This window comes from Streptosporangium sp. NPDC001559 (genome assembly GCF_042893955.1).
GTDB lineage: Bacteria > Actinomycetota > Actinomycetes > Streptosporangiales > Streptosporangiaceae > Streptosporangium.
In genome coordinates this window covers 1-53,750 of the sequence record NZ_JBIAVG010000012.1, presented here as the reverse complement: position 1 = coordinate 53,750, position 53,750 = coordinate 1, and the positions used below count along the sequence as shown (strand labels likewise).

Below are 53,750 nucleotides of genomic sequence, written 5' to 3'. Positions count from 1 at the left end.
CTTGTCCAGGTCGGCGACGGGCTCAGAGGCTTCCTGAGAACGTGTCACACCGGTTGGGATCCCCTGTCTCGTAACCCGTGGTGAACCATCTGACACGCTGCGCCGACGTGCCATGGGTGAAGGCGTCCGGGTTCACCCGGCCCTGGGTGCGCTCCTGGATGCTGTCGTCCCCCACGGCCGAGGCGGCGCTCAGCGCCTGCTGGATGTCCTGCCGGGTGAAGGGCTTGTCGAACAGGCCGGTCTCGTAGGCGTTCTTCGCCCACACGCCCGAGTAGCAGTCGGCCTGCAGCTCAAGCCTGACCGAGCCGCTCTGCGGTCCCTGCCGGTCTCCCTGGGCCATGGAGCCGGTGCCCAGGAGGTTCTGCACGTGGTGGCCGTACTCGTGCCCGATCACATACGCCTGGGCGAACGGACCGCCTTCGGCACCGAAACGGGTGCGCAGCTCGTCGAAGAAGCTCAGGTCGAGATAGACCTTCTGGTCGGCCGGGCAGTAGAACGGGCCGACCGAGGCGTCGGCCGCGCCGCAGGCGGTGTTCACCTGGCCGGAGAACATCACGGTCTTGGCGGGCCGGTAGCCCTGCACGACGGTCGGCCAGTAGTCCTGGATGCTGTTGACCACGCCGACCACCCGGCACTCCTCGTTCTGGTCGGCGTCCTGCCCCGTCCTGCACTTGGCCGCCAGGTCGGTCCCCGGTCCCACGGGGGCGGGCTCGTTCCCGCCGACGATGTCGCCGGGGTTGAGCCCGAACAGCAGGGCCACGATGAGTGCGAGGATCCCGGCGGCGCCCCCGCCGACCGCGAGCCCTCCTCCGGGAATCCTCCTGCGGCCACCGCTTTCCACCTGTGAGCTGTCCAGCTGGGCGTCGTCTCTGAAATCCATCGCAGACGTCCCTTCGATCCGCTTGGACCCCCACTGCCCTCCCCGGGGCCGGTCATGCGCACCGGTTCGCCGGGTACGGCCTGGCTCCTCGTCGGCGTCGACTTGCACGAAATATATCCCCCACCTGCAGCTTTTCACCGCCAGCAAGGGAAATATCGTCACATGCGGCAGATGCGGATGGTAGTCATCAATGTGCTCTTTGTGATGGCCGTACTTCTCGGCAACGGTCTGGGCGCCGACCCGGAGACACCGGACAAGGCGGACCTCGAAACCGGGTCCTCCGTGGCCGTCCCCGTGGCGAAAGGCCCACTGACACTTGAGGCCGACTACCGAAGGGGCATCGCCAGAGTGCTGCCGTCCGTCGTGCAGATCACCTCGCGGTCGGGAGAGGAGATCAGCGAGGGCTCGGGCATCGTCTACGACACCCTCGGGCACATCGTGACCAACGCCCACGTGGTCGGTGACGCCAAACGCTTCGAGGTCATGCTCGCCACCGGAGGCGCCCCCCGTACGGCCCGGCTCGTCGGGGCCTACAAGCCCGGGGACCTGGCCGTCATCAGGGTGGACGACCCGTCGGGCCTCGTCCCCACCGGCTTCGGCGACTCCGACCGGCTCGCCATCGGCCAGATCGTGCTGGCCATGGGCAACCCGTTCGGCCTGTCGGGCAGCGTGACCGACGGCATCGTCTCCGGGCTGAACCGGACCGTCCAGTTCGCGGCCGAGGGGCACGAGACCGCCGCCCCGACGGCCGGCGGTCTCATCCAGACCTCCGCCGCGATCAACCCGGGCAACAGCGGAGGCGCCCTGGTCGACCTCGCCGGACAGGTCGTCGGCGTGCTGGTCGCCGACCTGGTGAACGTGGACACGGGCAGCGTGCTCCCTGGCATCGGCTTCGCCATCCCGGCCAACACGGTCACCCGCGTCGTCCGCCAGCTCGTCGAGAAGGGCGAGGTGACCGAAACCGGCCGGGCGGATCTGGGAGTCACGGCGCAGACCGTGGTCGACAGACACGGCAGGCCGAGCGGTGTCGGCGTCGTGCGGACGGCCCAGGGGACGCGGACCGTGCTCAGGCCGGGCAACGTGATCATCGCGCTCGACGAAACCCCGGTCCTGACCGCGCAGGACCTCGCCAGAGCCCTCGCCGCCCACAGGCCAGGCGACTCGGCCAAGGTGGAACTCCTCCACCCCGACGGCTCGACCACCACCACGACCGTACGGCTCGGCGCCACAGGAGGGGATTGACCGGCCCCTCAAACGAGGCCGGACAGCACGAAGGGCCCGGATGGATGGTCCGGGCCCTTCGTATCTTGCTGCTCAACCAAACGCGGAGGATAGGAGATTCGAACTCCTGAGGGGTTGCCCCCAACACGCTTTCCAAGCCTGTGTAGGCCCGTTCAGGGTCGTTCAGAGGGGCTCTAAGCAGGATGCGAGGGTTAAGGCTAGACATCGCTGGACGGTCCTGTACGCAGGTGAACTGAGACGGAAACTGAGACTACGACGCTTCAGATCGACCGCTAGATCAGCTGCAGCTCCACGCTTGTAGCTCCTGGTCGAATTTTACTACGTCCACTGAATTGATGTGGTCCTGTTATCGAAATTGCCCATCTCCGGATAGCCGTATCCGGTCCACCCGAAATCATCCCCCGTGTAGTTGGAAAACTGATAATGATTTACGTAGCAGCTGGCGTAGGCCTTGAATGAGGATATCCTGTTGTCCCACCATGAGCCTGTTAGGTCTATCTGCCAATCTACTGGACCACCTGTATCGCTGCTACAGGCCCTTTCTGCCACTATAATTTTTGACTCGCCTGAATGATTATTAAGCTGATATTCGATTCCGATGACCGTGTTGCTATTTTCCTGTGCGGCGTGTGGTGAATTTTTAGATAGTGCAATGGAGTTTATGCGCTCATCGAACGCTGCATCCGCGACGGCATCTTTAATGTTAGCGGGAGCGTCGGTTATTTGCTGGCCCGTCGCGTCGGAGATGCCTTCTGTGAAAGTATTGTAACAACTTTCAGTCGTCTTTTTGCTCTTCGATAGACGGAGTACGCAATGTGGGGCCTGAATTTTAGCGGTGACGCTAGGTGCGTCTACGGGGTTTGCGGCGGCCGGACTCATGGCCCAGGCATTTAAGGTGATTGTGAGTGTCGAAATATAGGCGCCACTCATCAAGAATTGCCTCTGTCTGAAAATTGTGCCACCGCCTTCGCTGTCGAATGCTGACCTGTATTCATTGATTCATGGCTAAGTGAAATCTGTCAATGCCCTCCTCTGATTCAGACAACTTCAATCTTGCGCCATATAGTGCTTTTGTTCGTGCCAAAACATCGGCTTCCGTGTTGTCCTGCAGTACAAGGAGAACTTCGAGCCGTGGATGCTGTGTGGTTTGATCAAGTACGGTCTGGCCCTCTGAGGTGAGTCTCAGTAATCGGATGAGCTTGGCCGCCTTTTATGTGTATGTAGAAAATCAGCTACGGCGAGTTGATCATGCAGGATGATGTGCCAAGAAATGACGGGCGTAACCCCTGTGTTTCCATGGGTGGACGGGGTGGAGGGGGTAATTGTAGACGTGGTTATTCTATAGTTGCCAGGTCTTACGTCGCTCATGCGGCAGGCAAGAGGTAGGAGGCGAGTCTCGCGACAGATTCTTCAGGATCTCCTAATCAACATGATCGACGCGTCGCTGCTACTGAATCAGAAGTTGATAGCTTTAAATCCTAGGAAGATCTTTCTTGCGGGTCAGAGTTAGGTGACGGCGTTTCGGTAGGAAGGCTGAGAAAGTCAAGTTGTGGGCGGGCAAGGCCCTCTTTCCGGAAGATTGCATAAGCCAACTTGCGCACAGCTTCATCCTGAACATGAGAGATGAACTCCTCGGGGGTATTGCCACACAGGCGTCGAAGGGCAGACGAATGAGTGAGCAGCTGACGGATCAACTCCGCCTGCTCACCCAAGCGAAACGGAACACCTGCCCGGTCCACTAGGTAGCCATGTTTGCCGACGTAGATATGACACGCTGGAAGGCCCACCCCGGATGCCAGCTTGATCGGGAACTTGCCCGGGGGAAGCAGGCGCCGGTGGTAGTTCGGCTCTGTGGCATCCAGCACGGAAAGCTGTTCATCGTCCAGCCAGAGCACAAACAGGAGATGCGCCTTCTCAGGGATTTCGATCGGCGCTGCGGGGACGTACCCGTTCCGGTTGATGTGCGCGGACACGCCCGGCGCGATCCCGGTGACGTTGGCGCGTGTCATCGGGATGGCTGCCCGGGCACCATGGTTGACGAACTTGCGGTAGAGCTGGCTGGGCGCACCGTTCGACCCCACGGCGACGACTCGATGCCGTCCCTCAAGTGGTGTCACGCCAAGGTCGCCGAGGAACTCGGCCAGCGTCGGCCTGACACCGTTCACCTCGGCGCGCCATCGGCTGGCAGGCTCGCCGTCGGGGGCGTGAAGCCGTACGTAGCGGTTGCCGGTCAGGACCCCCGACGTCTGCGGGATACGCCCCGGATAGGTCAGGGGCTGGGACATCGGATCGTCTGCGAACAGGTCTTCGGCGTTGGTCACGTCAGTGGGGGAAGAGGGGGAATCGGTCACTGAGCTTCCAGTTCGTAGACGAGGACGTGACGGTCCCCGGGGACGATTGTGATCATGACTCTGAGAGGCTTGCCGTCCTCGCCGTAACCCGTCCGGACGTGCTCGGCCACAGGAGTGCCAGCAGCGATTCCGAGCTTGCTCGACTCCTCCTTCGTTGGCATCCGGATTTCGATCTCATCGACAATCTTGACCTGTGGGTATCCGATCGACGCGAGAATCCCGCCGGGAACCGACACGTCACGCGGCTGCATGAGCAACGTTCCACGTGCGATGGATTCAGGAAAGTAGCTGTCGGCAAGCTGGAACGCTTGATCGTCCACGTAGCGCACGCGACGTCGGACGACGACGAGATCATCCTGATTCAGGCCCAGTCGTTCTGCCACTTTCGGTGTCGGCACGTTGATCTCGACCGTGACGTCCTGATGGGGGTTGCGCCCCTGATCTGCGACGCCGTTGCTCCATGCGTCGGCCTCCGCGCTGTGTCGCTCCTGGGTCTCAAAGTGGGAGAGCTGCCAGTGCAGCCGTGTTTGTGAGCGGACGGTTCGTCCACGACCGCGCCCGCTGAGGAGGAGCCCCTCGTTGGTGAGCTGCTGGAGTGCCTGCCGCACGGTTTGCCGACTGACCCTGTGCCGGTCGGCGAGTTCCTGCTCCGGCGAGATGGGGTCCCCCGCCTTCAGGTCTCCACGGTTGATCTCTGCCCTCAAGTCATCGGCCACGCGCTCCCAGAGAGCGCGGGGGTCTGCTGTCCCCACTTCGAAGTCCTCCTAGTTCGCCCTGACCGGCTTGTACGTACTCACCGTACCAATCTCCTTGACAGCGCAGCCTGAAGCGTAGAGAGTACGTACTCAGAAGAAAGACCGGTGAGTACGTACTCTACGTACTTGAAGGTTCTCCCTTCGCCTTTGCACAGCTGGAAGATCCGGGAAGGCGGCGCAAGCCGCGCGCCCGGCGGGCTGTCGCGCTCGATACGTGAGAACTCAACAGAGAGCAAGAGGGCCACCGCCTCCCCGACAAAAGGCGGCTTATCCAGGGAAAACACCTGCATGATCTATCGTTTCGGCTCCGCCAAGGAGCACTCATTCATCAGCCCCGATGGTCGCAGGCAGGGTTCGATTCCCTGCCGGGGCGCTCCGGCCAACAGGCCGGTAATCACCGGGGACGGCCCCCATCCGCCAAGACGTAAGGCCGTCCCCTTCGACTCCGTAAGGAGCGTCCCCATCATGCTTCACCGAACGATCCTGGCCAAGGCACACCGCGGCCCCTGCCACTGCTGCGGCGGTGAGGGGTGGATGACCTCCACCCAGAAGTGCGGGGTGTGCGAGGGCACCGGGCAGTGCGGCAGGCAGCGGTGAACAACCTGCGTCACGCCTACCTCTACTGGCAGCCGGTCGGCCACCTGTCCGGCTGCCGCCGCCCCGCCTGGGACGTGCAGACCTTCAGCCTGGAGCACTCCAGCGGGATAAGCGAGCTGGGGATGCGCGCGGTGTGCTGGGGATGCGGCACCGTCCACGACCTCACCACCCGCATCACCCCCGACACCGACCTCGACGCCGACGCCGGGGGGATGCGGTCGGAGGCGCACCAGCGGCTGACCGCGACCTGGGTCACCGGCTACGGCCAGCCCGCCATCAAGGCGGCCGGACTGTGGCTGCACCCCGGCCCCGCCGTCCTGCGCCGCCCGGCCACGATTCCGGACCCGGTCGGCTACTTCGTCACCACCACCCCCGACACCCCCCGCACCGCCACCGACGTCGCCGGGGTCATCACCCGCAACCGCGGCGCCCGAGGCGGAACGGTATGGAGCGCGGGCATCGGCTACGACCCGCCCACCGCGACCCGGCACGGCCTGCCCTCCCGGGGCGCCGCAGCCCGCTGGATCGCCGCCACCATCACCGCTCAGGCCGCCCGCCCGTAACCGATCCGGGGCGGTGCGCACCCACCAAGATCCGCACCGCCCCGGCCAGCCCCATCCCATCTTCAGTAGTCAGGAGCTCTCGCCATCATGGCAAATCTCGTTCGCCTGCACACCACCGCCTCGAACCACACGGTCGGGGTTGAGCCCATCACCGACGGCCTGCGTCTGCGGGACCCGTCGCTGCCCGCTGCGGCGCGTCTGGCCGTGGTGGAGCGCACCGGCGGCCGGTTCGGCACGGTGTGCACCACCGACCTGACCAACCACAGCGGCGCTGACCTGGGCATCATGGCCCGCGTCTACGCCGACGCCTATGGCGCCCAGGCCCTGCCGCCCTTGCACCCGTCCCGGATGACCGACGAGCAGCTCGACGCGGCCTGGTGGGTCGAGGACGAGCCGCCGGTCCCCGAGTGCACCTACGACCCTGAGTTGCACACCGGCCCCGAGCACAGCACCGAGACGCCCAGCGAGCAGGCCGCCCGCGAGGAGATCGCCCGCGAGGTCTGCGCCACCTGCCCCGCCCTCCAGTTCTGCGGCCTGTACGCCGCCAAGGTCGGCCCCTCCTCCGGCATCTGGGCGGGCCGCACGCCTGAGCAGATCGCCGAGCACGCCGCCCAGCTCGACCGGGTGGCCGAGTTCGGCAAGCAGGTGGCGTGATGGCCGCCCGGTTCCAGTGCTTGACCTGCACGCGCCGCCACAACGCCCTGACCGGGTGCCCGTGCTGCGCGGACGGCCCCGGAGCGCAGATTCAGCGCTGCCGCACGCACGGTGCCCGCCGCATGCACGGCTGCCGCATCTGCCGCCGCCTGGCCCGTTCCTCCGGGGGCTGAGATGTTCCTGCCCCTGCTGACCGACCCGGCCGGGCTGTTCGACACCTTGACCGGTCTGCGTCTGCCCCACGGCTCGTATGTGATCTGCGGATCGGCTGCGCTGTACGTGCGCGGCCTGCGCGACCGCATGGGCGACCTCGACGTGCTGGCCATCGGCCCGGCCTGGGCCATCGCCGCCACACTCGGCGCCCCCCGCCCGGCCCCGTCCGGGCACGGCCAGGTCATCCGCCACCCGCACGCCGACATCGAGGTCTTCGACCGATGGACGCCCGGCTGGTCGAGTGACCGGCTGATCGCCACCGCCGACGTCATCGACGGCCTGCCCTTCATGCGCCTGTCCTGCCTGCTGGCCTGGAAACAGGCCGCGCTCCGCCCCAAGGACCTGCCCGACATCGCCGCCGTGTCCGCCCTCTGCCGGATGTGGACCGGCCACCACACCCCCGCCCTTGAGAGGAGGCCCGCATCATGACCACCACCTTCCCCCCGGCCGTCACCGCCGAGAAGGCGGTGAGCGAGCTGGCCGGGCTGGCCGACCTGGCCGCCGCGCTGCGCCGCCACACCACCCGGCCCGGCCTGCTGATCACCCTGGACCCCAACCTCGACCACAACGCCAGGGCGTCGGTGAACCTGTGCAACGGCACCGACCGCATCGACATCAGCCCCGCCCTGCTGACCTCCGCTCCGCAGGTGCTGTATGGGGTGCTCGCCCACGAGATCGCCCACCACGCCCTCAACCACGGCGACGGCATCATCCGGCGATACCGGATGCGCGTGGTGCAGGCCGCGCTGCTGGCCGGGCTGGCCCTGAACCTGCCCTCGCTGGCCCTGCTGGCACTCATCGGACTGATGTTCGGTGTTCACCTGGCCGACGCGCGCCGCTCCCGGCTGGAGGAGTACGACGCCGACGCCTACGCGGTGCGGCTGCTGGACGCGGCCGGGGCGCCGGGGCGGCGCATCGTGGCCGCCGCGCTGGCCGACCTGCCCGCCGAACCGATCGGCTACCGCCTCGGCGGGTGGGTGTTCGGTCAGCACCCGACCGCCCGCGCCCGACGCCGCACCCTGGCCACGGGCCGCCCGGCCCGGCGGCTGCGGTGGGCGCTGCTCTGGCAGCACACCACCACCCCGGCCGCCGCCCGGTACGGCCTGGCCGCCTCCCGCCGGACGGAGGCGGGCCGATGAGCCGGATTCGTGCGGCGTTCTGGGACCCCGCCGGAGCCCGGTACGGCATCCCCACCTACCCGTGGCGGATGGCGCCTGGCCACCTGATGACTCTGCGCCAGCTGGCCACCGAGGGGCTACGGCCCGGCGGACAGGGCGTGCAGGCCCAGATCCTGTGGCGCTCGCGCCGTCACGGCGCCCCCGGCGTGCGCGCCGCCTACCTGTACGACGTGCGGTTCGCGCTGCCCAAGCGCACCGCCACCCCCGCCCAACTGGCCGCGCTGGCCAAAGCCAACGCCGCCCGCCGGACCTGCCCGGACTGCAACCGGGACGCCGGTTACGTCCTGCCGCGCCACCTGGGCACCTGCCTGGACTGCGCAGAGGCCTCTCCTGACCTGCGGCAGGTGGCGTGATGAGCCGCATTGCCCGCTTCACCGTTGCGTTCATCGCCTTCGTCGTTCTGCAGGCCATCGACCTCCTGGCCCACACCGCCACAGTCATCCTGCTGGGCTTCGTGCTCTCGATGGTGCTTCCCCTCCCTGTCGCGTTCCTGGTCTCGCTGGTGGGTGTGGCGGTTCACCACAGCATTCGCATCGCAACCCGAAAGCCTCCGGCGAAGGAGGGGACATGAAGCGTGCGCCCCTGTCGCAAAAGCAGATCATGGTGGCCGAAAGGACGCTGAGCGTCGGGACGTGGGCCATCACCGCGGGCGCCGTCTTGTTCTCCGTCCTGACGGTGACGCCGCTCGTGGAGCGGGTCACCCCGGACGGGTGGGACTGGACCGCCCCGATCCTGCCGATCGTCGTCGATGCCGCCGTGGTCATCGTGATCCGGCTCGACTCGGCGGTATCCCGGCTCGGCGGTGACGGCGGGGCGTGGCCGGTCGTGCTGCGCTGGCTCACCGGCCTGTTCACCGTGGCGCTGAACATCGGCGACTCCGCATGGAAGCAAGACCTTGCCGGGGTGGCTGTTCACGCCGTCGCCCCGCTGCTGCTGATCGTGACCGCCGAGGCGGGTCTGGCCTACCGGCGGGCCATCGCCAAAGCGCTCGATCGGATCGAGCGTGAACAGGCTGCCGAAGCCGAGCGGCAGCGTGTTCACGAACGCCGCGAACGGCAGGCGCGTGAACAGGCCGAGCAGGAGCGTGAACAGCGCGAGCGCGCCGAGCGTGAACGCCAGCAGGAGCGGGCCGAACGTCTGGAGCGCGAGGAGCGGGAGCACGCCGCCAAGCTGGAGCGCGACCAGCGGGAATATGAAGCCCGGATGGCCCGTGAGCAGCGCGAGTTCGAGGCCGAGCAGCGCCGCGAGGAGGCTGCCCGCATCGAGCGCGAGCAGGAGCGGGAACGCCAGGAGCGCCACGCCCGTGAACAGCAGGAGCGGGCCGAGCAGGAGCGTCGTGAACGCCAGCAGCGCGAGCACGCTGAGCGTGAACGCCAGGCGCGCGAGCAGCAGGAGCGCCAAGCCCGTGAACGGGCCGAGCAGCTCGCCCGCGAACGCCGTGAACGCCAAGCGCTGAACGCGGGCGGCACCGGCGTGAACGCTCCGGCGAACACCCGCAAGACGCCTGCGGTGAACGCCCCCCGGATGCCCGAGGACGACGCCCGCGCTCTCGTCCTGAACACCCCTGGGGCGAGCGTGCGCGACCTGGCCGACAAGACCGGCTGGTCGATCGGCTGGGTCTCCAAGGTCCGCAACGACCCTCGCGACGCCCACACCGGAGGCGCCTGATGACTGCCTGCCCGAAGGAGCACGACGTGGTGCCCCTGACCGGCGCGTCCCGTTCCCGGCCGTGGGTGAGCTTCTGGCAGCGGCTGCGGGTCCTCGCCCGGATCGCGGGGGCGCTGCTGGTCCTGCTGCTCACCGCCGCCGACGAAGGAATCAGCGCACTACTCGGCTGGCCGCCGCTGCTGCCCACCCTGCGCCACCTCGCCGCCGTCATCGGCGGTGAGTGCCGGGCCGCCGCCGACCGCTTCGGCGGTGACGTGGTGGAGGCCGATGTGATCGACACCGATGAGGAGGTCTGGCGATGAGCCGCCCCAACCACACCAACCGTCCGATCAGCCGACGCGGCATCACCGAGCTGTCCAGCGTCGAGTTCACCGGCTCCCTGGGGGTCGCCTTCCACGCCTACGGGCGGGCACTGACCGCGCTGGCTGAGCGGTGGAACGTCGAGCTGGAAATCGCCGCCGCCGACGCCGAAGCCGCCATGGCTTCCATGAAGGGTCACGCGCTGCTGTTCGGCCTGGACTCCAAAGTCCGTGCCCGCCGGGTGGCCCGGCGCCTCAAGCGCGCCCAGACCCTGGTGGCCGCCCTCGGCGAACGCGGTGAGAAGTTCCACCGCAGCTACCGGCGCCACTTCACCCCCAACGCCTAACCCGACCAAGGAAGGAGACCCGTCCATGGGGACTGGACAACAGCGGCTGGATGAGATCGCCGCGATCGAGTTCCACGGCAAGGTTCCGGCCCAGATCACCGCCTACACCGTCGCCACCCAGCTCTTCGCCCACGACGTCGCCCGCGAACTCAGCCACGCCGAATCGGCCGCGGAATCGGCGATGACGCAGCTGAAGGGGCACCCGCTGCTGCTGGGCATCGACATCCGCGCCCGCGCCTGGCGCGTCGCACGCCACCTGCGCGAAGCGAAGGAGCTGGCCGAGGGGATCTCGGCCGAGGCGGTCAAGTTCAACATGCAGTTCCGCCAGGAGTTCCTGGAGGCCCTGCAGGCGCTGGAGCAGCGCTCCGCCAAGGGCAAGGACTACAAGGGAAAGGTCGAACTGTGATGGGCCGCAAAAGCACCTCTACCCCGTTGCTGCCGGTGGTGCAGGAGGCCACCATGGACCGCCTCGCCGCCTCCGCCGTCTCCAAGGTCGGCGTCCTGGTGCCGCCATGGGCTGTGCTCGGCGCCGAAGCCGCCGCCGGGGCCGTCTCCCACGCCCTGTGGGGCCAAGCCCCCGCGGTGACGTGGGCCGCGGTCGGCTGCACCCTCGGCTCCACCGTACTGACCGGCCTGACGTGGGCGGTGACGCACCAGCGGCGATTGATCGGCCGGTTGCACGCCACCGCCACCACCGCCGCCGCCTCGGCCTGGTTCACCGCCGCCACCATCACCGGCCTCGGCACGCCGGTCGTCAACGGCGCCCTGTTCTTCGGCGGCGCCACCCTCGCCCTGTCGTGGAACATCCGCACCGTCATCCGCAACACCTCAAGCGACGGCGACGGCGAGGGTTCCGGCGACGCACTGGGGACGTTGTTCGCCCGCGCCCGCGAGCAGGCCGGACTCAAAGGCGCCCGCGTGCGGGCCACCGAGGTCACCGCGCACAAGGTCAAGGGCCAGATGCAGCTGCCGCCCGGCGAGAAGACCGCCGACGACGTCATCAAGAGCGTGGACCGGATCGAGTCGGGCATGCAGCTGCCGCCCGGCAGTGTCACCGTCTCCCGCGACGACGACCGCGCCGACCGGGCGCACTTCACCGTCTCCAACCCCCGCGCGATCCGCCAGCCGATCCCCTGGCCCGGCCCGTCCCACCCCGGCGCCTCCATCGACCAGCCCTTGCGGATCGGGCTCTACCAGGACGGCGACGACGTGCAGTACCGGTTCGTCGGCCACCACCTGCAGATCATGGGCATGACCGGGTCCGGCAAGTCCATCGGCGGGGCGTGGAACATCATCGGGGAGATCATCACCCGCCACGACGCGGCGGTGTTCTCCATCGACATCAGCAAGGACGACCAGACCATGGGCCCCTTGCGGGAGGGGCTGCACCGGTTCGAGAGCACCAAGGCCGGGGCGGTGCAGCTGATCCGCGCCCTGCATGCCGAGATCCCCAAGCGCACCAAGTGGCTGGCCAGCCGCGGCTACAACGCCTGGGAGCCCGGGTGCGGGCTGACCTACTGGTACCTGCACGTCGAGGAGATCGCCAAGCTCGTCGCCGAGCTGGGCGCCCAGGACGAGGAGCTGCTGGGGGAGATCCTCAAGGAGCTCCGGTCGGCGGGCGGGAGTGTGATCCTGTCGCTGCAGCGTGCTGACTACACGCAGATCCCCACGATCTTCCGGTCCCAGATGGCCAAGATGTGCTTCGGCCTGTCCGACCCCGACGACGTCAGGTACGGGGTCAGCAGCCGCCAGAAGAAGGCCGATGTCGAGCCGCACGAGTGGGAGGACCACCACCCCGGCATGGCCTACCTCGATGGCAAGAGCGTCCGCCCGACGCACTACGCCATGCCGATGCGGACCTTCACCTGGGGCAGTAGTAGCGCCGAGGCGCGGGCCGCGATGGCCGCGCACGCCGCCGCCTTCCCCGCTGCGGCCAAGAAGGTGGACGCCTTCACTGCGGCGCTGGCCCGCCCTTCTGCCCCTGCCCCCTCGATCTCCGCACCCGCCACGCCTGCAGGAGAGGGCGCCATGCCCGCCCCGCCCGCCCTGCCCGCCGAGGGCGGGGAGCCTGACGAGGTCGAGGAGTTCGCCGCGGCGTTCGCCGATCTGCTGGCTGAGGCTGCCGGACTGGTCATCGCGACCCAGCAGGCTTCCCCGGCCCTGCTGGAGCGCAGACTGCGCGCGAACCGGCATGACTGCCTGCGCCTGCTGGAGGCGTTGCACCGCAAGGGCGTCATCGGCGCCCCGCACCCGGGCACCGACGAGCGGCCCGTCCTGATCGGCGCCGACGACGTCGCCGCGGCCGGGATCGTCGAGCAGCTGCGCGCCACCGGCGACGTCGTCACCGCCACCCTCGCCCAGCTCGACGACCCCGACCCGTCGCTGACCGCCAACCCCGACGACATCGTGCCCGAGCCGACCGCGGCCGAGGCCGACGCGCTGCAGGCCGACGGCCCCACCGTCCAGATGGACCCCGTCCAGGCGCGCGACCTCATCCACACCTGGCTACGCCGCCGCCACCAGGCCGGGCGGCGCACCTTCACCGCCACCGACGACGAACTCACCGCGACCCGCCACGCGACCGGGTTCGGCCGCGGCTGGATCTACAAGGTCCTGACCGACCTGGCCGAGCGCGGCATCCTGACCGTCACCAAGTCCGGCACCAGCCGGACCTTCACCATCGCCGACCTGTCTCCCCTCGACGGCGACAGCGACGACAGCTACGACCGGGCCGCCTGACCGAGCGGCCCCGGGGCGGCGCCGGTGCGACCACCGGCCGACGCCGCCCCACCCGCCCCGGCGGCTCGCGTGCGGCTGCGCGTGGGGGAGAACAACCACCCCGAAATGATCTTGTCACGGGTGTCACGGCACCTGTCACGGGGGCTGTCACACCCCTGTCACGCCTGTGTCACGGGGCTCCTGTCACGGTGTCACACCCCCGCTGACCTGTAACTCCCTCCCCCAACCCCCGGCCGTGACGCCCCCGGCCTGTCACACCCACCCAAAACCTGCGGAGAGGAGACCTCGCATGACCTCACCCCAACGACGCTGCGCCCTGGCCGCCGCCGCCCGTGGCTGGCACGTCTTCCCCGTCGCCATCGGCGACAAGATCCCGCTGTCCGGCTTTCGATGGAAGCGGCACGCCACCACCGATCCCGAGGTGATCAACCGGATCTGGGCGCGCCGACCGTTCAACATCGGCATCTCCTGCGGCCCCTCCCACCTGGTCGTGATCGATCTCGACCTGCCCAAGCCCGGCGAACCCGTACCCGACCAGTGGCAGCGGCCTGGCGTCGAGGGCGGCGCCGATGTGTTCGCCCTGCTGTGTGAGCTGGCCGGGCAGGCGGTGCCGTGGGAGACCTTCTCCGTCCGCACCCGCCGGGGCGGCCTTCACCTGTACTTCACCGTTCCGCCCGACCTCACCCTGACCAACACCTCCGGCGAGGCGGGCAACGGCCTCGGCTGGCGGATCGACACCCGCGCAGAGGGCGGGTACGTTGTCGGCCCCGGCAGCTACGTGGACCTGCCCGATGGCGCCGGATGGTACGAACCCCTCCACACCGCCGACCCGGCACCGTTGCCCGTCTGGCTGGCCGAACGGCTACGCCCGGCCCCGCTCCCGCCCCAGCGTCCCGTCGTGGTCGAACTCCAGTCCGGACGCCGGGGCGCGTACCTGACGGCGGCGATCCGCGCCAGCCTGACCGCGCTGGCCTCCACCACCGCCCACACCAACCGCAACGCCACCCTCTACGGCGCCGCCGTCGCCCTCGGGCAGCTCGTCGCCGGAGGTGCCCTGGGCGAGGGCGAGGTCACCGACCTGCTGACCGACGCCGCCATCCGTACGGGCCTGGCCGAGGGTGAGGCCCGCCGTACCATCGCCTCCGGTTTCCGCGCCGGGGCTCGACGACCTCGGAGCGTTCCCGCATGACCAGCACCACACCACCCATCCCGGCCACTGCCGGGCAGCCTGGGCAGGACGCGCCCCGGGTCCAGGTCGGCTCCGGCCCGGAGACCATCCGGGTGCTCAAACGGCGCCTGGCCGACGGGCTGCTGCCCGACACCTACGTCTCCGGCGGCGCCTTGGTCCACATGGAGACCATCTCCGGCGGACAGGCCAGCCCGGCCGCTGACGAGGATTCGCCGTTGCCGACCACCGCCAGCCCGATCACCCCGGCCACCCTGGCCGGGCTGCTGGCCGAGCACGCCTACGTCTACCGGATGCGCTCGCGCAAGGACGCCTCCGGCGGGAGCGAGCTGGTCGAGGAGGAGGTCACCCCGCCCCGGGAGATCCTCTCCTCGGTGCTGGCGGGCAAGACCTGGCCGCACCTGCCGCCGCTGCGCGGCGTGATCGGCGCCCCGATCCTGCGCCGCGACGGCACCCTCCTGCAAAAACCCGGCTACGACCCGGCGACCGGCCTGTACCTGGCCTCGAAAGTCGCGTTGCCGCCGGTCCCGGACCGGCCCACCGCCCAGCAGGTACAGCAGGCCCGTGACTTCCTGCTCAACCGGTTCCTGCGGGACTTCCCGTGGGCCAGCGCGGCCGACCGCGCCAACTACCTGGCGTTGCTGGCCACGCCGATCCTGCGGCACTTCACCCGGTCGCTGACGCCGTTCGCGATGATCGACGCGACCATGCCCGCCTCCGGCAAATCCATCCTGACCGGCGGCCCCGGCATGCTCTACGGCCAGCGCATCATGCCCTGGGCCGACGCCGAAGAAGAACTCCGCAAGAGCATCACCGCGGTACTGGCCGAACAGGTCGGCGTGGTCATCTGGGACAACCTGCCCGAAGGCACCGTCATCGACTCCGCCACCCTCGCGTTGCTGGTGACCGCCGGGGTGTGGTCAGACCGCCAGCTGGGCGCCTCCCGCAACATCGCCACCGTCAACGACCGGCTGTGGATGGCCACCGGCAACAACCTCCAGGTCGGCGGCGACATGGCCTCCCGCACGGTGCGCGTGCACCTCGACCCGAACATGCCCCGGCCCGACCAGCGCGACCAGAGCACGTTCGGCATCCCGCACCTCGACCAGTGGATCACCGTGCCGGGCAACCAGATGACCATCCTGTGGCACCTGCTCATCCTGGTGCTCGACTGGACCGGCCAGGGCGCCCCCCGATCCGCCGGAATGGCCATGCGCCAGTTCACCCCCTGGACCCAAGCCCTGGGCGGATTCCTCGCCCACCACGACGTCGAGGGGTTCTTGACCAACGCCAGCCAGATCCGCGACATCGACGAGGACGAATCCCGCTGGGGAGCGTTCCTGTCCTGCTGGCACCGACTGCACGGCCAGCAGCCCATGGCCGCCGCCGACCTGCGCCACTCCGGCGAACCGGATCGGGTCGGGTTCGAGGAGGTCGATCGGTGGGACGGGATGTTCATCACCACCCCCTCCGGACGGCTGCCCAACGCGATGTCCCTGGGGCGGCTGCTGACCGGCCAGATCGGCCGATGGCGCGGCGAGTACGTGATCCGCTCAGGCAAGCACGAGCGGGGCAACCGGAACGTCTTCTGGGTCGAGCGCCACCCGGCATGAGGCACCGGTGAAGAGAAAAGCGCTGAAACATCTCGGCAAGTCGGCAAGTCGGCAAGTCGGCAAAGACGGCTCTGACCTGCACTAACTCTTGCCGAGATAACCCGGGACTCAAACGGCTATCTCGGCAAGTCGGCACCCGTTGCCGAGATAGCCAGCGTTTGCCGAGATGCACTCACCCCGGCAACTCCTAAGTCGGCAAGCATCACCCCAGGTCACGGGCACTTTTGCCGACTTGCCGACTTTCCGAGATGTTTCAGCCCTCCCCACAAGGACCGCGCGACAGGAGGACATGTCATGGCCACCTCGATAGCCCTCGCCGTCAGTCCCGCCTCGATCTCAGCCACTTACCTGGTTCTCACGGTGGAGGAAGCGGCTGAGCAGCTCAGGATCGGCCGAACCCAGATGTACCAGCTCGTGATGACCGGAACCGTGGAGTCCGTCCTCATCGGACGTCTCCGCCGAGTGCCGATCGAGTGCCTTCGCGAGTACGTGACTGACCTGCTGGCCGCCGGGGCTAGTCAGAAGACCATGGCCTGAGGAGGCTGAATGGGCCGTAAGCCGAATGGCGCGTCGAGCATCTACCAGGGCAAGGACGGTTACTGGCACGGGAGAGTAACCGTGGGCGTCAAGGACAACGGAAAGCCCGATCGCCGCCACGTGCAGGCCAAGACCGAGGCTGAGGTCACCAGGAAGGTTCGCGCGCTGGAGCGTGCGCGCGACGATGGGAACGTTCGCACGGCTGGCCAGCGGTGGACGGTGGCCAAGTGGCTCACGCACTGGATTGAGACCATCGCGGTGCCGCCCGCGATCCGTGAGAGTTCCCACGCGGGCTACCGAGTGGACGTGACCGCGCACCTGATCCCCGGTATCGGTGCTCACCGGCTCGACAAGCTGACCCCTGAGCACCTGGAGAAGCTCTACGCCAAGATGCAGCGCGAGGGGAAAGCCGCGGGGACCGCTCACCATGTCCACCGCACGATCCGGGCCGCGCTCAACGTGGCTGTACGGCGCGGGCATCTCACCAGGAACCCCGCGACGTTCGCCAAAGCGCCGACCCTTACTGAGGAGGAGGTGGAGCCGTACGAGATCAGCGAGGTGAGGAGGCTCTTGAAGGCCGCTGAGGCACTGCCGCGCAACAGTGCCCGGTGGGCCGTGGCGCTCGCCCTGGGGCTGCGTCAGGGCGAGGCATTGGGGTTGCAGTGGACTGACGTGGATCTGGAGAAGGGCGTCCTGCGCGTACGTCGGGGCCGTCAGCGTCCGAAGTACAAGCACGGTTGCGAGGGGACCTGCGGAAGGAAGGCGGGCTACTGCCCAGATCGTCGGCAGACCCGGCCGGACACCTCGGACACGAAGTCCAGGGCAGGGCGACGGACGATCGGGCTTCCCGGCCAGCTCGTCACCCTGCTTCGGAGGCACCGTGAGGAGCAGGCTACAGACCGCGCCTTGGCAGGACAGCTCTGGCAGGAAGGGGGATGGATCTTCGCCACCGCGACAGGCGGTCCCCTCAACCCGAACACCGACTACCACCAGTGGAAGGACCTGCTGAAGGCAGCCGGACTCAGGGACGCCCGGCTACACGACGCGAGGCACACCGCCGCGACTGTTCTCCTGATCCTGGGAGTCCCCGAGCGGACGGTGATGGCGATCATGGGGTGGGCGAGCACCGGCATGGCTCGCCGGTACCAACATGTGACCGACACCATTCGACACACCGTCGCCAAGCAGGTGGACGGGCTGCTCTGGGACGCCGACGAGGGGACGCCAGCAGAGGCCGAATAGGCCCTCTCAGAGGCCAACTGAGACGAGAACTGAGACCGGACAGCACGAAGGGCCCGGCTGGATAGGTCCGGGCCCTTCGTGTTTGTGCTGCTCAACCAAGCGCGGAGGATAGGAGATTCGAACTCCTGAGGGGTTGCCCCCAACACGCTTTCCAAGCGTGCGCCCTAGGCCAACTAGGCGAATCCTCCGTGGAGTAGCTTACCGAACTTTCAGGACTGCGTTGACCACATATTCGAGGCATCTTCGTCGGTGGCCGTTCACTACTCCGAGCACTCGCGACAGAGGCTAGACTGTGCCAGGACCCCTCGCGCGGCGTCATCCTGTGAACCTCCCCAGGGCCGGAAGGCAGCAAGGATAAGCAGGCTCTGGCGGGTGTGCGAGGGGTCTCTTCGTTTCAGACTCCCTCGCAGGTGGGATCGTCGCATGAGTCTTGCGCTGTACCGCAAGTACCGGCCCGGGACCTTCGCCGAGGTCAAGGGGCAGGAGCACGTCACCGAGCCGTTGCGGCAGGCGCTGCGGAGCGGCCGGATCAACCACGCCTATCTGTTCAGCGGGCCCAGGGGATGCGGCAAGACGTCCAGCGCCCGCATCCTGGCCCGTTCGCTGAACTGCGAGAAGGGGCCGACCCCCGACCCCTGCGGCGAGTGCGAGTCGTGCGTGGCCCTGGCGCCGACCGGACCCGGCCACCTGGACGTCATCGAGATCGACGCCGCCTCGCACGGCGGTGTCGACGATGCCCGCGATCTGCGGGAACGAGCCTTCTTCGCCCCCGTCTCGGCGCGCTTCAAGATCTACATCATCGACGAGGCGCACATGGTGACCCGCGAGGGGTTCAACGCGCTGCTCAAGCTCGTCGAGGAGCCCCCGCCGCACCTGAAGTTCGTCTTCGCGACCACCGAGCCGGAGAAGGTCATCGGGACGATCAAGTCCCGCACCCACCACTATCCCTTCCGGCTGATCCCGCCCGCCGCGCTGCGCACGCTCATGGAGGAGATCCTCACCTCGGAGAACGTGCCGTTCGAGCCCGCCGCGCTGCCGCTGGTGGTCAGGGCGGGCGCCGGGTCGGCCCGTGACTCGCTGTCGATCCTGGACCAGCTCTTCGCCGGGTCGGACGAGGCCGGCATCACCTACGCCCGCGCGGTCTCCCTGCTCGGTTACACCGACGGAGACCTGCTCGACGACATGGTCTCCGCTTTCGCCGCCCGCGACGGGGCGAAGGTCTTCCAGGCCGTGAACCGGGTGGTCGAGGGCGGTCACGATCCCCGCAGGTTCGCGATGGACCTGCTTGAGCGCTTCCGTGACCTGGTGATCCTGGCGAACGTGCCCGAGGCCGCGACCAGCGGGCTGCTCGACCGTCCCGGTGACGAGCTGGAACGGCTCCAGCAGCAGGCGGCCTCGATGGGGCCGGCCGAGCTGACCCGCGCGGCGGAGATCTTCAACGAGGGGCTGACCGAGATGCGCGGCGCGGCCTCGCCCCGGCTGCTGCTTGAGCTGATGTGCGCCAGGACACTGCTGCCCGGGGCGGCCAGGGACGAGGCGGCGCTGCTGACCCGGCTTGAGCGGCTGGAGCGGGGCGGGGTCACGGTGGTCCAGGCAGCGGCCCCGGCAGTGGCTTCAACGGTGGCTCCAACGGTGGCCCCTGCAGTGTTCCCGACGGTGACCCAGGCGCCTCCCGCTCCGGCTCCCCCGGCCGCCCAGGCTCCGGCCTCCACGCAGGCACCCGCGCAGCCCGCCGCGCCCGCTGCCGCCGTACCGGTTCGGGCCAGGGACGACGACTGGCCCGCTCCCACGCGGCCGGGAGGGCAGGCGCCCGCCCCCGCCACGGATCAGCCCCAGGCCCAGGCTCCTGCGGTCTCGGGAGTGTCAGGGGGCGACGCGGGAGCGGTACAGCAGGCATGGCCGCAGGTGCTCGCGGCCCTCAAACGACGCAGCATCGTCGTCTGGGCGAACGTCAACACCAACGCCCAGGTCGTCGGAGTCGAGGGCAAGGTCGTCACGCTGGGCTTCGCCCAGGTGGGCGCGATGCGCAACTTCACCGGCGGCGGCAAGGACGTGGTGGTCGCGGGGGCGCTGCAGGACGTGCTCGGCGGCACCTGGAAGGTGGAGGCCGTCGTCGGCGGTTCGCCCGCGCCGTCCGGTGCCCGGCAGCAGACGCCGCCGCCCCCTCCGCCGCGCGCCGAGCCCGTTCAGAGTCCCTCGCAGGGGCCCGCCATGAGGCCGTCCGCGGAGCCCGCGGGGGAGGCGCCGCCCCAGGCGGCCTCGCCTCCCCGTGAGGCCCAGCGAGCCCCTCAGGCCCCGCAGGCACAGCCTCGCCAGAGCCCGCAGGCCACGGACGAGTCCTGGCCCGACGCGCCGCTCCCCGAGGATCCGGGTTCGCCTCCGCCGCCGAGTCCCGGCCTGACCGCCGCGCGTTCCGCCGCCAGGACGGCCGCCCAGACGGTCGCCCAGACGGGGCCGAGGGGAGCGGGGACCAAGCCGGCGTGGCCGGAGGCCGTGCCCGGCAGGTCGTCCGGCTCCGGCGACGCCGGTTCGTCCGACGACGCGCTGACCGGCATGGCCCTCCTCCAGCGTGAACTGGGCGGCCAGATCATCGAGGAGATCGGCCACTCCTGACGGTCCTGCGAGATCAGGGCGAGCCCAGGGCCGACAGGCGGATCGCGGCGGTCACGGCGCGGTGGTCGCTCCGAGGAAGCACGGCGACGAGCCGTTCAAGGACGTGGGCGTCGCCCCTGGCCCCCTCGGTCTCCGCGTAGGCCCACAGGTCGTCGGGGGACCCCCGGGTCAGGAGGCGGGCGCGGACCCGGCCTTCGAGCTCCTCGCGTTCGTCGCGCACCGCGGGGGCGTCGGAGCGGGGCAGCAGCGGCCCGCCGTACGTGCCGGCGATCGCGGTGGTGTCCTCACCGGCGAGCAGTCGGCGCAGGGTGAGGAAGTCGGCCCGCACCACACAGGTCAGCCGGTACGGCCGCGCCGCGACCACGGCGCCGAGCTGCAGGCGCAGGCGGTGGATCTCGGCGCGGGCGGTCACCGGGTTTCCCGCGTCGCCGTACAGGTGGAGGGAGAGCTGTTCGGCCGTCACGCCCTTGGGGTTGAGGGCCAGCACCGTGAGGATCTCGGCGTGGCGCGGGGACAGGGGCACGTGGGCGCCGTCGAGATCGGCCGTGGGATGCCGCGCCCCGAGGAAGGACAGGGTCAGCACGGGCGCGTCCGCCGCGCCGAGGGCACGCAGCAGGAAGCCGTCGCGGACGGGGGTCAGCAGCGCGGTCTCGCCGTCGGGCAGCACGACCCGGTCACCGGAGGCCGGCAGCCGTACGCGGTCGCCCCATCGCCGGGAACGGTCGGAGGCGACGACGCGGCCCGTGGCGGTGACCAGGGCGCCGGGTTCGCCGCGCAGGGCCAGCAGGTGCTCGTCGTTGCGGTCGCGGAACAGGTCGTCGCGCTCGCGCATACGCAGCGCCAGGTGGCTCTCCGCCAGTCTGGCCGTGGTCTCGACGAGGGCGACGGTCGCCGGATGCAGGGCGTCCATGGTGCCGCTGATGTCGACGCAGCCGATCACCTCGCCGCTGTCCGGGTCGTTGATCGGCGCCGCCGAGCACGACCAGGGGTGCAGCGCTCTGACCAGATGCTCGGCGGAGAAGACGTGGACGGGGCCCCGGGTGGCGAGCGCGGTGCCCATGCCGTTCGTCCCGATCACCTCCTCGCCCCAGTGGAAGCCGTCGGCGAGCCCGACTCCGTCGGCCATGCCCATCACCCGGTGGTCTCCGTCGCGCCAGAGCACCCGGCCCTTCTCGTCGGTGACCATCAGGATGTGCGCGCTCGCCGAGGCGGCCTCCAGGAGGGTTCCGGCGACGAGCGGCAGCAGGGCGCCGACGGGGTGGTGGGAACGGACGTCCTCGACGTCCTCCCGTTCGAAGGCGGGCGGGGCCGCGCTCGTCTCGGGATCGACGCCCGCGTCCATGGATCTGCGCCACGAGGCGGAGATCAGGCCGCGTAGCGCCCCGTCAGGAGGTCGGGCACCGTTCAGCACGGACTCGTGCAGACGGCGCAGTCGTAACGAGTGGACGTTCACATCCGGGACGGCTTCCCGGCGGCTGCCGGACATATGGCTCCCCAGGAATCAGACCGATTGCCGAAGCATCGGTTGTCGGGACGGGTGCACGCAACCGGTTCGGCGAAAAGGGAGTGCGAAGGGTGATTGAACGATCGCAACGTGTGTGCAACCTGGAATCGGTTACCTTCACAGCGCACGCCGTCGTGTGCGGCCGCTCCGGCGCGTGCGACGTCGGGTCCCGGGCGTCGTGGAGGGGGGCCGGGACCCGACAGGATCGTCGTGAACCGGCGGACCGGGTTTAGTCACCACATGGGGGGAACACGGGCATGCGCCAGTACAACACCCGCCTCTGACCCCGTAGGCTCGTGACGACTGACGTCACGGACGAGGAGCACAACGACGGTGAACCCAGGGGATGTCAACCTGCAGCAGCTGCTGGAGCAGGCACAGCTCATGCAGCAGCAGCTTGTGAGCGCTCAACAGGAGCTGAACGACGCCCAGGTCGAGGGCTCGGCGGGCGGCGGGCTGGTCGTCGCCACGGTCAACGGCGGCGGCGAGCTGCTCGAACTGAGGATCAGTGCCGAGGCCGTCGACCCCGGCGACCCCCAGGACACGGCCGACACCATCGCCGACCTGGTCATCGCGGCGATCAGGGACGCGGTCCGCGCCGCGGCCGACCTCCAGCAGGAGAAGCTCGGCCCGCTCGCACAGGGACTTGGGGGCGGCAGCGGCCTCGGTCAGCTGCCCGGGTTCTGAAGCCATGTACGAGGGGGTCGTCCAGAACCTGATCGACGAGCTGGGCATGCTGCCCGGAGTCGGCCCGAAGAGCGCCCAGCGGATCGCCTTCCATCTGCTGTCCGCCGAGCCCGCCGACGTGAAGCGGCTCGCCCATGCCCTGCTTGAGGTCAAGGACAAGGTCCGTTTCTGCCGGACCTGCGGGAACGTCGCCGCCGACGAGGAGTGCCGGATCTGCCGCGACGCCCGGCGCGATCCCCACGTGATCTGCGTGGTCGAGGAGTCCAAGGACGTCGTGGCGATCGAGAAGACCCGTGAGTTCCGCGGGCGCTACCACGTGCTCGGCGGCGCGATCAGCCCGATCGACGGGGTCGGCCCCGACGACCTGCGCATTCGCGAGCTGATGACGAGACTGGCCGACGGCCAGGTCACCGAGTTGATCCTCGCCACCGACCCCAACCTTGAGGGGGAGGCGACGGCGACCTATCTCGCCCGTCTGGTGAAGCCGATGGGGCTGAGAGTCACACGACTGGCCAGCGGGCTGCCCGTGGGTGGCGACCTCGAATACGCCGACGAGGTCACCCTGGGCCGCGCGTTCGAGGGAAGGAGGCTGCTGGATGTCTGACGCATGGGGTGCTCTGGCGGAACGGGTCGCCGGGCACGCGGAGAACTACATCGACGGTCTGACCAGGCTGGCGAACGGTGAGGGCGGCGACGCCATCCTGTCGTTGCTGCTGGTCGAGGTCGCGCAGGTCAGTTCGGCGGGCGCGCAGCTCGGCGCCAGCCAGGACGTGATCCTGTCCGGCAACTGGGAGCCGCACCTGAGCGAGGACCCGGACGTCGACACGGTCCGTACGGCCCTGGCCGAGCGGCTCGGCCCGGTCGACGACTACGCCGAGGTCTTCGACCCGTACAAGGACACCGCGGTCACGCCGTACCGGCTGTCGGACGACCTGACGGCGGTGGCCGCCGACCTCCTGCACGGGCTCAGGCACTACCAGGCGGGGCGTCCTCTTGAGGCGCTGTGGTGGTGGCAGTACTCCTACTTCAACACCTGGGGCAACCACGCCGGGGCCGCACTGCGCGCCCTTCAGGCACTCGTCGCCCATACTCGGCTGGACGTGGCCGAAGAGCGCACAACCGTGTGATTGTCCACATAGTGGGCCAAACCAGAAGTGCGCCACCCGGGCGACAGTAGACTGAGAGCTCCACAGCCCTAGATTGCTTCGGAGACATCTCGTGGCGCTCGTTGTTCAGAAGTACGGTGGTTCGTCCGTCGCCGACGCGTCCTGCATCAAGCGGGTCGCCCAGCGGATCGTCGCGACGAAAAAAGCCGGCAACGACGTCGTGGTGATCGTCTCGGCGATGGGCGACACCACCGACGAGCTGCTCGACCTCGCCCAGCAGGTCTCGCCGCTGCCGCCGGTGCGCGAACTCGACATGCTCCTCACCTCGGGTGAGCGCATCTCGATGGCGCTGCTGGCGATGGCGATCGCGAATCTGGGCCAGGAGGCCCGCTCGTTCACCGGCTCCCAGGCCGGGGTGATCACCGACTCCTCGCACGGCCGCGCCCGCATCATCGACGTGACGCCGGGCCGCATCAGCGAGGCGATCGGCGCCGGTCAGGTGGCGATCGTGGCCGGGTTCCAGGGGGTCTCCCAGGACACCAAGGACATCACCACCCTCGGCAGGGGCGGTTCCGACACGACGGCCGTGGCGCTCGCCGCCGCCCTCGAAGCCGACGTGTGCGAGATCTACACCGACGTGGACGGGGTCTTCACCGCGGACCCGCGCATCGTCCCGGTCGCCCGCAAGATCCCCAAGGTCTCCTACGAGGAGATGATGGAGATGGCGGCCTGCGGCGCGAAGATCCTGCACCTGCGCTGCGTCGAGTACGCCCGCCGCTTCAACCTGCCGATTCACGTAAGAAGCTCGTTCAGCACCAAGGAAGGCACGTGGGTCATCTCCGACCCCGACAGTGAAGGAACACAGATGGAGCAGCCGATCATCTCCGGCGTCGCGCACGACCGGAGCGAGGCCAAGATCACCGTTGTCGGGGTGCCCGACAAGGTCGGCGAGGCTGCCACGATCTTCAAAACGCTGGCCGACGCCGAAGTCAACATCGACATGATCGTGCAGAACGTGTCGGCGGCGGCGACCGGTCGGACGGACATCTCCTTCACGCTGCCCGCGAGCGACGGCTCGACGGCGCTGACCGCACTGAAGAAGATCCAGCAGAACATCGGCTTCGAGTCGCTGCTGTTCGACGACCAGATCGGCAAGGTGTCGCTGATCGGCGCGGGCATGCGCTCGCACCCCGGCGTCACCGCGACGTTCTTCGCCGCCCTCGCCGACGCGGGGGTGAACATCGAGATGATCTCCACCTCGGAGATCCGCATCTCGGTGATCGTCGGGCAGGACGAGGTGGACTCGGCGGTCAGCGCCGCCCACCGCGCGTTCAATCTCGACGCCGACCAGGTTGAAGCTGTGATCTACGGAGGTACCGGCCGATGAGCCGCAAGCCCACCCTCGCTCTGATCGGCGCGACCGGTGCCGTCGGCACCGTCATGCGCGACATCATCTCCAACCGGGAGGACATCTACGGCGAGATCAAGCTCGTCGCGTCCGCCCGGTCCGCGGGCAAGGTCCTGCGGGTCCGCGGTGAGGACCTGGTCGTCCAGGAGCTGACCGCCGAGGTCTTCGACGGCGTCGACATCGCGATCTTCGATGTGCCCGACGAGGTCTCCGCCGTATGGGTGCCGATCGCCGCCGAGCGCGGCGCGGTCGCCATCGACAAGTCCGGCACCTTCCGGATGAACCCCGAGGTGCCGCTGGTGGTGCCCGAGGTCAACCCGCAGGCGGCGCGCAACCGCCCGCTGGGCATCATCTCGACCCCCAACTGCACCACGCTGTCGATGATGGCCGCGATGGGCGCCCTGCACACCGAGTACGGCCTGCGCGAGCTGGTCGTCTCCTCCTACCAGGCGGTCTCCGGCGCGGGTGTCGCCGGTTCGGGACGCCTCTACGACGAGATCGAGGCGCTCGCCGGCGACCGGACGGTCGGCCAGAGCGCCGGTGACGTGCGCAAGGTCCTGCAGAACAAGCTCGGTGACGGTGAGTCTCCCTTCCCCGCCCCGATCGCGTTCAACGTCGTGCCGTGGGCGGGTTCGCTCAAGGACGGCGGCTGGGCCTCGGAGGAGATCAAGCTCCGCAACGAGTCCAGGAAGATCCTCGGCATCGACGATCTGAAGGTCTCCGCGACCTGCGTCCGTGTCCCGGTCATCACGACCCACTCACTGGCCGTGCACGCGACCTTCGAGCGGGAGATCACCGTCGCCGACGCGCACCGCATCCTGGAGGCGGCGCCGACGGTGGTCGTCATGGACGACCCGGCCAACGGTGTCTTCCCGACCCCGGCAGACGTCGTCGGCACCGACCCCACCTACGTGGGCCGGGTTCGCCAGGCGCTCGACTTCCCCAACACCCTCGACCTGTTCGTCTGCGGCGACAACCTCCGTAAGGGCGCCGCCCTGAACGCGGCGGAGATCGCCGAGCTGGTCGTGGCCGAACTCTCCTAGCACGTCGTCTTCGCCGGGCGGGTCGTCTCATGGACGGCCCGCCCGGTGCGGTTTTTCCGGGCGTCCGGTTCCCCGGATGTCAGTGGCGTTCCCGGGTGTCAGCGGAAGAGGATGTCCCAGTGGTCGGACTCCCTGGCGTAGACGGTCTGTGAGTCCCCGTAGAGCGGGGCGCCGTCACCCCTGACACGCTGGTAGGGATACTTGCTCTTGATGTAGCGGCTGACGCACCGGTTGGGCTTGATGTCCAGCTTGTAGCCCTCGTAGTGGCTGTACAGACCGGGGGCGTGGCCGACCTCGGTGCCCCCGGTGATCACGATGGGGCACCCGCTCTCGCGCTTCAGGTCGATCACCCTGTTCACCGTGTCCGTCCTGACGGCCTCAAGTGAGGTGCACCGCCCGTTGTCTCGGCTGGCGCACCGGCCCGAGGACTTCCGGCCGAGACCGGCCCGCTCCAGCAACTGGGCGGCCTGTGTGTGGGCGAGCCGTACCGAGGGCAGGCGGCGGGTCGTCTGGGCGCTGGTCCGCGCCTGACTCTTTCTGACCGGGGCCTTGGCCTCGGGCTTCCGGGCCTCGCTCAGCCCTTCCCGCTCCCACAGTCCCGTGCCGAGATCGGCGGGCTCGCGCAGGGCGACGGCCTTCAGGTACAGGTCACGGGTGTAGCTCCTGGCGGCCTCCAGGGCGTTGACGTCGTAGAGGCCGGTGCTCGGCACCCGTGCGGACGCGCCGGACGAGTCCGCGATCATGACGGCGACCGGCGAACTGGCGGCCCCGGTCTCGGCGTTTCCGTCCGAGGCCAGGGCGATGAACGATATCTGCAGAGCCAGAAGTGCTCCCGCCGTAAGCCGGGCCGCTCTCCGTCTACAGGGACGTTTCCCCATTTTCTATCCCTTGTCGCGGAAGCCCTTCCACAAGAAGGATCAATCCCACGCCGGACCGGCGATGACCCCCGAACCTCGCGAAATTTGCCCGGTGCTGGTGATCACCGTGCTCCCCACTGAACAGGCCGTACGCCAACAAACGCGACAAAGCAGTCGGTTTCCGCAGGGTGTGCCGTACGGCCTCGGGGAGAGAAGATCGCCGAAACGGACGGGGAAAGTATGTCCGCCGTATCGGGTCATCCGGGATCGCCGATTTCGTGAGTGAACTGTGGCGGAACCGTAGGCATCTGTGTAATGAAAAGATTACCCTAAGTAGTTACATTCATGGTTGATCCGAGGGAGTCCCATGGGCTGGATAAGCGTGCTGGTGGTAGTCGCCGTCGCGATCACGCTGATCGCGCTTCTCGTCCTCAGAAGGAGGGGGCACGAGGGAGAGGACAACGGCTCGGCGTCGATCGACTTCGCGGCCAACCTCGCCCTCGCCATCTACCTGCTGGTCCTGGCCTACGCCGTCGTGCTGTGCCGGGACGCCATCTCGACCTCGCAGACCGACGTCCAGGCGGAGACGGAGGCCCTCAGCGAGCTGTACTGGTCGGTCGCACCCATCCCCGAGGCGGGGCCCATCCGGGCCCAGATCAGGGACTACTCCGCCAAGAGCGTCTCCCTCGACTGGCCGCTCATGGCCCACGGTGAGATGTCCCCGGTCCCCACGAAGCTGCTTGAGAACATGCGTGCCGAGGTGCTCAGGCTCAAGCCGGCCGACGACGCGGGCAAGACCTTCCAGCAGGACGCCCTCAGCCACATCTCCGACGTCTTCCACTCCCGCGCCGTACGGGCGGACGACGCCAACACCGGTCTTGAGAGCATCTTCGTGATCTCCATGCTCATCTCCGGGCTGCTGGTCGTCGTGCTTCCCTGGACGGTCGGGAACCGGCCGACGGGCGCCTCGATCGTCGGAGACCTGGTCAGGGTGACCGTGGTCGTCGTCGGGGTCGGCTTCATCATGCTGACCGGTCACCCGTTCAACGGCCTGGGCGCGGTCGGGCCCGACGACTTCGTGGCCGTGCAACAGCAGTACGACCAGGTCGACGCCCAGTTCCCCGCGAAGCTGCCCGAAGGCTGAACAGGGCGGTGAGAGGCCCGGTTGGCGATCGATCGCCAACCGGGCCTCACGCGTTTATCTGCGCGGCCTGCGCTTGAGCAGGGCGACCGCGGTGACCGAGATGACGCCGGTGAAGAGCACCAGGATGACCAGCCTGCGGTCGGTTCCCTGGCGCCGTTCGGCGAAGCGGTCCTGGATGCGCTGCCGTCGCATCCCGAGGACCGAACTCTCCGGGCTCGGCGACACCGTGGGAGGCGCTGTGGGAGGCGGAGACGGGGTGGGTGTCGGCGGTGCCGGGACGACGGCGACGGGCGAGACCTGGACGGGCCTCGGCGGTGGCGGTGGCGCGGGTGGCTCCGGGGTGGTGGGCGGCGTAGGAGCGGGTGGCTCCGGGGTCGTGGGCGGCGTCGGGGTGGGGGCCGGCGGCTCAGGCGTCTGGGGAGGCGTCGGAGCCGGGGTCTCCGTGGGTGGGGGCGTCGGGGTGGGTGTGGGCGGAGGAGCAGGGGGCGGGGACGTCGGGGTGGGGGTAGGTGCGGGCGGCGGCGTCGGCGTGGGGGCCGGCGGCTCGACCGTCGGGGTGGGGTGGGGAGCGTGACAGGACTCCCCACCGAGCAGCAGCGAGACGATGGGCAGGCAGATGACAGGTCTCACAGCTTTGGTGAGCGGCTCGCAGTGCGGGACCAGGCCGAGCAGCGACCCCAGTAGGCCGTGCCCGCAGGACGGCGGCCCGACCCTGACCCCGGACCCGGCCTCCTCGTCGGCGATCCCGTCCTGAGCCCCGTCCTGAGCCCCGTCCTGGGTCCCGCTCTGAGCCCCGTCCTGAGTCTCGCTCTGGGCTCCGCTTTGAGTTCCGTCCTGGGTTTCGCCGGCCCCGCCCTGGGTTTTGGCCGAGCCCTCGGACGGAGCCTCCGGCGAGGTCTTGGGCGGAGCCTCGGCCGGAGTGTCGGCGGAGGCGTCGCTCCCGGCTGTGGGCCCGGGCTTGCCGGGAAGGTCGGCTTCGGGCCTCACCCGGGCCTGCACCGTGACCGATGTGGCCGGAGGTTCAGCCCGGGGCGCCTCATGAGCCCGGGGCGTCTCGTCGGTTCGGGGTGGGGAGGCCTCGGGGGTGGTGTCCTGGCCCGCGTCGTACTGCGGGGCGCTCTCGTCAAGGGGGGCGCACTCGGGCGTCCCGTTCCGGGTGGCCGTCAGGCATTGGCCGGGAGAGTCCTGGACACCGGCGAACGCCGCGACGGCTCCCCCCGTCACCGGGGCGGCCACACAGGTCGCCAGCACCGCCGTACCCAGAAGTGCGTGTCGTCGTTTTCCGCGCCGGTTTTTCGTCACATAAACGTTCTAACATTTAACAGAGTGTCACGGTAGAGTAATGAAACCCTTGCGAAGATCCACCCACGGAACCACGTTTCCCACCTGGATCGGGAAGGATGTGGGCCACGGCTTCGAAAGGCCCGGAGAGCCTTTCGAAGGGGTGCATCCCGCAAGGAGTGAGGCGTTGGACGAGCTGTTCGATCTCGACGCGGTCGGCCAGGCGGAGGCGGTGCGCGCCGGTGACGTCTCACCGCGAGAGCTCGCCGAGGCGGCGATCGCGAGGATCGAGGCGCACGACGGGGAGATCAACGCGGTTGTCCACCGCAGGTTCGAGCGGGCGCTCGCGGAGGCCGACAGGCTCACCGGGGACGCCCCCTTCCTGGGGGTGCCGACCCTGCTGAAGGACCTGGGCTGGAGCATGGCGGGCGAGCCGTACCGGGCGGGCTCCCGGGTGCTCGACGGCGTCGAGGTGGCGCGGGACGGCTACGCGCCGGCCAAGCTGCGCGCGGCGGGGTTCGTGGTCCTCGGCCGGACGAACACCCCCGAGTTCGGCACCGCGATCACCACGGAGCCCAGGACCTTCGGACCGACGCGTAACCCCCATGACGTCCGCTACAGCCCCGGCGGGTCGAGTGGCGGGTCGGCCGCGGCGGTCGCCTCGGGCATGGTCCCGGTGGCCGCGGGCAGCGACGGCGGCGGTTCGATCCGCATCCCGGCGAGCCTGTGCGGGCTGGTCGGCCTCAAGCCAGGCCGGGGGCGGGTGAGCTACGGGCCGGCCGTCGGCGAGGCCTGGGCGGGCTTCTCCACGCCGGGGATGCTCTGCCGTACGGTCAGGGACAGCGCGGCGACCCTCGACGTGATCGCCGGGACGATGCCGGGCGACCCGTACGGCGCGCCCGCCTGGCCCGGGAGCCTGGCTCAGGAGGTCGGGGCAGACCCCGGACGGCTGCGGATCGGCTTCCTCACCGAGCACCCGGGGCGCCCCGGCGAGACCGACCCCGACCTGACGGCCGCCGTGTTCGGCGCGGCCCGGCTCCTTGAGTCGCTCGGCCACGGCGTTGAGTCAGGTGGCCCCGAGGCGCTCGCGGAGAAGGACTTCGCGCTGCACTTCGGCACGGTCGTCGCGGCCCACCTGGCCGCCGATCTTGAGGACTTCGGGCGCTGGCGCGGCAGGCCCGTCGATCTCGACGAGCTTGAGGAGCGCAACCGCATCCTCGGGGCGACCGGGCGGGGGCTCAGCGCGGTCGACTACGTGGCCTCACGCGACTGGATCGACGGTTTCCGCCGCAGGATGGCCACCTGGTGGGAGTCCTTCGACCTGCTGCTCACCCCGTCCCTGGGGGCGGCGCCTTTCCCCATCGGCTGGCTCGCCTCCGACGACGTCAGCATGGCGCGGGGCCGCATGAACCAGGCCGTGGCGTTCAGCTCGCCGGTCAACGCGACCGGCCAGCCCGCGATCTCCCTGCCGCTTCACCGGACCTCAGGGGGGATGCCGGTCGGCGTCCAGCTGGTCGCGGCGGCGGGCCGGGAGGACCTGCTGATCCGGATCGCCTCCCAGATCGAGGCCGCGGCCCCCTTCGAGCACACCGCGATCAGGCACGCGACCCCCCGCTGACCGCGTCGATCTCCGCGGCGAGGAAGGCGACCGTGAGCTCCGCCCTGAGCGTGGGCCACCCGTCGTCCTGGACCGGGCCGGGCCGGGCGTAGCGCCGCCGTTCGATGTCGTCGACGACCCGTGTGGGGGCGCCCATCTCCCTCAGGACGGCCAGCGCCCGGCGTTTGGTGACGAGCCTCCCCTCCCTGAGGGTCACCGTGGCCCGGGCCAGGGTGAGCATGGCCGCGTCCACCCAGATGTCACGGAGCCACAGGTCGGGGCGGTCCAGCAGCGGGCGCCAGAACTCCCGCAGGTCCCAGGCCACGAACCCGGCGAGCTCCTGGTCGGTCACCGGCGGCAGGAGGGACGCCGGGGGCGGGCCGTACAGGACCAGGCCGAACTCGTGGAGCTCGCGCCTGGTCACCGGGGTGATCGGCCGGTGGGTGACCTCCTCGTGCGCCCAGGCGAGGTGGGGCCTTCCGGGGTCGTCCAGTTCGGTCGTGACGACGTAGCCGCAGTGCAGCTTCGCCGCGAGCGGTACGGCGGCGCCGAGGCGTCCGTGCATCAGGGTGAGGCCGGACTCCTCCTCGGGGGAGCAGGGGCGGCTGAGGACCGCCACGAGATCGAGGTCGCTGCGGCCCGGCTGGTAGTCGCCCGCGGCCAGGGAGCCGTGCGCCCAGACCGCGAGCAGCGGGACCAGGGGGACGAGGCCGGTGACGAAGCGGTCGACGAGGGCGGCGGTGGGGGCGTGTTCGGTCACGGTCATCCTTTTCCCGGGCCGCCCGTGCGTCAGCCCTGGCTTCGGTTCTGGCTGAGGAAGACTTCGAGCTGGATGCCGTCCGGGTCCCGGAAGGCGAGCAGGGCGAAGCCCGCCTCGGGGATGTCCTGGACGCCGGAGTGGGTGACCCCGGCCTCGGTGAGGCGGGTGGCCCAGGCGTCGAGCTCCCGCCGGGTGTCCACGGTGAACGCCAGGTGGTCGAGGCCGGTCCTGCGCTCGTTGAACTCCGCGTCGCCGTCCTTGTGCTTGTGCCTGGTCAGGCCGATGACGATCCCGCTGGGGTGCCGCATGAGCTGCCGTTCGAAGCCCGCGTTGTTCCAGGGGAACAGGGGCGCGAAGTCCAGGACGTCGCCGTACCACCGCACGGAGGCGTCGAGGTCGCGCACGTTCAGCGCGATGTGGTGAACCCCGGAGAAAGTCGTCATCTGTCTCACCTTTCACGTGATGGACATAACCCTAGATTCCTCGGGAACCGTCCACGAGGGGTACGCGTTATATCTTGAGGCGACGGGGTAGAAGGCCGTCGACGAGCGTGCCCCCCGAGGAGGGTTCCCATGGCGAAGGCAGCGCGTGCGGCACAGGCATGGCGGGTCTACAAGCAGGTGTCCCAGCCGGGTTCACCGGGACTCATCACCAGACTGCGCACCGTTCCGAGGATGGTCGGCGCGGTGACGCGGGGCCGGTATCCCGGCATGAGCAAGAGCAGGCTGGCCATGCTCGGCCTGGGCGTGGTCTACATCCTCTCGCCGATCGACGTCATCCCCGACTTCCTTGCGCTTGTCGGGGTGGCCGACGACTTCGGCGTCCTGCTGTGGCTCACGGCCTCACTGCTCGGCGAGAGCGGGCGCTATCTCGACTGGGAGCGCGGGAACATCCAGGCGAGCGTCTTCCCGCCCGAATACGGGCGCCAGGGCTCCGAGCACAGGCGCTAGAGCTGTTCCATCCTGAGCCAGGCCCGTGACGGCAGCGGGTGCCCGAACAGGCGGGCGGCGTTGCCGTACGCGACCCTGGCGATGTCGGCCGGGGGCAGGTTGCCCAGGTTCGTCGCCACGGTCTGCTGGGTGTCGGGCCAGGTGGAGTCGGAGTGCGGGTAGCCGCTCTCCAGCAGCACGTGTTCGAGGCCGACCGCGAAGCGCACCCCGGACAGGGCGTGGTCGTTGAGCGTGCCGAAGAAGAAGTTGCGCCGCAGGACCTCACTGGGCTTGAGCCCGCCCTCCCAGGCGGCCTCCCCGGCGACCGGGTGGTCGAGCGCGTAGTCGGCGCGTTCGGCGAGCATCGGCAGCCAGCCGACCCCGCCCTCCACGATGAGGATCCGCAGCGCGGGGAAGCGCAGCGGGATGCCCGACCAGAGCCAGTCGGCGCAGGCGAACATGGCGCTCGCGGGCATCAGCGTGGTGATCGCCTCGATCGGCGTGTCGGTCGAGGGGACGGGGGTCCAGGAGGCGGAGCCGGTGTGCAGGCACACGACGGTGCCGGTCTCCTCGCAGGCCTGGAAGAACGGGTCCCAGTGGTCGGTGTGGATGGACGGCAGGCGCAGCCGGGTGGGGAACTCGGGGAAGAGCACGGCCTTGAACCCCCTGGCCGCGTTGTCCCTGATCTCCTTGGCCGCGACCTCGGGGTCGGTCAGCCAGGGCAGTTGCAGGGCGATGATCCGCTCGGGGTAGGTGCCGGCCCAGACGTCCACGTGCCAGTCGTTCCACGCCCGCGTGATCGCGAGGCCGAGCTCCTGGTCGCGGGTCTTGGCGAAGACCATCCCCGACTGCCCGGCGAGCATGCCGGGAAAGCACAGGGCCGCCCAGACACCCGCGCGGTCCATGTCCTCGACCCGCGCGTGGATGTCGTGGCACCCGGGCCGCATGTGCTCGAAACGCACCGGGTCGAGCGTCCACTGCTCGCGGGGCAGCCCCGCGCCCACGTCGAGACCCGCGCACGGGTAGGTCGCGCCGCCGTACCGCCAGACCTGGTGCCCGGAGTCGGTCTCGACCACCTTGGGGGCGAGATCGGCGTATTTCTCAGGGAGCCGGTCGAGGAACATGTCGGGCGGCTCGATGAGGTGGTCGTCAGCGGAAATGATCACATAGTCCCGCCGCCGTGGCTCGGGGTCGGGCAGCAGCGGCGTAGTCACGCGGTAAACCGTACGTCGCTGACGTCACACTGAACAACCTGCGAGATATCCGCTTGGTATCTGTGTCTCATCCCGTCTACCCCTGTGTGTCCGGTAACCGGCGGAAGGCCCACAGGAGGGTGTCCGGAGGGGTGCGTCCTGGTTTCTCGCGTTCGTGTGTGTCGCGATGGGAATGCGGTCGTGTGCCCTTGTAGGGAGCCCCTAATCTATCCGGCGGCGGACATCTCGCGATGGGGGCGGACATGCAGATCCCGAAGGGCATCCCGTACGGCGCGCGGATCGCCCTGTTGTTCGTCCTGGCGCTGTCCACGACCGTGGTCCACCTGAACCAGGACCCTCGGTTGCGCGACGCCGAGGAACTCATCTCCGACCTGCGGGCCGGTACGGTGACCAAGGTCGTCTACGACCGGGACTGGCCCGCGTACGGCACGCTGACCTGGGCGAACGATCCTCTTTCGTGGAACGAGGCCTACTTCGACCCGCCGGACGACGTGTGGGACCCGGTGACCACGAGGCTGGTGCCGGGCGAACTCCGGCGGGTCCAGACGGCCTTCCTGGCCCGGATCGGGGAGGCGGCGGGCCCGTCGGTCGAGGTCGGGCAGGCCCGGGGCCCCCAGCGGTTCGGGCTGGCCGGGATGTTCATGGGCTCGCCCGCCTACGCCCGCTGGTGGGAGCCGTTCGCCCCGGTCGCGGTCGCCGCCGAGGTGATCGCCTGGCTGTTGATGCTCACCCGGCGGGACAACCGCTACGCCGGGCGCTGGGCGTGGACGTGGATGTTCCTGGTCGGGGGGTCCTGGCTCTACGTGCTGCTTGAGCCGTACCCGCTGTGGCGGGGGTCGTACGAGGTGCCGTCCGAGCGGGTCAGGCTCAACGGGACGCAGGGGTTCGCCCTCGCCGTGGCCGTCTTCTTCGGTATAGGGATGATCAGCGCCTGGACGTCATGAGGTAGTAAAGAAGCATGACCTCTGAAGTGGGGGACTTATCGCCCCGATGGCGTCAGGCGCGCTGGGGGTGGTGGCTTGCCGGGACCGTCGTCAGGGTCGTGTTGCTGTTGATCCTGTTGTTCGGCGCCCTGCTCGTGGTGGCGGCCGCGGTGCCGACGGGGAGAACGATCACCGACTTCCGGGCGGCCCTGAAGGCGGACAGGGTCACGGTCGTCGTCTACCAGGCGTCCCAGCCGGGGACGGCGTCCCCGGACTCGTCGGACTCGTCGGGGGTGGTGTACGGGCTGAAGTGGGCCGAGGGGCCGCTGGTCTGGCACCGGATCGACCAGGGACCGGTGTTGGACGGCAAGGGCGCCTACACCTTCGACCGGTTCGGCGCCGACATCGGCGACTCCGGGGCCAGGCTGGTCCAGGAGAGCGTTCGCCAACCCTCCTGGTGGTACGCCACCTGGCCCTTCGAGATCCCCCCGACGCTGGGGATGTGGTGGGTCGGGGCCGCCTGGGTGGCGACCCTCATGATCATGCTCGGCTCGACCCCCAGGCTGGGCAACAGGTGGGCGTGGTTCTGGCTGTTCGGCGTCGGTCAGATCGGCGCGTTCGCCTTCCTCCTGCTCGAACCCCGGCCGCTGTGGCACCGGTACGGGCGGCCCCCACCCGAGCGGGGACGGATGCGGGGCGGTACCGGCTGCCTGGTGTCGATCGTGACGTCCGTGGTCGCCGTGGGCGTCGCCGCGGCCGTCGGCGGCCTTCTGAACCTGCTGTTCCCCTGACGACCTGTTCCCCTGACGACCGTCCTAGGCGTCGACCGTCTCCTTCTCGCCCTTGGCCGCCTCGGCTCGCAGGTCCGCGGCCTCCCGGCGGATCAGCAGGATCCAGCCGCCGATCGCGATGCCGATGAACAGCCACCACTGCACGCCGTACGCCAGGTTGAGGCCGCCGCCTCCGCCGACGTCCGGCGCGGGCACCGGGGCGGGCGCGGCCTGGGCCTGCGGCTGCTGGCCGGTCAGCTCGACGTATCCGTCGAGCAGCTTGTACGGCAGGCCCCGCCCGATCGACTCGGTGTCGATCAGCAGGACCTGGCCGGGGGGAAGGCCGGGCCGGTTCCTGATGCCGGTCGTCTCCTCGGTCTCGCGGGGCTGCAGCCGCCCGGTGACGGTCACCTCGCCGGTGCTCGGCGGCGGGACCTCGGGAGGCGCGTCCGCCGTCGCGCCCGCCTTGACCCAGCCCCGGTTGACCAGGACGCCGACGCCGTCGGCCGTCCGCAGCGGGGTGAGCACGTAGAAGCCGACCCTGGTGTCCTGGACGCGTCTGCGGACCAGCAACTGGGCGCCCGCGTCGAACGTGCCGGTGACCGTCACGGGGCGGTACCTGTCGTGCGCCCGCATCCGGGCGCCGGGAGGCACGAGGCCTTCGAGGGGAACGGGGGCCGCGGACATGTTGGCGGTGGTCTGGTGACTGCTGCTCGACCGTTCCTCGTAACGTCCGAACTGCCATCGGCCAAGGAACACGAAGGCGGGGATGACCAGCAGGACCACCACGTGGAGCGCCAGCCATCGGGGAGTCAGAAGGAACCGGTACACGCTCCCAAGGGTAGGCACCGTACCCACCGCTCTCTCCTTCGGCCGGTGTCGGATGTCCGGGAAAGGCTGTCGGACACTCCGGACATCGCGTACGGTCGGATGGATCCGCCCCCCTCGGACCGTTCCATTCCCCCTCCGGAGCCCGCGCACGATGACCTTGGTCCTGTCGCCCCCCGCGGCTCCGGTCGCACTGCCCCGCCTCGGGGCGCTGCTGCGGCACGCCGCTCCGAGGGTGCTGGAGGGCATGATTCTGCCGGTCGCCGTCTTCTACGCGGGCCTGATGTTCTTCGGTCTGTACGGCGCGCTCGCGGTCGCGGTGGCGTGGGTCTACGGCGGCATCGTCTGGCGGCTGGTCAGGCGTGATCCGGTGCCGGGGACCGTGCTGCTGGCGGCGGGGACGATCACGGTCAGGGCGGTGCTGGCCGCGGCCACCGGCAGCCCGGTGCTGTTCTTCCTGCAGCCCTGCCTGGGGGTGCTCTGTGCGAGCCTGGGCTTCCTGCTCACCGCCCCGACGCGCAGGCCGCTCGTCCAGCGGGTGGCGACCGATCTGGTCCCGCTGCCCGGGCACCTGCTCGAACATCCCAGGATGCGCCGCTTCTTCGTGTGGCAGTCGCTGCTGTGGGGCGGCGCGCAGCTCCTCAACGCCTCGCTCAGCGTGTGGCTGCTGCTCACCCAGACGTTGGAGACCTATCTCGTGGTGCGGACCTCGCTGGTGGCCGTGCTGCTCGGCGGGGCGGGGGTGGTCTCCGTGCTCGGCCTCAGGCGTTGCCTGCGGGCACTGGACCACGGGTACGGCACGCTCCAGGACCGGGTGACGCCGTGATGTCCCTCGGGCCGGAGATCTCGTGCCCGTCCGCGCAGCGGAAGTGCTGTTCGATCGGGGCGCCGCAGTCACGGTGGGTGAGCAGCATCGGCGGCCCCTCGGGGTCGGCGAGATAGCGGTCGCCCCACTGCATCAGGGCGACCAGGGCCGGATAGAGGTCGCGGCCCATCTGGGTCAGCCGGTATTCGTCCCGTCTGCGCTGACCGGGCTCGCGGTAGGGGACCTTGCACAACAGCCCCTCCTCGACCAGGCGCGTCAGCCGGGCGCTGAGGATCTGTTTCGGGGCTCCGGTGAAGGCCTGCATCTCGGCGAACCTGCGCACCCCGAGGAAGGCCTCCCTGAGCACCAGGAGCGTCCACTTCTCGCCCACGATCGCCAGCGCGCGCTCGATGGAGCAGTTGTCGGGGCGCGGGAGCGCGTCGCTCATGACCGCATCGTAGGTCGTCACGGCGTCACCTCCAATGTGGCTAAGTCTACTTGACATACTCAGCTGCCGGACGGAAGTCTAGGTTCATGATGCGAACTCAGGGGGTTCTCGCGCGAACCCCCGGCGCCGTCGTCGAGATCAGGTCCGCCGGACCGGGCGACGGGGAGCGGATTCGCCGCTTCCTCGCGGAACTGTCGCCAAGGACACGGCACCTGCGCTTCCTCACCGCCGTGGACGAGGACATGGCGGTCAAACTGCTGGCGGCGACCGGTCGGGGGGACGTGCTGCTCGCCGTCGAGGGGGAGAGGGTCGTCGGACACGCGGTGGGAGTCATGGTGGACGCCGAGGTGGAGATCGCGGTGGTCGTCGCCGACGCCTGGCAGGGAAAGGGCATCGGCTCCCGCCTGGTCCGCAGGCTGCTGCGCCGCGCCTCGGTCAACGGAGCCAGGACCGTGAACATGGACGTCCTCGGCGACAACCACCGGGTTCTGGCGATGATCCGGGGCCTGTGGCCGGGGGCCGTCACCCGGACCTCCCAGGGGAGCGTGGAGGTGAACGCACCGGTCGAACCGGCCCTCAGAGGGGACGTCGCGCCGGGTGGCGGCGGCGAACGGAGCGTTATCATCAACGGGGAGTCCGGTGGCCGGACACCATTTGCGGAACAAGGTTCTGTTGGCGCACCATTGACACCGTGAAAAGTGCCAAGAACGGACGCGACGGCCGCACCAGGATCATCGAGGGCGCACTGCGCCGGTTCAGCCAGGACGGCGTCTCGGCCACCACGCTCGCCAGCCTCCGCGAGGAGAGCGGCGTCAGCGTCGGCAGTTTCTACCACCACTTCGCGAGCAAGGAGCACGTCTTCGGGGTGCTCTACGCCGACACCCTCAGGATGTACCAGGAGGTCTTCCTCACCGAGCTGCGGCGTCACGAGGGGGCCAAGGAGGGCATCGAGGCCATCGTCGCCCTGCACATGAGGTGGTACGACGACAACAGGGAGCGGGCGCACCTGCTGCTCAGCGAACGTCCGCCGAAGCGTGACGAACCGGGCGGCACCGAGGTCTCCGAGCTGCGCAGGGCCTTCTTCCGCAAGGTCGCCGACTGGTGGCGGCCCCACATGAAGAACGGCCTGCTCCAGCCCGTTCCCCCCACCATGTGCTACGTGCTCTGGCTCGGTCCCGCGACCGAGATGTGCCGCCTGTGGTTCGCGGGCGCTCACCAGCCGACACCCGAGGAGATCGCGGGCCTGTGCGAGGCCGCCTGGCACAGCCTGCGCCAGCGCCCCGCCCCCGCCTGACCGTACGGCTTCGCCCACCTGGCCCCCGTCGCCGCACCCATCACCCGCCGCCCACGGCCCCGCGCCGCCCGACGCTGTTGTTCGTGAGAGCCCCGGTTTTTGGGCGTCTGAGAGCTCCGGCCCGGAGTCCGGGGGTTCGTCCGGGCCGGAGCGGTCCTCAGCGTGCTCCCGCGAGCTGCCGTAGCCGGGTGGGCACCCGCCAGACCTTCTCGTCCAGCGAGATGTCCAGCCGCAGGTCCTGGCGTCGCCGCCGCAGACCGGGCACGCGGACCCGGTCGCTGACGTCGAACCCGCCGTGTCCGCCGTTCGCGGAGTATCCGAAGCCCAGCTCGCCCGGCAGGACCCGTAACTCGTCCCGGTTGCCGCACCTCGGGCAGGTCCACGCGACCATGTCCCGGCCACGGTTGTAGTCGTGGCAGGCGCGGAAGTACTCGTCGGGCCGGAAACGGGACTCACAGGCGAAGCAGGGGATCAACATCTCGGAAACCTCAGGACCGGGTGGAGCGACTCCTCATTGGTACCGTCTCCCACTTGTGCCGTGCTTGCAGAACGCTTACGGCCGTCTGCAACGATCGGGTCACCCCCGGCTGGAAGGGCTGCGGGAGGATGGTCGGGTGAGAGATCTTCCCGCCCGTCTCAGAGAGCTGCTGCTCGAAACCGGCTACACCGTCGACGGCGTCCGCGACCGCCTCGGCACGGTCGCCGCGACCGCGCTCTCCCGTGAGGAGACGACACCCGCGCTGCGCGTCACCCGCGACGGCGATCCGCTCGGCACGCTGATCCGGCTGTGGTGGCTCGGAGCGCCGGTCGAGGCGCCGGAATGGCTCCCGGTCGAGGCGCTCGCCGAGGGCGGGCTGGTGACCGTACAGGACGGCCTGGTCAGCGCGGCGGTGCACCTGCAGCCATGGGAGACGGGCGGTTACGTCGTCTCCGACCGCAAGGTCAGGCCGGGTGATCCGGCGTTGCGCGAGGACCACGTCGTCGGCGCGGGAGGGGCGTCGGCGAATCTGGCCCAGCTCGTCTCGCGCCGTCCCGCCGGGCGCGTTCTCGACCTCGGCACCGGGTGCGGGGTGCAGGTGCTGCACCTGGCCGGCCTGGCGGACGAGGTCGTGGCGACCGACGTCAACCCCCGTGCGCTCGGGATGGCCCGGTTGAGCTGGGCGCTGTCCGGGATCGAGGGTGTCGACGCCAGGCAGGGGTCCCTGTTCGAACCCGTCGAGGGGGAGCGGTTCGATCTGGTCGTCTCGAACCCGCCGTTCGTGATCTCCCCCCGGGGCCGGTTCACCTACCGGGAGTCGGGCTTCGAGGCCGACGGTTTCTGCCGCGACCTCGTACGGCTCGCCCCCCGCTTCCTCTCCCCGGGCGGCACCTGTCAGCTGCTGGCCAACTGGCTGCACGTCGACGGCGAGGACTGGCGTGACCGGGTCGGCGGATGGCTCGCGGGGACCGGCTGCGACGGCTGGGTGGTGCAGCGGGACGTGCAGGACCCGGCCGAGTACGCGGAACTGTGGCTGAGGGACGCCGCCGAGCAGGGCACCCCCCGTTACCGGGAGCTCTACGACGACTGGCTCGACTGGTTCGAGACCATGAAGGTCACCGGGATCGGCTTCGGCTGGATCACCCTGCACGACTCCGGCAGCCTCGACCCGGTGGTCAGGGTCGAGGAGCTGGGGCAGCGGGTCGAGGTGCCGGTCGGCGGCTACGTGGACGAGGTGCTGGCCTCGGTCGGCCTGGCCCACCGCCTCACCGACGGGGAACTGCTCGGTGCCAGGCTCGCGCTGGCCGAGGGAGTGGCGGAGGAGCGTACGGGGCCGCCCGGCGCCGAGGACCCGTCGCGGATCGTGCTCAGGCAGACACGGGGACTGCGCCGCGCCACCCAGGTGGGAACGGTCGAGGCGGCCCTGGCGGGGGTCTGCGACGGCGATTATCCACTGGCTCCCCTGCTGGCGGCCATCGCGGAACTCACCGGTCAGGATGCCGATGACCTGCTAGTTCGTGCCCCCGAAGTGCTTCGCCCGTTGATCGCTGAGGGATTTTTCCACATATCGACCCCCTGATTATCCACAGGCTGTGCATATCCCTGGATGTCCCCACCGATCGGTTGTTGATCCGATGTTGACCGCCGGACGGGATGCTCTGGACGTGGGCACGGCGTGGGCCCGGGGGGTAAGGGACCACGCCGAGTCCGGCCGGTCGTCACAGTGAGGCGGCCGGTCGTCGAAGACGCACCGGATGACCGGGCCCCCTAACGCGTCTTCGACGGCCAGACGGCCGGCCGGGCGCCCCGCATCCGATCTCAGGTTCCAGAGCGACGGGAATTCCAGTGATCAACCACTTTTGGATGACACGGCTCGACGACGATCTGTACGACCTGTATGACGTGTCGTGGTCAGTTGCCGACGGGGTCACGGTCGAGCAGGGCGCGGATGTCCGCGGCCTCGGGAGCGCCGAGCCTGTCGAAGATGTCGTGCGCCCGCTGAAGGCAGTCACGGCTGCGCCGGATGTCACCCTGCCCCGCGAGCGCTCTGCCTAGCACCCACAGCGACAGCGCCTCGCCGTACGGGTGGCCGATCTCGACGCTGACCGCCAGTGCCTGCTCCGCGTGCCGGGTCGCGTCCCCGAAGCGGTCGGCCGTGATGAACGTCTCGGCGAGCCGTGAGCAGACACGCTGCTCCCACACCCGCTGCCCGCTGGTGCGGAAGAAGGCCAGGCACTCGGCGTGGTGGTGCACCGCCTCGTTGAGCCGTCCCACCCGGGACAGCACCATCCCCAGGTGGTAGCGCGCCCGTGCGGTGCCCGGACTTGAGCCGATCTCGGTGAAGATGGTCAGCCCCTGCTCCGCGGCGGCGATCGCCTCCTCGGCCTGACCGAGGAAGAGGTGATCCCTGGCCGAGTAGCTGAGCGTCAGAGCCTCGCCTCCCGGCGCGCCCATCTCCCTGAAGACCTTGCGTGCCGCGTCGAACAGGGCGAGCGCCTCCTGGTGACGACGTTGACGGCCCGCGACGACGGCCAGCGCGTTGAGCACCTCGCCGCTGACGATGCGGTCGCCCTCGACGGTCAGGCCGAGCGAGGCCTCGAACTCCTTGCGGGCCTCGACCAGCCGGTTCGCGCCGAACAGCACCCTGCCCAGCACGTAGCGGCAGCGCAGCTCGCTGGACGGCGCGCCGAACCGCTGGGCGGCGGCCAGGGTCTCCCTGGCCCGCCGTTCGAACTCACGGGCGTGGCTGCCGGACTCAAGCAACGGCTCCATGGCCAGCAGCAGGTCGGCCGCGGGCAGCAACGCCTGGACGGTCGTCTGGGCCGTCGCCTGAGCGGTCGTCTGGGCTATGGCCGCGAACAGCGACTCCGCCTCGATCGACAGCCACGCCACGGCCTCGTCGGCGGAGGCGAACGTGTGGCCGGGGCCGGTCACCGAGAGCTGTTCGGCGAGCGTGCTGCCGTCGTAGGCCAGCCGGTGCGCCGACTGCGCCGACGCCAGGTAGAAGTCGAGCAGCCGCCGCAGCGCGGGCCCGCCCGCCTCGGCGTCCGCGCTGCGCTCCGCCGTACGGCGGGCGAAGAGCCGCAGCAGGTCGTGGAAGCGGTAACGCCCCGGCGCGGGCGCCTCAAGCAGGCTCGCGTCGACCAGGGACTCAAGGATGTCCTCGGTCTCCGTCGGGTTCAGCGCGAGGACGGCGGAGGCGGCCCCGACGGAGATGTCGGGACCGCCGGGCAACGACAGCAGCCGGAAGGCCCGTGCCTGGGGCGGGGCGAGCTGGCCGTACCCGAGGGCGAAGGTCGCCTCGACGGCGAGGTTGCCCACGCGCAGCTCGTCGAGGCGGCGGCGCTCGTCGGCCAGCCTGGGCACCAGCGAGGCGACCGTCCACGACGGCCTGGCCGCCAGCCGAGCCGCGACGATCCGTACGGCCAGCGGCAGGAAACCGCAGGCGGCGACCACCTCCATGGCGGCCGTGCGCTCCGCGGCCACCCGGTCGGCGCCCGCGACCGTGGCGAACAGCGACAACGCCTCGTCGGACTCCATCACGTCCAGATCGACCAGCCTGGCGGCGGGCAGGTCGGCGAGCTTGGGGCGGCTGGTCACGATCGCCGCGCAGCCCGTCGTGCCGGGCAGCAGGGGACCGACCTGGGCGGCGTCACGGGCGTTGTCGAGCAGCACCAGCATCCGCCGCTCGGCCAGCAGCGAGCGGTACAGCGCCGCACGCTCGGCCAGGCCGTCGGGAATGACGTCGGGGGGCAGGCCGAGCCCGCGCAGGAACGCCGCGAGCACCGACTCGGCCGCGGCCGGCTCGTCGCCGTAACCGCGCAGGTCGGCGTAGAGCTGACCGTCGGGGAACAGGTCCTGCATGGTGTGCGCCAGGTGCACCGCGAGGGCCGTCTTGCCGACGCCGCCGATGCCGGAGATGGCGGCGACCGGCACACCGTCGGAACCCGCCTGCGACAGCAGGGTGCGCAGCCTGGCGACGACGTGACGGCGGCCGGTGAAGTCACTGACGGCCGCGGGCAGCTGCGCCGGACGGGGCAGCTCGGGGACCTCGACCTCGGTGGGCTCGGGCGGGGCCGTACGCTCCTCGGGCGCGGAGACGGCGGCACGCGCGGGCACGAGAGCCGGATCGCCGGAGAGGATGCGCCGGTGCAGGGTGGTCAGCTCGGGCCCCGGCTCGATGCCGAGCTCGTCGATCAGCGCGGTCCGGGTCTCGGCGAAGACGGCCAGGGCGTCGGCCTGCCTGCCGCACCGGTAGTAGGCCAGCATCAGCTGGGCGCGCAGTCGTTCCCGCAGCGGGTGGTCGGCGGTCAGCGCGATCAGCTCGGAGACCACGTCGGCGTGCCTGCCGAGCTCGAGGTCCAGGTCCATGAGCGTCTCCAGGGCACTCATCCTGCGTTCGACGAGCCTGCCGCGCTGGTGTTCGGCGTAGGGGCCGACGGCCCCGGCCAGCGGCTCCCCGGTGCACAGCTCCAGGCTGGCGCGCAGACTCTCCGCGGCCCCCCTGCCGTCTCCCGCACGGCGGGCGGTCTCGGCCTCGTGGACACCCCGCTCGAACTGCGTCAGGTCGAGGGTGACGTCGTTCAGCCGCAGAGCGTATCCACGGCCGACCGAGGTGAGAAGCTCCGGGCGGGTCCGGGGGGATCTGCCCGGTTCCAGGACGGCCCGCAGCCGCGAGACGTAGGTGCGCAGCGCGCCGAGAGCCCTGGGCGGCGCGTCCTCGCCCCAGACCGCGTCGATCATCTCCGCGGGAGTGACCGCCCTGCCCTCACGCAGCAGCAACATCGTCAGGATGGAGCGCTGCAGCGGCGTGCCGAGGTCGAGTTCGACGCCGTCACGCCAGGCCTGGACGGGGCCGAGCAAGGCGAAGCGCAACCCCTCTTCGCTGCTGTGAGCAGCCATTTCCTGGATCTCCGCCCTCAAGAAAAAGCCTTACCACCGAAATGATAGGTCCTGCAATGCTGTCACCACAGGAAACCGCCCACTCGTTAACCCTGGTGTTGATTCATCGTCAATCGGGCGTTGAACCGCTTCCCGGATGCTGTGACATGCCGGGCATGGCCCCATACGGGGGCGGTCATGCCCGGTGTTTCACCAGGTTGCAGGCGTTGATTCAATGGTCTGCAGGCGTCGATAAAGGCGCTGTAAGCACGGTGCAGGGGCCTCGGTCTATCAATGGGTCATGACTTCCACCAAGGAACGGGAAGTCCGGCCCTCTGGGAGAGGAACCATGAACCGCACCATCCGCAGCCTGCTCGGCGTCGCCGCGGCGACCGCCGTCCTCGCGGTCGGCGTCCCGGCGCTGACCTCCTCGGCCTCGGCCGCGACGACCGGCACCGCGACCGCCGGTGCCCTCGACGTCGACTTCTGGGGCTCCTACTACTCCAAGTACCGCAACGGCTCCCGGGCCAAGGCCAACGGCCGGGTGTGGGACGACGGCTCCGAGGTCCACGTCCAGGGGCGCCTCTACGACAGCAACAGCCCGTGGCGGCTGTGTGGCTACGTCCAGGTCAAGTTCGAGAACGCCGACGGCGACGAGTCCTACGACTGGGCCAGGCAGTGTGTCTCGTCCGGCTACCGGTCCTTCCACTTCTCCGAGGAGGACGTCGACAACGTCCAGGTCCGGGTCTGCTACTGGGAACGGCCCGGGGCCCAGCGCGTTTCCTGCGGCCGGTGGAACTACATCTACGAGGCCGATGACGACGAGTGACGCCTGACGGACGATGAGGTCATCGGGGCGGCCTTGGAAAAGGCCGGGAAGACGAACATCGGGCCCGCCCGGAACTCCGGGCGGGCCTTTTGTTCCATGGTTCATCGAAAGTGATGGGGCTCCGTCACGCCGCCTCGAACAGGCCGAGTCGCGTGTGGAGCCGTTCTCGTACGGCAGGCCACTCGCCGCTCAGGATCGAGTAGTACGCGGTATCTCGGACCGTGTCGTCGGCGCCTCGGGTTTCCGCCCGCCGCACACCGTCGAGGTGCGCGCCGAGGGCCTCGATGGCGGCCCGGGATCGTGCGTTGCGTACGTCGGCTTTGAGCGTGATGCGGTGGACCTGCCAGGTCTCGAAGGCGAGCGAGAGCATCAGGTACTTGCTCTCCCGGTTGACACCTGTGCCCTGGGCCGAAGCGGCCAGCCAGGTGTAACCGATGTCCGCCACGGACGGGACCTCGCCCACCGCTCCACGCGCACCCGGCGGCCAGGGCATGGGGCCCTGCCAGTACTCCAGGTGCATGAGGCGGGTGGCACCGACTATGCGGTCGGTGTGTAGCCACCGAACGGCGAAGGGCAACGTGCGGCCCTCCGCCTGCTCAGCCAGAGCGGCCTCCACGTAGGAGACCATCTCTTCCCGGCCTTGGGGAACGCGAGTGAAGGCGTAAGTAGAACGGTCCTCACTCGCCGCGGTGACGAGGTCGTCGACCACCGCGAGGCTGAGCGGTTCCAGGCGCACGGAGCGCCCGGACAGGGTGACAAAAGCGGGCATGAGCACATGATGGGGGCTGACAGGCATGCCTGGTGCCAAATGACACAAGACATCTTGGTTAAGCCCCTGCCGCCCCCTGTTCGGAGGGGCGAAATCGCAGGTCAGAGCATGCGGATGCTATCCCGGATGTGCCTGCTCACGGGGTAAAGTTTCCTTAAAGTGATCTCCTGGAAGATCAGCCCGTCACGGGGCTGGGAACGGCGCCGGAAACACGGCGTTCACCGGGTGCCCGCCGGGCCCCCGCCAGGCCGGTCAGGGCCTCACTCAGATGGTCGAGCGCGGCCGAGATCCAGGGCAGTTCCAGCGGGTCGGAGGCGTGCAGAGCGGCCAGTCGCCGCTCGGTCGTCTCGCCGTACAGCAGGCTCGTCGCGACCCGCACCCGCAGGGCCCTGACGTCGTCGCCGAAGACGTGTCCGGCGAGCACCCCCACACCGTGCCGGTCGAGCAGCGCCGCGGCCAGTTCGGCGGAGGTCGTGAAGTCGTGTCCGGTGAAGTCGGGATAGAGGTAGAAACCGCCGAGCGGTGCCTCGGTCCGCACCCCCGCCCGGACGAGCCTGTCGTGCACCGCCCGCGCGACCGTGCCGTGCAGCCGCCTGCTCAGGTCGATCCGCTCGACGATCTCGGCGGGCTCGGTGTAGGCGTAGGCCGCGGCCCGCTGGACGGGTGCCGCCGGGCTCGACCAGATCTCACTGGCCACCGCGAGCAGCCGGTCACGCAGTTCGGCGGAGGGAAGCCTGGCCACGCCGATCCGCCAGCCGCCCAGGGCCAGGCTCTTGCTGAGCCCGCTGGTGATCACCGTGCGTTCGGGGGCGACGTCGGCGGGGCTGACGAAGCCGGTCGCCGGATCGTGCAGGAGGTCGCGGTAGATCTCATCGGAGATGATCATCAGGTCGAGGTCACGGGCGATCCTCGCCAGCCGGGTGACCGTGGTCGGGGAGGCCAACGTGCCGGTCGGGTTGTCCGGCAGCGTGAGCAGGATGGAACGGACGTCGCGCCCCCGCGCCCGCGCGTGCAGTACGGCGGAGGCGACCCGGTCGGGATCGGGCACCCCGCCCTCACCTGGAGGGGCGGGAACCGGCAGCGGACGGGCCCCGACCAGGTCGGCCTGGGCGGCGTAGCTCACCCAGCTCGGCATCGGCAGCACGACGTCACCGCCGATCGCCAGCAGCAGGCCGTACAGCAGGGGCTTGCTCCCGGGGCCGCAGACCACCAGGTCGGGGTCCGTCGGCAGGCCGCGCCTGTCCCAGTAGCCCGCCGCGGCCTCGCGCAGCGGCGTGATCCCCGCGACCGGGCCGTACCCGTTGTGCTCGGAGGCGGCGGCCAGCCGTTCGCGCAGCGCCGGATGAACGGGCAGACCCGCCTCACCGAAGGCCAGGTGGAGCACCCGCTCACCGGCGCGCCGTCTTCGTTCGATGTCCTCGTTCGCCGCCAACGTGGCGGAAAGCGTCACGTTCATCAGTGTCCCTTTCCGATCAATGCGGAACGTTCCCAAGCGTGATGGGATGCAGGCATCGGAACAAGCACTGGTTGGTGTGGGTGGGCGTAAGGAAGTCCGATGCTTGATTTTCGCCGGCTTGTGGTGATCTGTGAGTTCGCCAGGAGAGGGAGCATCGCCGCGACGGCGGCCTCCCTCGGCTACAGCCCGTCCGCGGTCTCCCAGCAGCTCGCGACCCTCGAACGGGAGGCCGGAGCCGCGCTGCTCGACCGTTCCGCGCGCAGCGCCGAGCTCACCGACGCCGGACGCCGCCTGGTCGAGCACGCCCAGCGCATCCTGGCGATGGTCGAGAACGCCGAGTCGGACCTGTCCGCCCACCAGGGAACCCCGTCAGGGCGCGTCACCGTGACCGCCTTCCCCACCGCCGCCGTCGCCTTCGCGCCCGCCCTCGCCAGGTCGTTGCGCGGGCACACCGCGCTGACCCTGCGAATGGGACAGGGACGCTCAGGACGGGGGATGCGCGAGGTCAGGTCGGGCGAGGTGGACATCGCCCTGGTCGACGACTGGTACGGCAGGGTGCGCGAGACGGACACGCTGCGGGTCTTCCCGCTGCTGCACGACCCGCTGGTGCTCGTGGTGCCGCGCAGGCACCGGCTCGCCTCCCTCGACGAGCCCGTCGACCTGCGCGAACTACGTGACGAGCCGTGGATGGCCACCCCGGACGGCGAACCTTCGCGGCTGGCCGTCGACCGTATGCTCGCCGACTTCGGCGGGGCGCAGCCGGTGCCGTGGGAGTTCGAGGGGCTGGGGACCATCCTCAGCCTGGTCGCCAAGGGCATCGGCATCGCGGCCGTCCCGGCCCTGGCCCTGGCCGCCGGGGTCAGGGGCATCGTCGTGCGGGAGTTCCCCGGCGACCCGGTCAGCCGTGAGGTCCACGCCGTCGCCCGCACGTCGAGCGTCAACCGGCCCGCGGTCTCCGTCACCCTGCGGGCCGTACACGTGGCCGCCCGGATGCTGGTCGACGACCTGGCCGCCGTCCGTCTGGCCGAACGGTAACGTCTTCAGCCGTGCCTCCCACATACGCGCTCGAACGGCTGCTGTCCGCCGGCGGGTCGAAGACCGTCGCCGGGATCGACGAGGTCGGCCGGGGCGCCTGGGCCGGACCCGTCGCGGTCTGCGCGGTGGTCACCGACCTGTCCGAGCCGCCCGCCGGCCTGACCGACTCCAAGATGCTCACCCCGGCCCGCCGTACCGCCATGTTCGACGAGATCGTCACCTGGGCCGTCGGCGTCGGGTACGGCGAGGCCTCCCACGCCGAGATCGACGAACTCGGCATGACCGAGGCACTGCGCAGGGCGGCGGGCCGGGCCCTGGCCGAACTGCCCGTCCGGCCCGACGTGGTCATCCTCGACGGCAAGCACGACTATCTCGGGGCACCGTGGCCGGTCCGGTGCGAGATCAAGGGAGACCTGTCCTGCGTCTCGGTCGCCGCGGCCTCGGTGGTGGCCAAGGTCCGCCGCGACGCCTACATGGCCTCTCTGGCCGGTGTCGAGGAGTACGGCTTCGACGGCAACGCGGGCTACCCCTCGCCGACCCACCAGCAGGCCCTGAAACGCCTCGGCCCCACCGAACACCACCGCCTGTCCTGGTCCTACCTGGACGACCTCCCCGAATGGCGCCACCTCAAGAGGCACCGAAACCCGCTGGCGGGGGAAGGGCAACTCGGCCTGTTCGGGTAGGCCGTGCCCATCTCCGTCTCCGTGCCCTGACGACCGGGACCTGGTCCGCGCGCTCATCAGGTGATCCGAGCGAGGGTCGGTCACGTCAGAAGGTCGCGCCGGCGGTCGGCGGCCTCGATCACGTCGAGGCTGACCTGTTCCAGGAACGCCGCCGCTTTGGTCAGTCGTTCCCGCACGGGACTGTCGAGCTCGTAGGCCTGGGCCGCCACCTTGGCGGCCCGCACCGTCTGGAGCGTCTGGCGGCTGCCGGTCACGACCGAGTTGTACCAGGCGTCGGCGTCGACCACGTAGACGTCGCGCCGTCGCCGGGGGTCGCGCTCGCGCCGGAGGAATCCCAGTTGGATCAGGAAATTGACGGCGACGGAGACGGTGGCCGGGCTGATCTTCAGCCTGTTGGCCAGTTCAGCCGCGGTGCGTCTGCCGTCCTGGGACAGCAGAAGGTCGATGTGTACGCGGGCGCTCGTCCTGGGCAGTCCGGTTTTGACCGACAGCTCGACGAGTTCGTCCTCCATCGCGCCGCTCAGTGATCCGGCCGGGCGTGGGGGCGCCGGTGTGCCGCGCCGGGCCCGCCGGGTCGTCGCCTGGTGGGCCTGCTGGGGCCGATAGCCGCCGGGGCCGCCGTTGCGGCCGATCTCGCGGGTGATCGTCGAGGTCGGCCGGTTGAGCCTCCTGGCGATCTCACCATAGGAGAGCCCGTCGGCGAGGCCGGCCGCGATGCGCTCGCGGTCCTGCTGGGTCAATCGTCCTCCTGGCATGGCGCCAGTATTGCCTTCGGCGGCATTCATTGCAACGCCCCCTTGCATTCGGACGCAGTGTCATTGCGTCAATTTATCGCCGTTTACCTGGGGTTATGCGCCGCAGATGGTTGACTGAATTTCGAATGCAACATAGCTTTTGATCCGCACGAAACACGTACTATCGTGAATTTGAGGAATGGTCATGAACAAAATCCCTCGCCCGGCCGAAAACGCGACCCGAACACCGCGCATCCCCCGACGTGCGGCGGCCGCAACACTGACGGCCACAGCACTGGCGGCCGCCCTCCTGACCGGGACCGTCGCACCCGCGGCAGCCGCCGCACGCAGCCAGGCCGCACACGGCGCCGGCACCGGGCAAGACCGCCCGCGGCTGCAAAAGGCCCTCCAGGACCTTGCCGACCTAGGCCTGGCCGGAGTACAGCTGCGCGTACACGACGAACAAGGCGATTGGGCCGGCAGCGCCGGCGTGCGCAAGCTCGGCCAGACCGCCAGACCTCCCACAAACGGACGCTTTTGGGCCGGCAGCGTCAACAAGACCCTCACCGCGACCCTGGTGCTGCAACTGGTGGCCGAGAGCAAGATCGAACTCGACGATCCGGTGGCCGACCACCTGCCCGAACTAGGACTCGACCAGCGGATCACCGTACGGATGATGCTGCGCCACACCACCGGACTGTTCAACTACACCGGCGACTTCGACGCCAACGGGCAATGGGAGCCAGGCATCCCCGGCCATGGCGAGGAGTGGCTGGCCAACCGCTTCCACAGCTACCGGCCCGAGGAACTGCTCCGCCTGGCACTGTCCAAGAAGCCCCGATTCGAACCGGGAACAGACCAAAGGTATGCCAACACCAACTACACGCTGGCCCTGCTGCTGATCGAGAAGGTCACCGGCCACTCCTACGCCGAGGAGATGCGGCGCCGCATCTTAGGGCCACTCGGTATGCGAAACACCGTGATACCGGGCGACCGCACACAGCTCCCCGGACCGTACGCCCACGGCTACTTCCGCTACCAGGAAGGCGGTCAGTGGAAGGTGGTCGACGTCTCCCGCCAGAACCCCTCCCTGCTGGCCGGCGCCGGCGCCCTCATCTCGACCACCCAAGATCTCCAGACGTTCATCTCCGCGCTGATGGGCGGCAAGCTCCTGCCGGCCCCGCTGCTGGCCGAGATGCGCAAGCCGTACGGCGATCTCGGCTACGGCCTCGGACTGTGGGTACAGGACCTGGGCCCCGGCTGTGGCGGCATCGTCTACCAGCACAACGGCAGCCCTCCGGCGGGCTACGGCGCGCTGATGTACAGCTCACCTGACGGCAGGAAGACCCTGACCGCCTCACTCACCACCGGGGACGCCGCGGTCGATCCGGCGGCGCTGTACCCGAGGGTGGTGGAAAGGCTCCTCAAGGAGGTGTTCTGCGGCGGGAAGACCGCACGCTGACGGGCCGCCCGGCTGGTGGGGTCGAACCGCCGATGTTTCCGCGGGGGCGCGCCATCGGGCCCTGCTCGGCTGAGGCGGGTCGTCCGGCCCACGTCCAGGGCGGGTGAGATCCATGTGACAGAAGAGGGCCACTTCGTAATCCTTCGACTCGCTCATATCAACATGAAGGGGGCGAAGTGGCCGTCAATGGCATTGTTCCCACCGGCCGCGCGGCATTGTGGCACTCGCTGGTTTCGTGGAGGTCACGCGCCAGGGCCTGCCGGGAAAACGCCGGCACCGCGCGGGGGTGATGTCGAACTTCGGCGGCCTGCCTTCACGGGAGCCGAGGTTCTTGCGGTTGCCGTCCTCTCCGGAGTAACACAGGTGATCCGGCGTCTGCGCAGGTAGGCGCGGTTCGCGCGGGAACCGTAAGCCTTGTCGCCCCAGACCTTGTCGGGCCGGGTACGCGGAGGGAAGGGGGATATGCCCTTTTCCGTCGGGGGACGGTGGCGCATGGTGGGCAGCATGCGGGTTGGGATCTTCCTCATCGCGGCCGGATTCCCCGGCAGAGAACCGGGACAGGTGTTGCGGGACACGGTCGAGGCGGTGGTCGTCGCCGAGGAGGCGGGCTTCGACGACGCGTGGATCGCCGAGCACCACTTCATGTCGTACGGCGTGTGCCCTTCGGCGGTGACGTTGGCGGGGGTCGCGCTCGGCCGTACGGACCGGATCGGGGTGGGGACGGCGGTGAGCGTGCTGTCGGCGCGGCACCCTGTTGAGCTGGCCGAACAGGCGGCGATCCTGGACCAGGTCTCCGGCGGACGGTTCACGCTCGGGGTCGGGCGGGGCGGTCCCTGGATGGAGCTTGAGGTGTTCGGGACGGGACTGCCCAGGTTCGAGCGGGGGTTTCCCGAGTCGCTCGACCTGCTGTGCGCGGCCCTCGGGCAGGACACGGTCTCTGCGGACGGGGAGTTCTTCCGGTTCCGGGAGGTACCGATGGTCCCGGCCGCCAGGCTCAGGCCGGTCGTGGCATGCACCTCGCCGGGGACGGTCGCGCTGGCCGCCGGACGGGGGCTGCCGATGCTGCTGGGCATGCACCTCGACGACGAGGGGAGGGCCGGGCTGCTGCGGGAGTACGGCGATGCCCGTGGTGAGGTTCATGAAGATGGGGATCAAGGACGTGGTGGTGCCTGGGGCGGTGGGGATCCGGGGCATGTGGCGGCGGTGGTCGGGCATGTGGCGGACTCGACGCGGGAGGCCGTCGCGGAGTTGAGGACGGCGATGCCGGGCTGGCTCGGACCGGGGCTCGCGGGGTACGTGCCCGTTGACGGGCGTCCCACGCCGCGCCGTGACATCCCGGACTACGTGGACTTTCTCTGCCGGACGCATCCGGTCGGCTCGGCCGATCTCTGCGTCGAGCGGATCGAACGGACCGTCGCCAGGACGGGGCTCGGCCACCTGATCCTCATGGTCGAGGGGGCGGGCTCACAGGAGCGCACCCTCGAAACGATCAGACGGCTGGGGGCCGAGGTGCTGCCCCGGGTCAGGAACGGAAAAGCGCCCTCGTCAGGCCGGGGTGCGGCTTGACGAGGGCGGGAGGGGTCAGCAGTCGACGAGTTCGGGGCTCTGGTTGAGGATCTGGGACCTGGCCGTGACGAACTCGGCGTGAGCCTTGACGGCCGCCGGGTCGAAGACCGCGACCCGGTGGCAGTTCTGGAAGGCCAGTTTCACCCCGAAGTGGCGCTCAAGCGCGCCGCGCATGGAGTCGCTGGCGAGGCAGCGCAGGAGCTGGCCGCGGGCGGCCTCGTCCGGCGGCGGGACGGTGTTGTCGGTGAACTCGGCACCGGTGCGCTCACGCTCCCCCACCAGGTCACTGATGAGCGTCCATGCATATGGCAGGGAGTCACGGACACAGGCGACGAACGTCGCGTCGTCCACCTCTCCTGCCTTCGCCTGGTCGAGAAGCTCGTTCGGAACGGTCAGCGACATGCTGCCTTCTCCTCTCAGAAGGGAACTTACAGACACTAGGCCGAGCCCGATCGGCCTCCAGCTAGCGCTGGAGGGACACTCGTGTGGGCCCGAAGACGAAGTCGGGGTCGATCTGCGCCGCGAGATCCTCCCCCGTGGCCCGGTTCGCCCAGGCCCGCGCGTTACGCAGATGGAACTCCA

General features: G+C 69.6%; 57 protein-coding genes, 1 tRNA gene, 1 other RNA gene and 1 pseudogene. 39 read left to right on the top strand and 21 right to left on the bottom strand.

Features of this window, described 5'->3' with window-relative positions; translation table 11 throughout:
• Nucleotides 1–22 precede the first annotated feature (22 nt).
• Nucleotides 23–880 carry a neutral zinc metallopeptidase gene (locus tag ACFYY8_RS25715; protein ID WP_390045082.1) on the bottom strand — a complete coding sequence of 286 codons (858 nt, stop codon included), beginning with the start codon at nucleotides 878–880 and terminating at the stop codon, nucleotides 23–25.
• Nucleotides 881–1,051: 171 nt separating this feature from the next.
• Between ACFYY8_RS25715 and ACFYY8_RS25710 the strand changes: the two genes are divergently transcribed.
• Nucleotides 1,052–2,122 (top strand): S1C family serine protease, encoded by a 1,071-nt coding sequence (locus ACFYY8_RS25710; RefSeq protein ID WP_390045080.1) that lies wholly within the window; start codon nucleotides 1,052–1,054, stop codon nucleotides 2,120–2,122.
• 318 nt (nucleotides 2,123–2,440) lie between these two features.
• Here ACFYY8_RS25710 and ACFYY8_RS25705 read toward each other — a convergent pair whose 3' ends face one another.
• From ACFYY8_RS25705 to ACFYY8_RS25690, 4 genes are all read right to left on the bottom strand, one after another.
• A complete protein-coding gene (locus ACFYY8_RS25705; RefSeq protein WP_390045078.1) occupies nucleotides 2,441–3,052 on the bottom strand; it encodes a hypothetical protein in 612 nt (203 codons plus the stop codon).
• A 548-nt stretch (nucleotides 3,053–3,600) separates the two neighbouring features.
• Nucleotides 3,601–4,443: a hypothetical protein gene (locus tag ACFYY8_RS25700; protein ID WP_390045076.1), complete on the bottom strand. Its 843-nt coding sequence runs from the start codon at nucleotides 4,441–4,443 to the stop codon at nucleotides 3,601–3,603.
• Nucleotides 4,444–4,469: 26 nt separating this feature from the next.
• Nucleotides 4,470–5,225 carry a GntR family transcriptional regulator gene (locus ACFYY8_RS25695; RefSeq protein ID WP_390045074.1) on the bottom strand — a complete coding sequence of 252 codons (756 nt, stop codon included), beginning with the start codon at nucleotides 5,223–5,225 and terminating at the stop codon, nucleotides 4,470–4,472.
• Nucleotides 5,226–5,266: 41 nt separating this feature from the next.
• A complete protein-coding gene (locus tag ACFYY8_RS25690; protein WP_390045072.1) occupies nucleotides 5,267–5,518 on the bottom strand; it encodes a hypothetical protein in 252 nt (83 codons plus the stop codon).
• A gap of 175 nt (nucleotides 5,519–5,693) precedes the next feature.
• Here ACFYY8_RS25690 and ACFYY8_RS25685 point away from each other — a divergent pair, with 175 nt between their 5' ends.
• The 16 genes from ACFYY8_RS25685 to ACFYY8_RS25610 all read left to right on the top strand — a co-directional run bounded on the left by ACFYY8_RS25685 (nucleotide 5,694) and on the right by ACFYY8_RS25610 (nucleotide 18,064).
• Nucleotides 5,694–5,825, top strand: a complete 132-nt coding sequence (locus tag ACFYY8_RS25685; RefSeq protein WP_390045070.1) for a hypothetical protein — start codon at nucleotides 5,694–5,696, stop codon at nucleotides 5,823–5,825.
• Nucleotides 5,822–6,388, top strand: a complete 567-nt coding sequence (locus ACFYY8_RS25680) for a hypothetical protein (RefSeq protein ID WP_390045068.1) — start codon at nucleotides 5,822–5,824, stop codon at nucleotides 6,386–6,388. The genes ACFYY8_RS25685 and ACFYY8_RS25680 overlap by 4 nt, the downstream gene beginning before the upstream one ends.
• Nucleotides 6,389–6,475: 87 nt before the next feature.
• On the top strand, nucleotides 6,476–7,042 hold the full coding sequence (locus tag ACFYY8_RS25675; protein ID WP_390045066.1) for a WhiB family transcriptional regulator: 567 nt from the start codon (nucleotides 6,476–6,478) through the stop codon (nucleotides 7,040–7,042).
• Between the two features lie 174 nt (nucleotides 7,043–7,216).
• Nucleotides 7,217–7,684, top strand: coding sequence for a hypothetical protein (locus tag ACFYY8_RS25670; RefSeq protein ID WP_390045064.1), 468 nt, complete (start codon nucleotides 7,217–7,219; stop codon nucleotides 7,682–7,684).
• A complete protein-coding gene (locus ACFYY8_RS25665) occupies nucleotides 7,681–8,394 on the top strand; it encodes a M48 family metalloprotease (RefSeq protein WP_390045062.1) in 714 nt (237 codons plus the stop codon). Before ACFYY8_RS25670 ends, ACFYY8_RS25665 begins: the two co-directional genes overlap by 4 nt.
• The gene (locus ACFYY8_RS25660) at nucleotides 8,391–8,786 is read left to right on the top strand and encodes an RRQRL motif-containing zinc-binding protein (RefSeq protein ID WP_390045060.1); all 396 of its coding nucleotides are present in this window, start codon (nucleotides 8,391–8,393) and stop codon (nucleotides 8,784–8,786) included. Before ACFYY8_RS25665 ends, ACFYY8_RS25660 begins: the two co-directional genes overlap by 4 nt.
• Nucleotides 8,786–9,004, top strand: coding sequence for a hypothetical protein (locus tag ACFYY8_RS25655; protein WP_390045058.1), 219 nt, complete (start codon nucleotides 8,786–8,788; stop codon nucleotides 9,002–9,004). Before ACFYY8_RS25660 ends, ACFYY8_RS25655 begins: the two co-directional genes overlap by 1 nt.
• Entirely contained in the window at nucleotides 9,001–10,101 is a 1,101-nt protein-coding gene (locus ACFYY8_RS25650) for a hypothetical protein (RefSeq protein ID WP_390045054.1), read from the top strand. Before ACFYY8_RS25655 ends, ACFYY8_RS25650 begins: the two co-directional genes overlap by 4 nt.
• Nucleotides 10,101–10,403 carry a hypothetical protein gene (locus ACFYY8_RS25645; RefSeq protein WP_390045051.1) on the top strand — a complete coding sequence of 101 codons (303 nt, stop codon included), beginning with the start codon at nucleotides 10,101–10,103 and terminating at the stop codon, nucleotides 10,401–10,403. The genes ACFYY8_RS25650 and ACFYY8_RS25645 overlap by 1 nt, the downstream gene beginning before the upstream one ends.
• Entirely contained in the window at nucleotides 10,400–10,747 is a 348-nt protein-coding gene (locus ACFYY8_RS25640; protein WP_390045049.1) for a hypothetical protein, read from the top strand. Before ACFYY8_RS25645 ends, ACFYY8_RS25640 begins: the two co-directional genes overlap by 4 nt.
• Before the next feature lie 25 nt (nucleotides 10,748–10,772).
• The gene (locus ACFYY8_RS25635) at nucleotides 10,773–11,153 is read left to right on the top strand and encodes a hypothetical protein (RefSeq protein ID WP_390045047.1); all 381 of its coding nucleotides are present in this window, start codon (nucleotides 10,773–10,775) and stop codon (nucleotides 11,151–11,153) included.
• Nucleotides 11,153–13,486 carry a hypothetical protein gene (locus ACFYY8_RS25630; RefSeq protein WP_390045045.1) on the top strand — a complete coding sequence of 778 codons (2,334 nt, stop codon included), beginning with the start codon at nucleotides 11,153–11,155 and terminating at the stop codon, nucleotides 13,484–13,486. Before ACFYY8_RS25635 ends, ACFYY8_RS25630 begins: the two co-directional genes overlap by 1 nt.
• 289 nt (nucleotides 13,487–13,775) lie before the next feature.
• Nucleotides 13,776–14,675, top strand: coding sequence for a bifunctional DNA primase/polymerase (locus ACFYY8_RS25625; protein WP_390045043.1), 900 nt, complete (start codon nucleotides 13,776–13,778; stop codon nucleotides 14,673–14,675).
• Complete coding sequence (locus ACFYY8_RS25620; protein WP_390045041.1) at nucleotides 14,672–16,285, top strand: hypothetical protein; 1,614 nt, start codon at nucleotides 14,672–14,674, stop codon at nucleotides 16,283–16,285. The genes ACFYY8_RS25625 and ACFYY8_RS25620 overlap by 4 nt, the downstream gene beginning before the upstream one ends.
• A 294-nt stretch (nucleotides 16,286–16,579) precedes the next feature.
• A complete protein-coding gene (locus ACFYY8_RS25615; protein ID WP_390045039.1) occupies nucleotides 16,580–16,822 on the top strand; it encodes a helix-turn-helix domain-containing protein in 243 nt (80 codons plus the stop codon).
• Between the two features lie 9 nt (nucleotides 16,823–16,831).
• The gene (locus ACFYY8_RS25610; protein ID WP_390045037.1) at nucleotides 16,832–18,064 is read left to right on the top strand and encodes a tyrosine-type recombinase/integrase; all 1,233 of its coding nucleotides are present in this window, start codon (nucleotides 16,832–16,834) and stop codon (nucleotides 18,062–18,064) included.
• Nucleotides 18,065–18,166: 102 nt separating this feature from the next.
• On the opposite strand, the gene ACFYY8_RS25605 is transcribed toward ACFYY8_RS25610, so the two are convergent.
• Nucleotides 18,167–18,252: transfer RNA gene (locus tag ACFYY8_RS25605), tRNA-Ser, on the bottom strand.
• Between the two features lie 108 nt (nucleotides 18,253–18,360).
• Here ACFYY8_RS25605 and ffs point away from each other — a divergent pair.
• Both ffs and ACFYY8_RS25595 read left to right on the top strand, forming a co-directional pair.
• Nucleotides 18,361–18,456: signal recognition particle sRNA small type (gene ffs / locus ACFYY8_RS25600), an RNA gene on the top strand.
• A 31-nt stretch (nucleotides 18,457–18,487) separates the two neighbouring features.
• Nucleotides 18,488–20,677: a DNA polymerase III subunit gamma and tau gene (locus ACFYY8_RS25595; RefSeq protein WP_390045035.1), complete on the top strand. Its 2,190-nt coding sequence runs from the start codon at nucleotides 18,488–18,490 to the stop codon at nucleotides 20,675–20,677.
• A 13-nt stretch (nucleotides 20,678–20,690) separates the two neighbouring features.
• Here the strand turns inward: ACFYY8_RS25595 and ACFYY8_RS25590 are convergent, their stop codons facing one another.
• Nucleotides 20,691–22,163: a GAF domain-containing protein gene (locus ACFYY8_RS25590; RefSeq protein WP_390045033.1), complete on the bottom strand. Its 1,473-nt coding sequence runs from the start codon at nucleotides 22,161–22,163 to the stop codon at nucleotides 20,691–20,693.
• A gap of 351 nt (nucleotides 22,164–22,514) precedes the next feature.
• On the opposite strand from ACFYY8_RS25590, the gene ACFYY8_RS25585 reads away from it, so the two are divergent.
• From ACFYY8_RS25585 to ACFYY8_RS25565, 5 genes are all read left to right on the top strand, one after another.
• Entirely contained in the window at nucleotides 22,515–22,868 is a 354-nt protein-coding gene (locus tag ACFYY8_RS25585; protein WP_352013692.1) for a YbaB/EbfC family nucleoid-associated protein, read from the top strand.
• 4 nt (nucleotides 22,869–22,872) lie between these two features.
• The gene (gene recR, locus ACFYY8_RS25580) at nucleotides 22,873–23,472 is read left to right on the top strand and encodes a recombination mediator RecR (protein WP_352013693.1); all 600 of its coding nucleotides are present in this window, start codon (nucleotides 22,873–22,875) and stop codon (nucleotides 23,470–23,472) included.
• Nucleotides 23,465–23,995, top strand: coding sequence for a DUF5063 domain-containing protein (locus ACFYY8_RS25575; protein WP_390045030.1), 531 nt, complete (start codon nucleotides 23,465–23,467; stop codon nucleotides 23,993–23,995). The genes recR and ACFYY8_RS25575 overlap by 8 nt, the downstream gene beginning before the upstream one ends.
• 91 nt (nucleotides 23,996–24,086) lie before the next feature.
• Nucleotides 24,087–25,361, top strand: a complete 1,275-nt coding sequence (locus ACFYY8_RS25570) for an aspartate kinase (RefSeq protein ID WP_352013695.1) — start codon at nucleotides 24,087–24,089, stop codon at nucleotides 25,359–25,361.
• Entirely contained in the window at nucleotides 25,358–26,425 is a 1,068-nt protein-coding gene (locus ACFYY8_RS25565) for an aspartate-semialdehyde dehydrogenase (protein WP_390045028.1), read from the top strand. Before ACFYY8_RS25570 ends, ACFYY8_RS25565 begins: the two co-directional genes overlap by 4 nt.
• Before the next feature lie 98 nt (nucleotides 26,426–26,523).
• On the opposite strand, the gene ACFYY8_RS25560 is transcribed toward ACFYY8_RS25565, so the two are convergent.
• Nucleotides 26,524–27,168: a hypothetical protein gene (locus ACFYY8_RS25560; protein WP_390045026.1), complete on the bottom strand. Its 645-nt coding sequence runs from the start codon at nucleotides 27,166–27,168 to the stop codon at nucleotides 26,524–26,526.
• 481 nt (nucleotides 27,169–27,649) lie between these two features.
• Between ACFYY8_RS25560 and ACFYY8_RS25555 the strand changes: the two genes are divergently transcribed.
• The gene (locus ACFYY8_RS25555; protein WP_390045024.1) at nucleotides 27,650–28,426 is read left to right on the top strand and encodes a hypothetical protein; all 777 of its coding nucleotides are present in this window, start codon (nucleotides 27,650–27,652) and stop codon (nucleotides 28,424–28,426) included.
• Between the two features lie 54 nt (nucleotides 28,427–28,480).
• Here ACFYY8_RS25555 and ACFYY8_RS25550 read toward each other — a convergent pair whose 3' ends face one another.
• Nucleotides 28,481–28,618, bottom strand: coding sequence for a hypothetical protein (locus ACFYY8_RS25550; protein WP_390045022.1), 138 nt, complete (start codon nucleotides 28,616–28,618; stop codon nucleotides 28,481–28,483).
• Between the two features lie 46 nt (nucleotides 28,619–28,664).
• On the opposite strand from ACFYY8_RS25550, the gene ACFYY8_RS25545 reads away from it, so the two are divergent.
• The gene (locus ACFYY8_RS25545) at nucleotides 28,665–29,000 is read left to right on the top strand and encodes a hypothetical protein (protein WP_390045020.1); all 336 of its coding nucleotides are present in this window, start codon (nucleotides 28,665–28,667) and stop codon (nucleotides 28,998–29,000) included.
• A gap of 894 nt (nucleotides 29,001–29,894) precedes the next feature.
• On the top strand, nucleotides 29,895–31,325 hold the full coding sequence (locus tag ACFYY8_RS25540) for an amidase (protein ID WP_390045018.1): 1,431 nt from the start codon (nucleotides 29,895–29,897) through the stop codon (nucleotides 31,323–31,325).
• Here the strand turns inward: ACFYY8_RS25540 and ACFYY8_RS25535 are convergent.
• Both ACFYY8_RS25535 and ACFYY8_RS25530 read right to left on the bottom strand, forming a co-directional pair.
• Nucleotides 31,303–32,070, bottom strand: a complete 768-nt coding sequence (locus tag ACFYY8_RS25535) for a nucleotidyltransferase (protein WP_390045016.1) — start codon at nucleotides 32,068–32,070, stop codon at nucleotides 31,303–31,305. The genes ACFYY8_RS25540 and ACFYY8_RS25535 overlap by 23 nt on opposite strands.
• Before the next feature lie 23 nt (nucleotides 32,071–32,093).
• Complete coding sequence (locus ACFYY8_RS25530; protein ID WP_390045015.1) at nucleotides 32,094–32,507, bottom strand: VOC family protein; 414 nt, start codon at nucleotides 32,505–32,507, stop codon at nucleotides 32,094–32,096.
• Between the two features lie 129 nt (nucleotides 32,508–32,636).
• Here ACFYY8_RS25530 and ACFYY8_RS25525 point away from each other — a divergent pair, with 129 nt between their 5' ends.
• Complete coding sequence (locus ACFYY8_RS25525; protein WP_390045014.1) at nucleotides 32,637–33,014, top strand: YkvA family protein; 378 nt, start codon at nucleotides 32,637–32,639, stop codon at nucleotides 33,012–33,014.
• Here the strand turns inward: ACFYY8_RS25525 and ACFYY8_RS25520 are convergent.
• The gene (locus ACFYY8_RS25520) at nucleotides 33,011–34,207 is read right to left on the bottom strand and encodes an amidohydrolase family protein (RefSeq protein ID WP_352013704.1); all 1,197 of its coding nucleotides are present in this window, start codon (nucleotides 34,205–34,207) and stop codon (nucleotides 33,011–33,013) included. The genes ACFYY8_RS25525 and ACFYY8_RS25520 overlap by 4 nt on opposite strands.
• Nucleotides 34,208–34,449: 242 nt before the next feature.
• Between ACFYY8_RS25520 and ACFYY8_RS25515 the strand changes: the two genes are divergently transcribed.
• Both ACFYY8_RS25515 and ACFYY8_RS25510 read left to right on the top strand, forming a co-directional pair.
• Complete coding sequence (locus tag ACFYY8_RS25515; protein ID WP_390045011.1) at nucleotides 34,450–35,151, top strand: hypothetical protein; 702 nt, start codon at nucleotides 34,450–34,452, stop codon at nucleotides 35,149–35,151.
• Between the two features lie 14 nt (nucleotides 35,152–35,165).
• Nucleotides 35,166–35,921: a hypothetical protein gene (locus ACFYY8_RS25510; RefSeq protein ID WP_390045009.1), complete on the top strand. Its 756-nt coding sequence runs from the start codon at nucleotides 35,166–35,168 to the stop codon at nucleotides 35,919–35,921.
• Between the two features lie 24 nt (nucleotides 35,922–35,945).
• Here ACFYY8_RS25510 and ACFYY8_RS25505 read toward each other — a convergent pair whose 3' ends face one another.
• A complete protein-coding gene (locus ACFYY8_RS25505) occupies nucleotides 35,946–36,731 on the bottom strand; it encodes an SURF1 family protein (RefSeq protein ID WP_390045007.1) in 786 nt (261 codons plus the stop codon).
• A 151-nt stretch (nucleotides 36,732–36,882) separates the two neighbouring features.
• On the opposite strand from ACFYY8_RS25505, the gene ACFYY8_RS25500 reads away from it, so the two are divergent.
• Entirely contained in the window at nucleotides 36,883–37,554 is a 672-nt protein-coding gene (locus ACFYY8_RS25500) for a VC0807 family protein (RefSeq protein ID WP_390045005.1), read from the top strand.
• Here ACFYY8_RS25500 and ACFYY8_RS25495 read toward each other — a convergent pair.
• Nucleotides 37,490–37,981: a winged helix-turn-helix transcriptional regulator gene (locus tag ACFYY8_RS25495; protein ID WP_390045003.1), complete on the bottom strand. Its 492-nt coding sequence runs from the start codon at nucleotides 37,979–37,981 to the stop codon at nucleotides 37,490–37,492. The genes ACFYY8_RS25500 and ACFYY8_RS25495 overlap by 65 nt on opposite strands.
• Before the next feature lie 86 nt (nucleotides 37,982–38,067).
• Between ACFYY8_RS25495 and ACFYY8_RS25490 the strand changes: the two genes are divergently transcribed.
• Both ACFYY8_RS25490 and ACFYY8_RS25485 read left to right on the top strand, forming a co-directional pair.
• A complete protein-coding gene (locus ACFYY8_RS25490; protein WP_390045001.1) occupies nucleotides 38,068–38,676 on the top strand; it encodes a GNAT family N-acetyltransferase in 609 nt (202 codons plus the stop codon).
• The gene (locus tag ACFYY8_RS25485) at nucleotides 38,673–39,275 is read left to right on the top strand and encodes a TetR/AcrR family transcriptional regulator (protein ID WP_352013711.1); all 603 of its coding nucleotides are present in this window, start codon (nucleotides 38,673–38,675) and stop codon (nucleotides 39,273–39,275) included. The genes ACFYY8_RS25490 and ACFYY8_RS25485 overlap by 4 nt, the downstream gene beginning before the upstream one ends.
• A 157-nt stretch (nucleotides 39,276–39,432) precedes the next feature.
• On the opposite strand, the gene ACFYY8_RS25480 is transcribed toward ACFYY8_RS25485, so the two are convergent.
• The gene (locus tag ACFYY8_RS25480) at nucleotides 39,433–39,753 is read right to left on the bottom strand and encodes a hypothetical protein (protein ID WP_352013712.1); all 321 of its coding nucleotides are present in this window, start codon (nucleotides 39,751–39,753) and stop codon (nucleotides 39,433–39,435) included.
• Nucleotides 39,754–39,889: 136 nt separating this feature from the next.
• Between ACFYY8_RS25480 and ACFYY8_RS25475 the strand changes: the two genes are divergently transcribed.
• Entirely contained in the window at nucleotides 39,890–41,332 is a 1,443-nt protein-coding gene (locus ACFYY8_RS25475; RefSeq protein ID WP_390044998.1) for a methyltransferase, read from the top strand.
• Between the two features lie 332 nt (nucleotides 41,333–41,664).
• Here ACFYY8_RS25475 and ACFYY8_RS25470 read toward each other — a convergent pair whose 3' ends face one another.
• Nucleotides 41,665–44,655 carry a BTAD domain-containing putative transcriptional regulator gene (locus tag ACFYY8_RS25470; RefSeq protein ID WP_390044996.1) on the bottom strand — a complete coding sequence of 997 codons (2,991 nt, stop codon included), beginning with the start codon at nucleotides 44,653–44,655 and terminating at the stop codon, nucleotides 41,665–41,667.
• A 328-nt stretch (nucleotides 44,656–44,983) separates the two neighbouring features.
• Here ACFYY8_RS25470 and ACFYY8_RS25465 point away from each other — a divergent pair, with 328 nt between their 5' ends.
• Nucleotides 44,984–45,463 carry a hypothetical protein gene (locus tag ACFYY8_RS25465; protein WP_390044994.1) on the top strand — a complete coding sequence of 160 codons (480 nt, stop codon included), beginning with the start codon at nucleotides 44,984–44,986 and terminating at the stop codon, nucleotides 45,461–45,463.
• A 124-nt stretch (nucleotides 45,464–45,587) separates the two neighbouring features.
• Here ACFYY8_RS25465 and ACFYY8_RS25460 read toward each other — a convergent pair whose 3' ends face one another.
• A complete protein-coding gene (locus ACFYY8_RS25460) occupies nucleotides 45,588–46,232 on the bottom strand; it encodes a GNAT family protein (protein WP_362782096.1) in 645 nt (214 codons plus the stop codon).
• Nucleotides 46,233–46,407: 175 nt separating this feature from the next.
• Nucleotides 46,408–47,688 (bottom strand): pyridoxal phosphate-dependent aminotransferase, encoded by a 1,281-nt coding sequence (locus ACFYY8_RS25455; protein ID WP_390044992.1) that lies wholly within the window; start codon nucleotides 47,686–47,688, stop codon nucleotides 46,408–46,410.
• A 99-nt stretch (nucleotides 47,689–47,787) separates the two neighbouring features.
• Here ACFYY8_RS25455 and ACFYY8_RS25450 point away from each other — a divergent pair, with 99 nt between their 5' ends.
• Complete coding sequence (locus ACFYY8_RS25450) at nucleotides 47,788–48,723, top strand: LysR family transcriptional regulator (protein ID WP_390044990.1); 936 nt, start codon at nucleotides 47,788–47,790, stop codon at nucleotides 48,721–48,723.
• An 11-nt stretch (nucleotides 48,724–48,734) separates the two neighbouring features.
• A complete protein-coding gene (locus ACFYY8_RS25445) occupies nucleotides 48,735–49,406 on the top strand; it encodes a ribonuclease HII (RefSeq protein ID WP_390044988.1) in 672 nt (223 codons plus the stop codon).
• An 80-nt stretch (nucleotides 49,407–49,486) separates the two neighbouring features.
• Here the strand turns inward: ACFYY8_RS25445 and ACFYY8_RS25440 are convergent, their stop codons facing one another.
• Nucleotides 49,487–50,146, bottom strand: a complete 660-nt coding sequence (locus tag ACFYY8_RS25440; RefSeq protein WP_352013720.1) for a helix-turn-helix domain-containing protein — start codon at nucleotides 50,144–50,146, stop codon at nucleotides 49,487–49,489.
• Between the two features lie 274 nt (nucleotides 50,147–50,420).
• Here ACFYY8_RS25440 and ACFYY8_RS25435 point away from each other — a divergent pair, with 274 nt between their 5' ends.
• Complete coding sequence (locus tag ACFYY8_RS25435; protein ID WP_390045499.1) at nucleotides 50,421–51,602, top strand: serine hydrolase domain-containing protein; 1,182 nt, start codon at nucleotides 50,421–50,423, stop codon at nucleotides 51,600–51,602.
• A 504-nt stretch (nucleotides 51,603–52,106) separates the two neighbouring features.
• On the top strand, nucleotides 52,107–53,168 hold the full coding sequence (locus ACFYY8_RS25430; RefSeq protein ID WP_390044986.1) for an LLM class flavin-dependent oxidoreductase: 1,062 nt from the start codon (nucleotides 52,107–52,109) through the stop codon (nucleotides 53,166–53,168).
• A gap of 15 nt (nucleotides 53,169–53,183) precedes the next feature.
• Here ACFYY8_RS25430 and ACFYY8_RS25425 read toward each other — a convergent pair whose 3' ends face one another.
• Nucleotides 53,184–53,570, bottom strand: a complete 387-nt coding sequence (locus ACFYY8_RS25425; RefSeq protein ID WP_390044984.1) for an SCO5389 family protein — start codon at nucleotides 53,568–53,570, stop codon at nucleotides 53,184–53,186.
• 61 nt (nucleotides 53,571–53,631) lie between these two features.
• A pseudogene (locus tag ACFYY8_RS25420) lies at nucleotides 53,632–53,750 on the bottom strand (ATP-binding protein); the annotation flags it as partial.

Bases quoted from the DNA above. Each gene is read 5' to 3' on its own strand.
- ACFYY8_RS25470 (WP_390044996.1), bottom strand. From the start codon at position 44,655: ATGGCTGCTCACAGCAGCGAAGAGGGGTTGCGCTTCGCCTTGCTCGGC.
- ACFYY8_RS25655 (WP_390045058.1), top strand. From the start codon at position 8,786: ATGAGCCGCATTGCCCGCTTCACCGTTGCGTTCATCGCCTTCGTCGTT.
- ACFYY8_RS25430 (WP_390044986.1), top strand. From the start codon at position 52,107: ATGCGGGTTGGGATCTTCCTCATCGCGGCCGGATTCCCCGGCAGAGAA.
- ACFYY8_RS25705 (WP_390045078.1), bottom strand. From the start codon at position 3,052: ATGAGTGGCGCCTATATTTCGACACTCACAATCACCTTAAATGCCTGG.
- ACFYY8_RS25550 (WP_390045022.1), bottom strand. From the start codon at position 28,618: ATGCGACGGCAGCGCATCCAGGACCGCTTCGCCGAACGGCGCCAGGGA.
- ACFYY8_RS25650 (WP_390045054.1), top strand. From the start codon at position 9,001: ATGAAGCGTGCGCCCCTGTCGCAAAAGCAGATCATGGTGGCCGAAAGG.
- ACFYY8_RS25710 (WP_390045080.1), top strand. From the start codon at position 1,052: ATGCGGATGGTAGTCATCAATGTGCTCTTTGTGATGGCCGTACTTCTC.
- ACFYY8_RS25515 (WP_390045011.1), top strand. From the start codon at position 34,450: ATGCAGATCCCGAAGGGCATCCCGTACGGCGCGCGGATCGCCCTGTTG.
- ACFYY8_RS25460 (WP_362782096.1), bottom strand. From the start codon at position 46,232: ATGCCCGCTTTTGTCACCCTGTCCGGGCGCTCCGTGCGCCTGGAACCG.
- ACFYY8_RS25665 (WP_390045062.1), top strand. From the start codon at position 7,681: ATGACCACCACCTTCCCCCCGGCCGTCACCGCCGAGAAGGCGGTGAGC.
- ACFYY8_RS25630 (WP_390045045.1), top strand. From the start codon at position 11,153: ATGGGCCGCAAAAGCACCTCTACCCCGTTGCTGCCGGTGGTGCAGGAG.
- ACFYY8_RS25480 (WP_352013712.1), bottom strand. From the start codon at position 39,753: ATGTTGATCCCCTGCTTCGCCTGTGAGTCCCGTTTCCGGCCCGACGAG.
- ACFYY8_RS25465 (WP_390044994.1), top strand. From the start codon at position 44,984: ATGAACCGCACCATCCGCAGCCTGCTCGGCGTCGCCGCGGCGACCGCC.
- recR (WP_352013693.1), top strand. From the start codon at position 22,873: ATGTACGAGGGGGTCGTCCAGAACCTGATCGACGAGCTGGGCATGCTG.
- ACFYY8_RS25530 (WP_390045015.1), bottom strand. From the start codon at position 32,507: ATGACGACTTTCTCCGGGGTTCACCACATCGCGCTGAACGTGCGCGAC.
- ACFYY8_RS25535 (WP_390045016.1), bottom strand. From the start codon at position 32,070: ATGACCGTGACCGAACACGCCCCCACCGCCGCCCTCGTCGACCGCTTC.
- ACFYY8_RS25635 (WP_390045047.1), top strand. From the start codon at position 10,773: ATGGGGACTGGACAACAGCGGCTGGATGAGATCGCCGCGATCGAGTTC.
- ACFYY8_RS25615 (WP_390045039.1), top strand. From the start codon at position 16,580: ATGGCCACCTCGATAGCCCTCGCCGTCAGTCCCGCCTCGATCTCAGCC.
- ACFYY8_RS25595 (WP_390045035.1), top strand. From the start codon at position 18,488: ATGAGTCTTGCGCTGTACCGCAAGTACCGGCCCGGGACCTTCGCCGAG.
- ACFYY8_RS25660 (WP_390045060.1), top strand. From the start codon at position 8,391: ATGAGCCGGATTCGTGCGGCGTTCTGGGACCCCGCCGGAGCCCGGTAC.
- ACFYY8_RS25675 (WP_390045066.1), top strand. From the start codon at position 6,476: ATGGCAAATCTCGTTCGCCTGCACACCACCGCCTCGAACCACACGGTC.
- ACFYY8_RS25620 (WP_390045041.1), top strand. From the start codon at position 14,672: ATGACCAGCACCACACCACCCATCCCGGCCACTGCCGGGCAGCCTGGG.
- ACFYY8_RS25425 (WP_390044984.1), bottom strand. From the start codon at position 53,570: ATGTCGCTGACCGTTCCGAACGAGCTTCTCGACCAGGCGAAGGCAGGA.
- ACFYY8_RS25690 (WP_390045072.1), bottom strand. From the start codon at position 5,518: ATGCAGGTGTTTTCCCTGGATAAGCCGCCTTTTGTCGGGGAGGCGGTG.
- ACFYY8_RS25455 (WP_390044992.1), bottom strand. From the start codon at position 47,688: ATGAACGTGACGCTTTCCGCCACGTTGGCGGCGAACGAGGACATCGAA.
- ACFYY8_RS25685 (WP_390045070.1), top strand. From the start codon at position 5,694: ATGCTTCACCGAACGATCCTGGCCAAGGCACACCGCGGCCCCTGCCAC.
- ACFYY8_RS25670 (WP_390045064.1), top strand. From the start codon at position 7,217: ATGTTCCTGCCCCTGCTGACCGACCCGGCCGGGCTGTTCGACACCTTG.
- ACFYY8_RS25560 (WP_390045026.1), bottom strand. From the start codon at position 27,168: ATGATCGCGGACTCGTCCGGCGCGTCCGCACGGGTGCCGAGCACCGGC.
- ACFYY8_RS25640 (WP_390045049.1), top strand. From the start codon at position 10,400: ATGAGCCGCCCCAACCACACCAACCGTCCGATCAGCCGACGCGGCATC.
- ACFYY8_RS25500 (WP_390045005.1), top strand. From the start codon at position 36,883: ATGACCTTGGTCCTGTCGCCCCCCGCGGCTCCGGTCGCACTGCCCCGC.
- ACFYY8_RS25565 (WP_390045028.1), top strand. From the start codon at position 25,358: ATGAGCCGCAAGCCCACCCTCGCTCTGATCGGCGCGACCGGTGCCGTC.
- ACFYY8_RS25625 (WP_390045043.1), top strand. From the start codon at position 13,776: ATGACCTCACCCCAACGACGCTGCGCCCTGGCCGCCGCCGCCCGTGGC.
- ACFYY8_RS25555 (WP_390045024.1), top strand. From the start codon at position 27,650: ATGGGCTGGATAAGCGTGCTGGTGGTAGTCGCCGTCGCGATCACGCTG.
- ACFYY8_RS25495 (WP_390045003.1), bottom strand. From the start codon at position 37,981: ATGAGCGACGCGCTCCCGCGCCCCGACAACTGCTCCATCGAGCGCGCG.
- ACFYY8_RS25610 (WP_390045037.1), top strand. From the start codon at position 16,832: ATGGGCCGTAAGCCGAATGGCGCGTCGAGCATCTACCAGGGCAAGGAC.
- ACFYY8_RS25645 (WP_390045051.1), top strand. From the start codon at position 10,101: ATGACTGCCTGCCCGAAGGAGCACGACGTGGTGCCCCTGACCGGCGCG.
- ACFYY8_RS25450 (WP_390044990.1), top strand. From the start codon at position 47,788: ATGCTTGATTTTCGCCGGCTTGTGGTGATCTGTGAGTTCGCCAGGAGA.
- ACFYY8_RS25590 (WP_390045033.1), bottom strand. From the start codon at position 22,163: ATGTCCGGCAGCCGCCGGGAAGCCGTCCCGGATGTGAACGTCCACTCG.
- ACFYY8_RS25715 (WP_390045082.1), bottom strand. From the start codon at position 880: ATGGATTTCAGAGACGACGCCCAGCTGGACAGCTCACAGGTGGAAAGC.
- ACFYY8_RS25510 (WP_390045009.1), top strand. From the start codon at position 35,166: ATGACCTCTGAAGTGGGGGACTTATCGCCCCGATGGCGTCAGGCGCGC.
- ACFYY8_RS25490 (WP_390045001.1), top strand. From the start codon at position 38,068: ATGATGCGAACTCAGGGGGTTCTCGCGCGAACCCCCGGCGCCGTCGTC.
- ACFYY8_RS25525 (WP_390045014.1), top strand. From the start codon at position 32,637: ATGGCGAAGGCAGCGCGTGCGGCACAGGCATGGCGGGTCTACAAGCAG.
- ACFYY8_RS25575 (WP_390045030.1), top strand. From the start codon at position 23,465: ATGTCTGACGCATGGGGTGCTCTGGCGGAACGGGTCGCCGGGCACGCG.